Source organism: Microbacterium sp. BE35 (genome assembly GCF_031457705.1).
Taxonomy (GTDB): Bacteria; Actinomycetota; Actinomycetes; order Actinomycetales; family Microbacteriaceae; genus Microbacterium; species Microbacterium trichothecenolyticum.
In genome coordinates this window covers 335,255-388,646 of record NZ_JAVDXD010000005.1, presented here as the reverse complement: position 1 = coordinate 388,646, position 53,392 = coordinate 335,255, and the positions used below count along the sequence as shown (strand labels likewise).

Genomic DNA, 53,392 nt, shown 5'->3' with positions numbered 1-53,392 from the left:
GGGGGGGGGGGGGGCGGGGGTTACTTGGGGGGGGTGTGTGGGGAGTTTTTTTCTGCCCCGCCCCCTTTTGATTTCCCCCCCCTATATTTCCCCTTCAACGGGGGGGGGGCGCCGCGCCCCCCCCGACCCCTCAACAACCCATTCGCAGGAAGGGATGCTTCGCCATGCCTGAAAACTCCATCACCGGTGATCGCGCGATCGTCGCCACCGATCTCGTCAAGGTCTATCCGGGTCGCGGCCGCAGGCCCGCGGTCCGCGCCCTCGACGGCCTCGGGTTCTCGGTTCCGGCCGGCCGCGTGTTCGGCCTCCTCGGCCCGAACGGCGCCGGCAAGTCCACGACCACCAAGATCCTCACGACGCTGTCCCGCCCGACGAGCGGAACCGCCGTCGTCGCAGGGCACGACGTCGCGACCGACCCGGCGTCGGTGCGCGCCACCATCGGCTACGTGTCCCAGGGGGCGAGCACGGATCCGCTCCTCACCGCGCGCGAGAACCTCGAGATCGCCGCGCGGCTGCGCGGCGTGGGATCGGGGGAGGCCCGTGGCCGCGCGGCGCGCCTGCTCGACGAGTTCGGGCTGGCCGAGGCATCCCGTCGTCCTGTCGGCACATTCTCCGGGGGCATGCGCCGGCGTCTCGATGTCGCAGCGGCGCTCGTGCACCGGCCGCGCGTGCTGTTCCTCGACGAGCCCACCACGGGGCTCGACCCCGAGGCGCGCGCGACGATGTGGGCCGAGATCCGGCGGCTCTCGGGCGAGGAGGCGCTCACGGTCGTGCTCACGACCCACTACATGGAGGAGGCCGACCGCCTCGCCGACGAGCTGCTCATCGTCAATCGCGGTCGCGCGGTCGTGCAGGGCACGCCCGACGAGCTCAAGGCGGCGCTGCACGGCGACTCGCTGAGGGTGTCGCTCGTGGAGCCCGACCCTGCTGCCGTGCGCGCGGCGATCGGGCGCGTGGCGGGCCTGCGGGACGTCGTGATCGAGGCGTCCGGTGTCGACGGCGTCCTCGCTGCGCGTACCGACGACGCCTCTGCGGCCGTCGGGGCCGTGATCGGAGCATTGGATGCCGCGGGCATCCGCTTCGGCCAGGTCGCGGCATCCCACCCCACCCTCGACGACGTGTACCTCCACTTCGTCGGCCACACCTTCGGCGACGCCGCAGTGCCCGCCCTCACGGAAGGAGTCGCAGCATGACGACTCTCGCTCTCACCGGCGCAGCGCCCCGCGCGGGCTGGTTCACGCAGGCCGGCCAGGTGCTGCGCCGCTGGCTGATCGCGACCCTGCGCCAGGTGTGGGGACCGGTCATGTCCCTGATCCAGCCGGTCATCTGGATCGTGCTGTTCGGACAGGTCTTCCAGTCGCTCGGCGCGCTGCCGCAGTTCGGCGGTGCCGGCTACATTGACTACCTCGTGCCCGGCATCCTCATGATGACCGTCCTCTACTCGGGGGCTTGGGCCGGAACCGGGTACATCGACGACATCAACTCCGGTGTCATGGATCAGTACCTGACCTCGCCGGTGTCGCGTTCGGCGATCATCACGGGGCAGCTCGCACAGCAGCTGATCATCAACCTCGCGCAGTCGCTCGTCGTCCTCGGCATCGGCTGGCTCGCCGGTGCACGGTATCCGGGCGGGGCGGGAGGCACGCTCGCCGCCCTCGGCATCGCGACGCTGCTCGCGACGATCTTCTGCTGCGCATCGACGGCGGTAGCGCTCGTCTCGCGGAGTCAGATCGCGCTGATCAGCCTGTCGCAGCTCGTCGTGCTTCCGGCGACGTTCCTGTCGACCACGATGATGCCGGCCGACCTCATGCCCGAGTGGGTCCAGGACGTCTCGCGCTGGAACCCCATGACGTGGGCGGTCGAGCTCGGCCGCGGCGGCCTGTCGGGCGAGTACCCGTCGAACGGCTGGTGGCAGCTGGGCGGACTCGCCGTGCTCGCGGCCCTGGCGTTCATCTGGGCGATGCGGTCGATCCGCGCCTACCAGCGCTCGGTGTGACGGTCGCCGTCCGTGACCTCGGGTTTCGGGGCGCGGAAGGCGCGTTCGGGGCGCGACGGATGCGCCCCGAACGTATGCGGTGCGCCCCGAGCCCGGCTCACGTCGGCCGCCGCCGCGACCTCAGGCGAGCGCGTCGACGATCGGGCGGAACTTGACCCGGGTCTCGAGCAGCTCCTTGTCGGGGTTGCTCTGCGCGACGATCCCCGCGCCCGCGTGCGCGACGACGGGGATCGTCGCGCTGTACTCGGCGACGTTGCGGGGCGGCTCCCCGCCGATCTGCGCGCAGCGCAGGGCGATGGCCCACTCGCCGTTGCCGTCGCCGTCGATCCAGCCCACCGGACCGGCGTAGCGGCCGCGGTCGAACGGCTCGAGCCGGCGGATGAGGTCGAGCGCGGCATCCGTCGGCGTCCCGGCCACAGCCGCTGTGGGGTGGAGCTCCGCGACCAGGTCGAGGGCGGAGGCGTGGTCGGCCAGGTCGCCCGCGACGTCGGTCGCGAGGTGCCAGAGATTGGGCAGCTTGAGGGTGAACGGCTCGGGATCGGCCCGCAGATGACGCACGTGCGGCCCGAGCCTCGCGAGCACGCTCTGCACGGCGTAGCGATGCTCGTCGAGGTCCTTCGCGCTGTGGGCGAGGGAGGTCGATGCCGCGGTGTCGTCGTGCGCGTCGGTTCCTCGCGGGATCGTCCCCGCGAGCACGCGCGCCGTCACGACGCCGCGCGCGGCGGTCACGAGCGTCTCGGGGCTCGCGCCGATGAGGCCGTCGACGGCGAAGGTCCAGGTGTCGGGGTAGTCGTCGGCGAGGGCGCGCACGAGCCGTCGCAGGTCGGCGCCGGCCGGGATCGTGCCGACGAGGTCACGCGCGAGCACGACCTTCTCGAGCTCTCCGCGCACGATCGCGTCGATGGCGCCGCGCACGGCCGCCTGGTAGCCGGCGGGATCGAGTGTGCCGGGTCCGAGCGTCGCCGACCAGTACGACCCATATGGCCTGGGCTCCACGATGACGTCGTCCACCTCCGCCGAGACGCGTCGGATGCGCGTGACCCACGAGCGTCCGCGGTGGCGACCGATGACCGCCTGCGGGATCAGGAGGCGGCTCGTGGCAGACGACCTCTCGTCGAAGACGAGCGTGCCGAACGCGACCAGCCCTGTGCCGGGGAGGCCGACGGGGTCATCGATCTCCGCGGTGGCGGCGATCTGCCGCCACGTCTCGGCCGCCGACGGCAGCGTCGCCGGATCGACGCCAGGAGCGGAGTGGGGTCCGCGCTCGTAGCCGCCCAGCCAGCCGATCCCGACGATGCCGTCGCCGCGTCTCAGCCAGGCGAGAGGCTCGTCGGGAGAGGCATAGGTGAGGAGGTCGTCGATGTGCTCGATCTCGCGGGTCTCGACCACCAGCTCAGGCGGGCGGTGCGAAGGTGTCACGAGTCCAGCCTAGACTCGCGGATCCGGGCCGGATGCCGGTCGCGGCTGCCCTTGTGCGTGCCGCGGCGCGGGGTGAGGATGGCCGCGTGAGCGTGCGTTATCTGATCACCGTCGACCCCGATGCCGACCAGAGCTCGGTCGAGGCAGGCCTTCGCGACGCCGGCGCGGAGTCGGTCGCGCCGCCGGCGCCGGAGCTTCCCGACGTGTTCATCGCCACGGTCGACGAGTCGGTCGCCGACTACGCCGATCGCGCGCAGGCGGTGTCCGGAGTGAGAGTCGCCGAGCCCGACGCGTGGGTCGGCTTCGGGGGAGAAGGCGGCACCGAGACGCGCGACATCGGCCTCATGCCCGTCGAAGAGCCCTTCGGGGAGCCGCCCGCCGGCGATATGCGCTGAGTCACCGCAGCCGCAGGGGCGGGTGCGCGACGCTTGCCGAGGGGCCGGCGCAGCGCAGCAGTGTCAGCACGACGCCCGCCGTGCCGTCGAGGACCGCCGGTGATCGGCCGCCCCGCACACCGTGTCTGAACCTCGTGCTCCCGTCGGCATCGATGCCGGCGGCGACGACGGATGCCTCGTACCGTGCCGCGCGCCGGTGCTCCTCGCGGGATGCGGCATCGGTGGACCACTCCGCCTCGGCGCCGGCCAGGTGCAGCTCGACGATGCCGGAGCGGCCGTGGCACAGGGTGGCGTCGTCCTCCGCCTCGTCGGGGATCTCCCGCCGGGCGCGCTGGACCGAGCGCAGCGCACGGAGGTAGGTCGCTTCGCTCTCGAGGGCACCGTCCCTGTCGATGCGGGAGCGGAGCGCCGCCGCGATCCCGATCCCCGGAGCTCCGTGGCACCACGCCAGACCGATCGCCGGCTCATCCAGGCGCAGGTCGTACCAGCCGCCGTCCTCGGCGCCGTAACCCGCGTCCTCCCACGTCCACGCGGCATCGGCGAGCGCTCGGTCCGCACCGGCGACGCCGGCGGCATGCGCGGCGAGCAGCGCCAGGCCGATGCCCGACGAGCCGTGCGCCAGGCCGGTGACCGCGCGGTCGCCGTCGGCCATCGGCCAGCGTGCGCCGCAGACGTCGACGACGGCGCGAGCGCGCAGGTCGCGCACGAGCCGCTCGGCGGCCGTCGCCCGATGCCGCTCGGCGCTCGCCGGCAGTGCGGCGGCGAGCACCGCGAGCAGATGGCCCGCTGAGCCGTCGAGAAGATCGGCGTACCCGGGAAGCCACGAGTCGTCCGCCGTCGCGAGCGCCGCGACCGCCCGGGCAGCGAGCCGGCGGCTTCCGTCGGCGAGGTCGGGCCGGCCGAGCAGGTCCGCGATCCGCTCCGCGGCGATCGCGATCCCCAGGTCTCCGCTCTGCCAGCCGAGCTGTCCGCGCCGCGCGGCCCGGCGGCGGTCGAGAACGTCCGCGAGGGTCGCCTGGGCGAGCAGCGCAAGGGATTCATCGCGCGCGTGCCGTGCCGCCGCGGCGAGAGCGAGGGCGATGCCCGCCCGCCCGGTGAGGAGGCCATCGTCGACGGGCCCCGTCTTCAGGACGGATCCGTCGGCACTCGCGGCGAGGTCGATCTCGTCGCCGATCCACTCCGGCGCCCCGCGGTCGTCGACGACCACGTCGGCAGCGAGGCGGTGGGCCAGCGCGATCGCCGCGGCTCCGAGTTCGCCGGGCGACCGCACCGCCGGCGCCGACGCAGCGAGGGCCGGGGCGACGGCGGTCATGGCCGCGCCCTCCAGGGTCGTGTCACGTCGAGACCGACCGTGCCGGCGGCCTCGCGCAGACGGTGCGGCGCAGCATCCGTATGCGCGGTCATCGCCGCGATCGCGGCGACCTGGGCCGTCCGCAGCTGACCGAAGCTGGTGCCGTCGGCGGGATCCTCCGACATCCCGATGCCCCGGGCGATGCGTCGCGTCGTCGGCGGGATCGACGCATCGACGTGGGGCGCGATGTCCATGGCCCGGCGACGAAGCGCCGCGGCCACCCGCGCCCGGACGACCCGAGGCGTGTAGACGACGAGCGCGTCGGGCCGGCCGTAGCCGGCGGGCGCAGGCAGGCACTTGAGCGAGAAGGCGCTCCCGGCGTCTGCGAACGCGCCCATCAGCGGAGGCAGCAGGGCCGCGGAGTCCTCCGGCGAGCGGGAGTGCGTGTACCAGCGGTCGAGGGGGCCGTCGGGGACGCCCTCGCCGGAGTGCGCCCACCACCATCCCGACCCGCGGTCCCATCCCGACGACCCCCGGGTGATCGTCACCAGATCGCCCGGCGCCGGGTGGCAGCCGGGCCGCGAGGACGAGACGACGCGGTCTATCGCGATGCGGACGTGGCCCGGTGGGGCGGAGGAAGGAGGACGGGATGCCACGACCGTGGCGGTGCCGTCACCCACGGCCAGGACGATCCATGCCTCGGACGTGCCTGCCGCGCGGCGTCGCATCGCCTCGAACAGGCCGACGCGGGGGAACGCGGCAGGAGCGCCGAGGGTGCGCTCCGACGGTGTGGGGGCATCGCCGGACGGGCCGGTCCACCAGTTCGCGTAGAGCCATTCCGCGAGCGGGCTCTCGATCTCGACCCCGGTCGGAGCGCCCGCGCGCAATCCTCGTGCTTCGTCCGCGCCCTCGACGAGCGCGAGCGCCCGGCTCAGCGCACGCAGTGTCGCCTCGGCGGCGCGCTCGCCGCGGGCGACCGCCGCCCCGGCCGCGGCGACGGAGGTCATCGCGCGAGGCATGAGCGCAGCTCCTCCGTGAGTGCGGACAGGTGATCCTGGTGTCCGATCGCGAGGCCCGCGAGCTCGTGGGACTGCTCCTCGTCGCCGTGCTCGCTCCGCTCGGCGACCTCGAGCGCGAACTGCGCGAGGCGCAGCACCGCGGTCAGCGCGACGCGCTCCGCGAAAAGTCCTGTGGCGCGCGACGAGATCCGCGCGGCCTCGCCGTAACCGCGCACGAGCTCACGGCCCGTCGACGGCAGCCCGGCCGCCGCCGACCTGCCGCGCAGCAGATGCTCGGCGACGAGGCATCCGAGGTCCCATGCCGGATCGCCCGCCCCCGCGAGCTCCCAGTCGACGATGACGGGGGAGGGACCGGGTGCGACGGCCACGTTGTCCCACTTGAGGTCGTGGTGCACGAGCGCGCGCCCGGCAGGCGTGCGCAGGCGCGCGGCTGCGGCCATCAGGGCGGGCTGCGCGCGAAGGAAGGCGATGAGGTCGCGCGTCGTCAGGGCGAGGCCGAGCGAGTCGGCGCGTTCGACCGTGCGCAGCACGTGGAGCACGAGCGGCGGGCGCGCCGACGGCAGCGGCAGCCCGGCGGTGGCGCGATGCACGGCGCCCACGCGGGCGCCGAGGAGACGGAAGAAGGCGTCCTCGTCGCCGATCGTGTCAGAGACGAGGGCGAGGGACGCCGGATGCCCCGCTCCGAGGTCCTCCACGACGAGGATGCCGTGCTCCTCGTCGACGGCCGCGGGCGACGGGATCGCGTCCTGCAGGGGAAGGCACCAGCGCGCCATGCGCTGCACGAACAGCTCCGCGCCGAGTCCTTCCTGGGCAGAGCCGGTCGATCCGTCGGCGGGTGGCGTGAAGGCGCCGGATTTGACGACCACGCGTCGGTCGTCCGGGAGGTGCACGGCCCACACGCCGTGGGCGCGGGACAGGTCGGTGGGCTCGGCGCGCAGCAGCTCGGTGGGACCGAGCAGCCCCACCGCGCGCAGGGCGGTGACGGACGGATGCGGGGTGGTGCCCGCATCCGTCCGCACCATGGTCGCGTCGGCGATCACTCGTCGAACAGCCCCTCGCCGTAGGCGTCGCCGCCGCCGGACTGGAGCTCCTCGATCGCCGCGGCATAGCCGGCGGCGAAGCCGGCCTCGTAGTCGCCCTGCTCGACGCCGAACGGGTCGGCACCGCCAGGCTGGGGTCCGGGTCCCGGGCCCGTCACGGTCGTCGGGACCTTGGTCACCGTCGTCGTCACGGGGCATGCGATGTGGATCGACTTGATCTTCTTGCACTGCAGCGGAAGGACCGTCTTGATCGTGCCGCACTCCGGGAGGGTGATCGTCCTCGGTACGCAGGCCACCACAGGAGTGCGCAGCTTGACGGTGATCGTCGGCTTGATGACGATCGGCCCTCGCGCCTTGAGCACCGCCGCAGCGGCGTCGACGAGTCCCCAGCCGTACCGGTCGTTCGGCACGGGATCGCCCGCGACGTCGCGGAGCGGCTTCGCCGTCGAACGGAGGATGTCGCCGATCTCGGTCGCCGTCAGGCTCGGCTTGACCGCCTTCACGAGTGCCGCGACACCCGCCACGTGCGGCGAGGCCATCGACGTGCCGGCCATCGTGGCGAGGCCCCCTGCGAGGTACGTCGACAGGATGCCGACACCCGGCGCCGAGATGTCGATGTGCGGTCCGGTCTGCGAGAACGCCGCGCGCGACTCGTTCGACTGGATCGCGGCGACCGCGATCACGTCCGGATAGGCGGCAGGGAAGCTCGGCGAAGAGCTGCCGTCGTTGCCCATCGCGGCCACGACGACCACGCCCTTGCTCACCGCGTACGCCACCGCGCTCGCCTCGACCGAGGTCGAGGACGGGCTGCCGAGGCTCATGTTGATGACATGGGCGCCGTTGTCGGCCGCGTACCGGATGGCCGCGGCGACGTCGGCCGACGAGCCCGTGCCGCTCACGCGACCGTCGCTGATGCGCACGACCCGGGTGAGCGCCTTGATCGGCATGATCCGTGTCTGCCACCCGACGCCCGCGACGCCGACGGCGTTGTCGGACACGGCGGCGATGGTGCCCGCGACGTGCGTGCCGTGGCCGACCTCGTCCTCGGGGATCGCGTCGCGCCCCGCGAAGTCGCCCTCGAAGCGCCACCCCGGGTTCGGCGTCGGGTTCGGACCCAGATCGACCATGTCGAACCCCGGGACCAGCAGCGGCGCCAGCTCGGGGTGGTCGAGGTCGACGCCCGAGTCGATGACCGCCACGACGACGCTCGCGGATCCCTTCGTGACGTCCCACGCGTCCGGGGCGTTGATCTTGGTCAGCCCCCACTGCGCCCCGAACTGCGGGTCGTCAGGGATGACGCTGGCCTCCCGCCACCGGTTCGGCTCGGCGACCTCGACCTCATCGAGGGCGTCGAGCTCAGCCGCCGCCTTGTCGGGGGCGACCTTCGCGTCGATGCGGACACGGAACGAGCGACCGAGGATCGATTCCTCGGGCTCGGGCACGCCGTCCAGGGCCATCGCGGAACGCGCGATGCCCTGCGAGGGCGGGGCGAGCCGGGTGATGTCGTAGGCACCGAGGCTCGCGAGCACGGCGTCGACGCCCGACACCCCCAGCGAATCGGCCATCGAGACGCCGCGGCCGCCGGGGTGGATGGGCACGGACGCCGTCATCGCATCGGCGGCGTCGGCTTTGAGCGTGACGATGACCTCGCCGGGAATGACGTCGTCGCCGTCGATGTAGAGCGGAGCGGAGGCACCCAGTTCCGCCCGAGGAGCGGACGTGCGCTTTCGCGACGAGCCGCCGGATGTTGCAGCCATTTTCGGACTTCTCTCCTCAAGGGCCGCGAGGTTGCGGCCACCGTGGAGGAGGGATGGCGGGAAGAGACTGATACAGCCCTACACTGAGGCGGGTGCCGACCCCGATGCACCTCCCAGGTCACCCGGATTCCGACCGCCCCGAGCCCGGAGCCCCGCTCCAGTTCCGCTGGCGCAAGTGGGACGGCGGCCCGCACTGGGTCAACGACTGCATCTACCTCGGCAGGGACCGGTGGGGCGACTGGGTCGGTCAGCCCTCCGGCTGGCGCAACGTCCGTCCGGGGCTCGAGTTCGTCGCCGACGGACCCAACGTCACCCTCATCCCGCCGAGCGGCGACTACGCGATGACGGTCCACGGCGCGCCGCGGCGCGTGCGCATCTACATCGACGTCGCGTGGGACATCCGCTGGGAGGGCCACGAGCCCCGCGGCATCGACATGGACCTCGACGTCGTGAAGGCGATCGACGGGCGCGGCCTGTTCATCGACGACCGTGACGAGTGGGATGAGCACCGCGTCGCGTACGGCTATCCGCTCGACCTCGTCGACAAGCTCGAGGCGCTCGCCGTGGCCCTCGAGCGCCGCGTCGCGGCGGCGGAGGCGCCGTTCGATGACGCGACGCCCGATGCGTGGCTCGCCCGGCTCGCGTCCTACGACGCCGTCGCGCCGCCCCCACCCGTCTCCTTCGCGGCCGTGGGTGACGGCGGCCACGGCACAGACGGCACCGCCGCCTAGACTCGAAGCCGTGGCATCCCACCCCTCCGATCCCGAGCCGAACCGCGCCGACCTCCACAAGGACCCGTCGCGCGTGAGCGGCATGTTCGACCAGGTCGCGGCCGGCTACGACCGCACCAACACCGTGCTGAGCATGGGCAACGACCGGTTCTGGCGCGCCGCGACGACGCGCGCGGTGAACCCGCGCGCCGGGCAGCGCATCCTCGACCTCGCCGCGGGCACGGGCGCCTCGAGCGTCGCCCTCGCGGGCCGGGGCGCCACGGTGGTCGCGGCGGACTTCTCGCCCGGCATGATCGCCGAGGGGCGACGCCGGCACAGCGGCATCCGGAATCTCTCCTTCGTGCAGGCCGACGCGACCGACCTGCCCTTCGGCGACGACGAGTTCGACGCGGTCACGATGTCGTTCGGGCTGCGCAACGTGAACGAGCCGAAGAAAGCGCTGAGCGAGCTGCTGCGCGTCACGAAGCCCGGCGGGCGCCTCGTCGTCTGCGAGTTCTCGCACCCGCCGTCGAAGACGTTCAACGGCCTGTATCGCTTCTACAACGACCGTGTGCTGCCCGTCGTCGCGAAGACCGTCAGCTCCAACGCGGAGGCCTACGACTACCTGAATGAGTCGATCCGCGACTGGCCCGACCAGCGCACGCTCTCGGCGTGGATCCGCCAGGCCGGCTGGACCGACGTCGCGCACCGCAACCTGTCGATGGGCATCGTCGCGCTGCACCGCGCCACGAAGCCCCGGGCCTAGCGTCGTCGGTCGACGTGCGGCGGACCGCGACGAAACGCGCCCCCGGTAGGCTGGGCGTGTGACACCGACAGCGCCGGGCTCGCACATCGCGGGCAAGCTGGGCCTCAGCGACCGCATCTTCGCGGGCGCGCGATCGCGCGGCCTGCTCAAGACCGTCGAGGCGGGGCTCAAGCGCGTCGACAGCGCCCTCGAGCGCGAGCTGCGCGTGGCCGACACGCTCGCCGACGCGACGAGCCGCTATCTGTACGACGCCGGCGGCAAGCGCATCCGCCCGATGCTGGCGCTGTTGACCGCCCAACTCGGCGACGGCGCCACCGACGCGGTGATCGACGCCGCGACCGCGCTCGAGATGACGCATCTCGGATCCTTGTACCACGACGACGTGATGGATGCTGCCGACAAGCGTCGCGGTGTTCCCAGTGCGCACGCGGTGTGGGGCAACAACGTCGCGATCCTCACCGGCGACCTGCTGTTCTCCCGCGCGAGCCAGATCATGGCACGCCACGGTGAGGACGCCATCCGGCTGCAGGCCGACACGTTCGAGCGGCTCGTGCTCGGGCAGATGCACGAGACGGTCGGCCCGTCCGACGACGACGACCGCGTCGCGTTCTACCTCCAGGTGCTCTCCGACAAGACGGGTTCGCTCATCGCGGCGGCCGCGCAGTCGGGCATCGTCTTCTCCAACGGGCCCAAGCAGTTCGAGCAGGCGATGGTGACGTTCGGCGAGAAGGCCGGTGTCGCGTTCCAGCTGCTCGACGACGTCATCGACCTGTCGGCCGACCCCGACGAGACCGGCAAGGTGCCCGGCACCGACCTGCGGGCCGGCGTGCCGACCATGCCGTACCTCGTTCTCGGGCAGCGGACCGATGCCGCCTCCGTCGACCTGCGCACGCGCATCGACGAGGGCGTGGCGCGCATCGCCGACGGGGCCGATCCCGCGATCCTCGACGACCCGCTCGCGCAGCTGCGCGACCACGAGGCCACCCAGGCGACCCTCGACCTCGCCAACGCGTGGTCGACCGAGGCGATCGAGGCGCTCGCGCCGCTGCCCGACGGCGCGGTGCGGGAGGCCCTCACCCGCTTCGCCCAGGCCGTCGCCGACCGCTCAAGTTGATCCCCGTCCGAGTTCTTCTCCGCCTCCGGCATCCCGGCCGTTGAGCGAGCGATGAACGAGCGAGACGGAACGCCCGAAAGGACCACCATGACCAAGCTCCGATTGGCGATCGTCGGCGCAGGACCGGCGGGCATCTACGCCGCCGACATCCTGCTGAAGGCCGAGCGCAAGTTCGACGTGTCGATCGACCTGTTCGAGCAGCTGCCCGCGCCGTACGGGCTGGTCCGCTACGGCGTCGCCCCCGACCACCCCCGCATCAAGGGCATCATCACGGCCCTGCGGGAGGTGCTCGATCGCGGCGACATCCGCATCTTCGGCAACGTGCGCTTCGGCGAGGACATCACCCTCGACGACCTCAAGCGCCACTACAACGCGGTCATCTTCGCCACCGGCGCGATCCGCGACACCGATCTCGACATCCCCGGTATCGACGCGGTCGGCTCGTACGGTGCCGCCGACTTCGTGAGCTGGTTCGACGGGCACCCGGATGTGCCGCGCGAGTGGCCGCTGGAGGCAGCATCCGTCGCCGTCATCGGCAACGGCAACGTCGCGCTCGATGTGTCGCGCATGCTGGCCAAGCACGCCGAGGACCTGTTGCCGACCGAGATCCCCGACAACGTCCACCGGGGCCTGGTCGCCTCGAAAGTGACCGACGTGCACGTGTTCGGCCGTCGCGGACCCGCGAACGTGAAGTTCACCCCGCTCGAGCTCCGTGAGCTGGGCGAGCTGCGCGACGTCGACATGGTCGTGTACGACGAGGACTTCGACTACGACGACGCGGCCCGCGCCGCCATCGCGAGCAACAAGCAGGTCATGGTCATCGACCGCGTGCTGCAGTCCTGGCGCAAGCGCGACTCGGTCAACAACGCCGGCGGCTCCGCGTCGCGCCGGCTGCACCTGCACTTCTACGCCAAGCCGATCGAGGTGAAGACGGATGCCTCCGGCCGCGTGTCAGCTCTCGTCTACGAGCGCACGCGTCCCGACGGGGAGGGCGGTGTCGTCGGCACCGGCGAGCTGCGCGAGGTGCCGATCCAGGCGCTGTACCGCGCCGTCGGATACTTCGGATCGCCGCTGCCGGGGGTGCCCTTCGACAAGCGCCACGGCGTCATCCCGAACCGCGAGGGCCAGGTGCTGAGCAAGGACTCGAACCAGCGCGTCAACGGCGTGTACGCCACCGGCTGGATCAAGCGCGGCCCGGTGGGCCTCATCGGCCACACGAAGTCCGACGCGATGGAGACGATCCGTCACCTCATCAACGACCAGGGCACGTGGTGGCAGCCTGCCGACCCGTCGGAGGCCGCCATCCCCGCACTTCTCGCCGAGCGCGGCGTGGCCTGGACCGACCTCGACGGCTGGCACCGCCTCGACGAGCACGAGATGGCCCTGGGCGCACCGCACGAGCGGGCGCGCATCAAGGTCGTGCCCCGCGACGAGATGGTCACGATCTCCCGCAGCACCCCCGATCGTTGAGCTCGTCGGGACGCCGCCCCTAGGCTGAGGGCATGGCCGGGCCATCCCTCACCTGGGTCCCCGACATCCTGGGGGAGCCGTTCGAGCAGCTGACGCTGCCGCTCGGCCTGGACGGCGAGCACGGGCCGCTGGTCGCGACGCTGGTGCGCAGCATCCCGAATCCGCTCCTGACGCTGTTCGCGCCGCTGCGCGAGGTCGACGTGCTCTACGTGCACGGCTGGTCGGACTACTTCTTCCAGCGGGACCTCGCGCGGTTCTGGACGGGGCGCGGTGCGCGCTTCTACGCGCTCGATCTGCGTCGCTACGGGCGAAGCCTCAGGGACGGGCAGGCGCCCGGGTACGTCGACTCCCTCGAGGACTACGACGTCGACATCGCGGCCGCGCTGCACGCGATGGGACACGCCGCGGATCCAGCCGGACAAGCATCGCCCTCCGAACCGGACACGCGCGGCGGCCACCGCAAGCTCGTCCTGATGGGCCACTCGACCGGAGGCCTCACACTCACGCTCTGGGCGGCTCGGCACCCCGGCCGCGCGCACGCGATCGTGCTCAACAGCCCGTGGCTCGAGCTCCAGCTGGGCACATTGGGTCGCCAGGCACTGGCACCGCTGGTGGACATGCGGGCGAGGCTCGACCCGCGCGGAACGCAGCCCGCCGTCGACTTCGGGTTCTACACGCGCGCGCAGCACGAGATCGGCACGCTGCCGCATGACGATCACCGCGCCGTCTGGCGGCCCGACCGGGGATTCCCGACGGCGCCGGGGTGGTTGTCGGCCGTCATGGAGGGGCACCGCCGCATCGCGGCCGGCGTCGACGTGGCATGCCCGGCGCTGGTGCTGCTGTCGGTGGCCTCGACGACGCCGCTGTCGTGGAAGGAGTCCATGACGTCGACGGACTCCGTGCTCGTGGTCGACGACATCGCCCGCGCCGCGACCCGCATCGGCGGGCTCGTCACGATCGCCCGCGTCGAGGGTGCGATCCACGACGTCTTCCTCTCGCGCCCCGCCCCTCGCGCGATCGCGTACGATGCTCTCGACCGCTGGGCTCGCGCGTACGTCGTACCGGACGAAAATGTCCCCCGAAGAGGGGACAGCGCTCTTGTGGACAGTCGGGTTAAGCTGTAGGGGAGATGTCCCCAGCATCTCAGGGAAGGCCCTCCCCAAGAATCCTTCCCATCCGTCGTCACGCGCCGCTAACCGGGGGGTTGGTTGTGCGAGAGCAGACGACGACAGGCCCCGGGTGTCCCCAGCACCCGGGGCCTTTATCGTTCCCGGCCGCGTCGGTCACTCCGCGCGGCGGGCGAGCACGCGCACGAGAAGGACGTAGGTCGTGAGCGAGAGGACGTACCCGAGCAGGTACACGACGAGCTCCTGCGCGACGAAGCGGCTGTAGTCGAGTGCTCCTTCGGCGACCGCCGGCGAGCTCTGGCTCAGCAGGTACGCGGCCGTCTGGCCGGCGGCCAGGATCGCCAGCAGCGCCAGCACGGCGAGGAGCGCGAGCCAGATGCGGCTGCGCCACACCCGGCCGGCCGCGGCCATCGCGGTCGTCGACGTCCAGTCCGGCACCTCGGGGTCGAGCCACCCGTTCACCCGGGGGATCAGGATGACCGCTGCGATGAACGCGGCGTTGAGGATCGCGGTGCCGACACCGGCTGCTGAGCCCCCGTCGACGTCGCTGCGCACGAGCGAGGGGATGAGGAGGACGACCAGCACCGGCAGCGTCGCGACGACGGCCGACAACACGGCCCGGAGGAAGCGCATGGCCCGAGTGTAGGGTCAGTCTCCACCGCGATTGAGGAGCGACGACGATGCCCATCACCCCCACGTCGGCCGACGCCATGGAGACTCTCCGCCGACGCACGAGCGAGAAGTGGGGCGTCTACGCCGACGACGTGCTGCCGATGTTCGTCGCCGAGATGGACTTCCCGCTGGCGCCGGCGATCAGGAGGGCGTTGCACGAGGCGATCGACCTGGGGGACACCGGGTACGTCAATCCACTGGATCCCGGGGCTCGGAAGGCGTTCCGAGACTACGCCGCGGCCGCGTGGGGATGGGAGCCGGATATCGAGCGGATGGGCATCACGACCGATGTCAGCGTCGTGATCGTGGAGTCGCTGCGCCGGATGATCGAGCCCGGCGAGGGGGTCGTGATCACGCCGCCGATCTATCCGCCGTTCTACGACCTCGTCCCCGAGGCAGGCGGAGTCGTCGCCGAAGTGCCGCTGCACGACGACGGATCTTCGTACGCGCTCGACCTCGAGGGCATCGACCGGGAGCTGGCCACGGGCGCGAAGGGCGTACTGCTGTGCAGCCCGCACAACCCCGTCGGGCTGGTCCACGACCGGGCGACCCTCGAAGAGCTCTCCCGCATCGTCGCGCGCCACAAGGGGTTCGTCATCTCGGACGAGATCCACGCACCGCTGACCCATCACGGCGTGGAGTTCACGCCGTACCTCACCGTCTCGGAGGAGGCGCGGGCCCACGGGATCGCCGCCGAGTCGGCAAGCAAGGCGTTCAACCTCGCCGGGCTCAAGACCGCGCTGTTCGTGTCGGAGTCGGACCGCATGACCGACCTCATCCGCTCGCTGCCGGAGGAGGTCACTTTCCGGGCGGGGCAGTTCGGGCTGATCGCGACGCGGGAAGGGTTCGCCCACAGCCGCGACTGGCTCGACGGCACGATCGCCGCGGTGCAGCGCAATGCCGACCTTCTCCAGGCCGAACTCGCCGCTCGTCTGCCCGCGGTGCGACTTCGGCGTCCCTCGGCGAGTTACCTCGCGTGGCTGGACATGTCCGCTCTGGGCTGGGGAGACGACCCCGCCGTCCTCGCCGAACAGCACGCACGTGTGGCGCTGTCGAGCGGACCGAGGTTCGGTCGGCAGGGCGCGGGGCATGCGCGGATGAACCTCGCCTGCGCGCCCGAAACGATCACCGAGGCGGTGCGGCGGCTCGCGAGCGTGACAGGCTGAAGCGGAGCCCCAGCCCCATCAGGGACCAGCGCTACCGGTAGTTGACGAACTGGAGATCGACGTCGAGGTCCGCCGCCTTCAGCAGGCGCTGCACCTCCTGCAGGTCGTCGCGGGACTTCGACTGCACGCGCAGCTCGTCACCCTGGATCTGCGACTTCACCGACTTCGGACCCTCGTCCCGGATGATCTTGGAGATCTTCTTCGCGTTCTCGGACGAGATGCCGTCCTTGATCGTCGAGACGATGCGGTACTCCTTGCCGCTGGCGAAGGGCTCGCCCGACTCGAGGCTCTTCAGCGAGATGCCGCGCTTGATGAGCTTCGACTGGAAGACGTCGAGAACCGCCTTCGCGCGATCCTCGGTGCTGGCCTTGATGAGCACGGACTCGCCGCTCCACTCGACGGACGCCCCGGTGCCCTTGAAGTCGTAGCGCTGCTCGATCTCTTTGCGGGCCTGGTTGAGGGCGTTCTCCGCCTCCTGGTGGTCGACCTTGCTGACGATGTCGAACGAAGAATCTGCCATGGCCGGAAGTCTATCGGCGGCTGTCGCGCGGCGCGGGAGAACGGACGCCGCTGCAAGCGGTTCCCGTCGCCGTCAGGTGTGCAAGCGATTCCACGCAGACGCTGAAAGTCACGGCGAGGTATCGATCCGATCCCGGTGTTGCCATATGGCGTCTGCTGAGTTACAAATGTAAGCGCTTGCATTTCGCAGGTATGAGTCGAACCCGCACCGTCGCGACCGACAGTGCGGCCGGACTCACTCAGCACTCCAGAGAGGCACTGCACCGATGAAGGTGAACAAGAAGAGCTGGCTCGCGCTCGGCGGTCTCGCCGTCGCGTCGATCGTCCTCGCGGGCTGCGCGGGCAGCGGTGACAACACCGGTTCGAGCGACGAGGGCGACGCCACGTCGACCCTGACCGTCTGGGTCGACTCCGAGCGCGTCGACGCGCTGAAGGGCGCCGCCGACGCGTACAGCGAGAAGACCGGCGTCAAGGTCGACCTGGTGGGCAAGGACACCGGCAAGATCAAGGACGACTTCATCCAGCAGGCCCCGACGGGCAAGGGCCCGGACGTGGTGATGGGCGCCCACGACTGGCTCGGCGAGCTGTCGACCAACGGCGTCGTGGCGCCGATCGAGCTCGGCGACACCGCCGGTGACTACCTCCCGGTCGCGCTGCAGGCCTCGACCTACGAGGGCACCACCTACATGCTTCCGTACGCGGTCGAGAACATCGCCATCCTGCGCAACGCCGACATCATCCCCGAGCCGGCCACGAGCTTCGACGACATGATCGCGAAGGGCCAGGCCGCCGGCCTCACCACCCCGTTCGTCGTGCAGCAGGGTGTCGAGGGCGACCCGTACCACCTCTACCCGTTCCAGACCGCGTTCGGCGCTCCCGTGTTCGGCACCGACGCCGAGGGGAACTACGATCCGGCCGACCTGCAGATCGGCAACGAGGGCGGCTTCCAGTTCGCCAGCTGGCTCGGCGCGCAGGGTGCCGCGGGCAATTTCAACACCGACGTCGACGGCGACATCGCCAAGACCAAGTTCCTCGAGGGTGAGGCGGCCTTCTGGCTCACCGGCCCGTGGAACGTCGGCGCCGCGACCGATGCCGGTATCAACGTGGCGATCGACCCGATCGCGAGCCCGACCGGTGCCCCCGCCCAGCCGTTCGCGGGCGTGAAGGGCTTCTTCGTGAGCGCCGAGTCCGACAACAAGGTCGCCGCGAACGACTTCCTCGTCAACTACATCGGCACCGAGGATGTTCAGCTCGAGCTCTTCAAGGCCGGCAGCGTGCTGCCCGCCCTGACTGCTGCTGCCGACACCGCTGCCGCCGACCCCATCATCGCCGGTTTCCAGACCGTCGGTGCCGACGCCGTTCCGATGCCCGCCATCCCGGCGATGGGTGCCGTGTGGCAGTACTGGGGCATCGCCGAGGCCGCGATCATCAATGGCGCCGACCCGACGGCGACGTGGCAGAAGCTCACCGACGACGTGAGCGCAGCCATCAAGTAACACCCTGCGGTCTCAGGACCGTGACAGGCGACCGGGACGGATGTCGAGGCATCCGTCCCGGTCCCGATGATGAGGATGATCGATGACCGATACTCTCTCGACCGCGACTGACGAGAAGGTCCCGCCGCAGACGCCCCGGCAGCGCAGCGCTGCCCGCACGGCGGATGCCGCCGGCGGCCGGCTGCGCTGGATCGTGCTCAAGATCGTGATGCTGGCGATCGTGGACGCCGTCGCGCTGTACGCCGTCTTCGTCCTCTTCCTTCACAACGAGTGGCTCGTCCTCACCCTGGTGACGGCCGTGACGATCCTCGTCAATTGGATCTACTTCTCTCGCAAGCAGATCCCCGGGAAGTACCTGACCCCCGGCATCATCCTGCTGGTCGTCTTTCAGATCTTCACCCTCAGCTACACCGCCTACATCGGGCTGACCAACTACGGAACCGGCCACAACGGCTCCAAGGATCAGGCGATCGCGTCCCTCATGCGATCCTCGCTCGTCCGCGTCGAGGACTCGCCGACGTTCGACGTGACCGTCGTCGAGCGCGTCGGCGAGCTCGGCCTGCTGGTGACCGACCCCACCGACGGCGAAGCGTCGCTCGGCACCAACCAGAAGCCGCTCGAGTCCGTCGACGCCACGATGGACGGCGGCAAGGCCGTCGCGGTGGATGGCTGGACCACGCTCACCTTCGCGGACGTGCTCGCCCGCAGCAACGAGGTCGAAGAGCTCGCGGTGCCGTACAGCGACGACCCCAATGACGGGGCCATCCGCACGCAGGACGGTCAGAAGGGCTACCTGTACACCTCCACTCTCGTGTACGACGCCGCCGCCGACACGATGACCGACACCGCCACCGGCACCGTCTACACCGACTCCGGCGAGGGCGCCTTCACCTCCGAGTCCGGTGAGCAGCTGCTGCCCGGCTGGCAGGTCTTCGTCGGCTTCGACAACTTCGTGCGCGCCCTGACCGACACGACGATCCGCGGCCCGCTCCTGGCGGTGACGGCATGGACGTTCGTGTTCGCCATCGTCTCGGTGGCCACGACCTTCTTCCTCGGCCTGCTGCTCGCAATGCTGTTCCAGAACAAGCGCATGCGGTTCAAGAACGGGTATCGGATCATGCTGATCCTGCCCTACGCGTTCCCGGCGTTCCTGTCGGCCCTCATCTGGGCGGGCATGATGAACAAGAGCTTCGGCTTCATCAACCAGGTGCTCCTGGGCGGTGCCGAGATCGGCTGGCTGACCGACCCGTGGATCGCGAAGTTCTCGGTCCTGCTCGTCAACCTCTGGCTCGGTTTCCCCTACATGTTCCTCGTGTGCATGGGGGCCCTTCAGGGCATCCCCGAGGAGGTCAACGAAGCCGGTGTCATGGACGGCGCGAGCCCCTGGCAGATCTTCCGTCGCATCAAGCTGCCGCTGCTGCTCGTGACGGTGGCGCCCCTGTTGATCGCGTCGTTCGCCTTCAACTTCAACAACTTCAACCTGATCTACATGCTCACCGGCGGCGGGCCGCGATTCGAGGACACGGCGATACCGGCCGGGCACACCGACCTGTTGATCTCGATGGTCTACAAGGTCGCGTTCACCGGGCAGAACCGCGACTACGGCCTCGCCTCGGCGTTCACGATCCTGATCTTCATCGTGGTCGCGGTGATCGCTGTGATCAGTTTCCGCAAGACCAAGGCCCTCGAGGAGCTGAACTGACATGTCGGAATCCCAGGACCGTCTCGCCCACCCCGACAAGACCGTCACGCAGAATGCGACCCTGGCCGTCGCGGGCGGCAGTGCCGCCGAGCAGTTCGAGACCGCGGCCCCCGGCATGGCGCCTTCGCCGCGTGCCGAGCGACCGGCTCGCCGTCGCCCGTTCGGCAGGTGGTTCGCCGACACCGGCTGGCGCCACGTCGTCGCGATCGTGGTGTCGGCGTTCGCGATCTTCCCGCTGCTGTACGTGCTGTCGGCGTCGCTGAACCCGAGCGGCACCCTCACGGGCACGAACCAGCTGTTCTCGGCGGTCGGCATCGACAGTTACGTGCGCATCCTCACCGACCCGCAGATCCCCTACCCGCAGTGGTTCCTCAACACCATGATCGTGGCGCTGATCACCGGTTTCACGATGGTGTTCATCGGGGCCCTCGCCGCCTACGCCTTCTCGCGCATGCGCTTCACCGGGCGCCGCGTGGGCCTCATCACGATCGTGGTCGTGCAGATGTTCCCGCAGATGCTGGCCGTCGTGGCGATCTTCCTCATGTTCAGCGCCATCAGCGACTGGTTCCCGGCGATCGGACTCAACACGCTCAGCGGGCTGGTCCTGATCTACCTCGGCGGCGCGCTCGGCGTGAACACCTACCTGATGTACGGCTTCTTCAACACGATCCCCAAGGAACTCGACGAGGCGGCGAAGATCGACGGCGCCGGCCACGCCCGCATCTTCTTCACGATCATCCTCCGCCTGGTCGCGCCCATCCTCGCCGTCGTCGGACTGCTCTCGTTCATCGGGATCGTGAACGAATACATGATCGCGAGTGTCCTGCTCATCGATCCCGACAAGCAGACGCTCGTGGTCGGTCTCACCAAGCTGGTGTCGAACCCGCGATACGCCGACTGGTCGGGCTTCGCCGCAGGCGCGGTCATGGCCGCGATCCCGGTCGTCATCGTCTTCCTGCTCCTCCAGAAGTACATCGTGGGGGGCCTGACCGCCGGCGCCACGAAGGGCTGATCAAGCACAGCTGATCGCAGAGCGGATGCGAGAAGGCGCCACTCCTTGGAGCCCGTCGGAACTTCCGCTCTGCGATGATCGAGGCGAGCACCGCCACCGCCCGCCTGACGAAAGGCCGAGCCATGACGACCGTCCTCCCTCACCACGACGGCTCGCCGCTGCACGTGTCCGACCTGGCGCCGCAGCTCGGCGACGTGGTCACCGTGCGGCTGCGCGTGCCGGCGGGCTACGGCCCGCTCGCGGCGGTGCGCACGCGCTCCAATCCCGATCACGAGCCGGAATGGACGGATGCTGCGCCCCTCGGCTCGTCCGACGGCTGGGAGTGGTGGGAGGCACCCGTCACCGTGCGCAACCCGCGGCACGGCTACCGCTGGGTGCTCGTGCACAGTGCCGATTGTGGTGGTGACGGGCGGGTGGAGTGGCTGAACCAGACCGGCCTGCACACGATCGAGACCCTCGACGCCGAGGACTTCGCCCTCGTCGCGTCCCCTGCCCCGCCCGCATGGCTCACCGACTCCGTGATGTACCAGGTGTTCCCCGACCGCTTCGCGCGGTCGGCGCAGGCCGATGCGCATCCGACCCCGGACTGGGCGATCCCGGCGGATTGGGACGACCCCGTCGACCCCGTCGTGCCGGCGCGGTCGCAGCAGTTCTACGGCGGCGACCTCGGCGGCGTCATCGAGAAGCTCGACCACCTCGTCTCGCTCGGCGTCAACCTGCTGTATCTCACGCCGATCTTCCCCGCGGCCTCGAATCACCGCTACGACGCCTCGAGCTTCGACCGCGTCGACCCACTGCTCGGCGGAGATGAGGCGTACGTCCGGCTGATCGAGGCCGCCCATGCCCGCGGCATCCGTGTCATCGGCGATCTCACGAGCAACCACTCTGGTGATCGGCACGAGTGGTTCCAGGCCGCGCTCGGCCATCCCGGCGCCCCGGAGGAGGAGTTCTACTACTTCACGGATGACGCGAACACCGAGTACGCGTCGTGGCTCGGCGTGCCGAGCCTGCCCAAGTTCAACTGGGCGTCGCAGGAGCTCCGCGACCGGTTCATCGAGGGACCCGACTCCGTCGTCGCGAAGTGGCTCAAGCCGCCGTACTCGGCCGATGGCTGGCGCATCGACGTCGCCAACATGACCGGGCGCCTCGGGTCCGTCGACCTCAACGCCGAGGTGCGCCAGCTGCTGCGGCGCACGATGATCGAGATCAACCCCGACACGATCCTGCTGGGGGAGTCGACCAACGACGCCGCGAGCGACCTGCAGGGCGACGGCTGGCACGGCGCCATGACGTACCCGTCGTTCACGCGGCCCGTGTGGGGGTGGCTGTCCGAGCCGACCCACGCGGCCTACCTCACGTACGACGGCCGTGAGGCGACCGAGCCCTGGTTCTTCACCCAGCCGATCGGCGGCATCCCGCGGTACTCCGCGCGGCAGTTCGTCGACGCCGTGGTGCGCTTCACCGCCGGCATCCCGTGGCGGGTGCGGCTCGGCAACATGCAGCCGCTCGACACGCACGACACCGGGCGCTTCGCGACGAACGCGGCGCCGGGGACGGTGCCGGTCGCGGCAGGCCTCATGATGACGCTGCCGGGCCTGCCCGTGATCTTCGCGGGCGACGAGTTCGGACTCGTCGGGGTCGACGGCGAGGCGAGCCGCACACCGATCCCGTGGGGCACCGAGAGCGAGCCCGAGGTGGCCGAGCGGCTTGCGCTCTACCGCGAGCTCGTCGCGCTGCGCCACGCGCACCCGGTCCTGTCGACCGGAGGGCTTCGGTGGGTGCACGTCGACGACGAGTCCGTCGTGTTCGTGCGGGAGGCCGCCGACGAGACGCTGCTCGTGCTGGCGGCGAAGGGCGACGCGGATGCCGAGATCCCCGCGGGTGCGCTCCCGGGCGCCGCTTCGGCTGAGGCGCTCGTCGGCGACGCGACCCTCGCGGTGGCCGACGACGGAGCGGTGCTGCTGTCGGCAGACGGGCCCGCGTTCGCCGTGTGGCGGCTCTCGGGCGTCAAGGTGCCCGCACCGGAGCCTCGGTCCGCGACTGCGGACGAAGTGTCGCGCGGCGTGGTGTCGGCCGACGAGACCACTCCCGCGGAGCAGGTCGAGTCCGCCTGACGACGCCGCTGCGGGCTGTGGACAACCGTGACACGCAGTCGCATCGTTTGACACACTGAGTCCCATGTCAGCGTTGACCACCATCGGCCTGCCCGTGGCCCTCGGAATCATCATGTTCGGGCTCGGCCTGAGCCTCACCATCGGCGACTTCGCCCGCGTCCTCAAGCAGCCCAAGGCGGTGATCATCGCCCTGGTGTGCCAGCTGCTGCTGCTGCCCCTGATCTGCTTCGGGCTGGTGCTCGCGTTCCAGCTGCCGCCGATCCTCGCGGTCGGCATGATGATGCTCGCGGCGTCGCCGGGCGGCACCACAGCCAACCTCTACAGCCACCTGTTCCGGGGCGACGTGGCCCTGAACATCTCGCTCACGGCCGTGAACTCGGTGATCGCCGTGTTCACGCTCCCGCTCATCACCAACCTCGCCATCCTCTACTTCAACCCGTTCGACGACCAGCTGGGACTGCAGTGGGCGAAGACGGTGGAGGTCTTCGCGATCGTGCTGCTGCCCGTGGCGCTCGGCATGATCGTGCGCCGCTTCTGGCCGCGTTTCGCGGAAGCGATGGACAGACCGGTGCGCATCGCGTCGGTCATCATCCTCGTCGTCGTGATCGCGGGCGCCGTCGCGCAGAACTGGGCGCTGCTGCTCGAGAACTTCGGCCGCCTCTCGCTCATCACGATCGTGTTCTGCCTGATCAGCCTCACGGTCGGCTACTTCGCGCCGCGCCTGGTGAGGGTCGGCAAGCGGCAGTCGATCGCGTCGTCGTTCGAGATCGGAATCCACAACGCGACGCTCGCGATCGTCATCGCGCAGACCGTGCTCGGCTCCGTGGAGCTGTCGCTGCCGGCAGCCGTGTACGGCGTGCTGATGTTCTTCATCGCGTTCGGGTTCGGCTTCCTCATCCGCGGCCGATCCGGCGCTGCCGAGGAGCCGTCGCCCGACGCCGTGGACGACGTGGCCGAGCCCGCGGCACGCTGACCCCGGGCGCTCCGACCGCGCCCGACCCCGCCCTCCCCGGGCCGTGAGACGACAGCTGCAGGACGAGACCCCGGGTGAACCCCACTGTCTCGTCGCGTGACTGTCGTCTCACGGTGGAGGCTGAGTGCGGAGGGTCTGCCGACGACACGCGGGGTGGCGGCATCCGTCGTCCTTCGTAGACTGGGCGGGCGAGGAGGTGCCATGCGCCCACTGACCGAAGATGAGCTGCGTTCCGCATTCGTGAACGCCTCCGCCGACGAGCTGCGTCTCGTCACCCTGCCTCACGACTTCGTGCTCACCGACTGGGATCACCTCGACTTCCTGGCGTGGCGCGACCCGCGCACCCGCGGTCGGGGCTACCTGGTCGCCGAGATCGACGGCGAACCCGCCGCCATCGTGCTGCGCGGCGCGGAGGGCTCGTCCCACGCGCGCGCGGCGCTGTGCAACCTGTGCCACACGATGCAGCCCGCCGATCAGGTCACCATGTACACGGCACGCAAGGCCGGCGAGGCGGGCATGCACGGCAACAGCGTGGGCACGTACATCTGCGCCGACCTGTCATGCCACGAAAATGTTCGCCTCGCGCCGCCGCTCGCGCCGAACGAGGTGAGGGCGAGCGTCGACATGAAGATCGACGGCACGCGCCGGCGCACCGAGGCGTTCGTCGGCCGTGTGCTCGAAGCCGCGAGAGTGCCGCGATGACGGTGGTCGTGGTGGGCGACGCGCTCATCGACGAACTGCGCGACGACCATGGCGTCCGCGAGTTCGTCGGAGGAGCCGCGCTCAACGTCGCGGTCGGCCTCGCGCGGCTCGGCGTACCGGCGACCCTCGTCGCGATGCTGGGCGACGACGAGCCCGCCTCGCGCGTGCGGCGCTATCTCGCCGACTTCGGCGTCGGGCTCCTCGCGACGCCGTCGCTCCTGGGCACCGCACGCGCCGTGAGCACGCGCTCCGGCGCGGCGGAGCCCGTGTACGAGTTCAATGAGGCGTCAGAGCGCCGGCGGATCCGCTTCGGCGACGCCGAGCGCCAGGCCTTCGCGGACGCCGACCTCGTGGTCGTGAGCTGCTTCGCCTTCGACGACGCCGAGCAGGCCACGGAGCTTGCCGACGCGATCGCCGGGGCCGAGGCACTCGCACTGAGCGGGGGACGAGCCCAAGTGTCCGTCGCGATCGATCCCAACCCCCGCACCGGCATGATGCACGACGAGGACGAGTTCGTGCGCGGCTTCGAGGCCCTCGCGGCCGGAGCTGCGCTCGTGAAAGTCGGCGAGGACGACGCCGCGCTGCTGTACGACGACCGGCTCGACGCCGTGCGCGCCCGCCTGATCGACCTCGGTGCCCGCGCCGTGCTGGCGACCGAAGGTGCTGCCGGCGCCACGATCGAGGCCGGCGACGTCGTGGTGACACGGCCGATCTCGAACCTGCCCGGCCGCATCGTCGACACGATGGGCGCGGGCGACGCCGCCTTCGCCGCCGCTGTCGCCGCGCTCGTCGCGAGGACGCCGGACGGAGCCGAGGACTGGGACACGGTGCTGGTCTCGGCGATGGACGCGGCGGCCGCGACGTGCCGTTTCGAGGGGGCGCTGCTGCGCACGCCGAGCGCGCTCGAAGGCCTCGACCTCGACCACATCGGCACGTAGAGCGGGCCGATTTCAGACCTCGGGCATCTACGCGTAATATGGTGGATCGCGCCTCCGGTCGTCTGGAAAAGTCGGACGGGTGCGCACCTGGCGAGTTACCCAAGCGGCCAAAGGGATCTGATTGTAACTCAGCTGTCATCGACTTCGGGGGTTCGAATCCCTCACTCGCCACCGTGAATCGAAAGCCCCCGGGTCCACCGGGGGCTTTCGCTGTTGTTGCGACGGCGACGCAGGAGGCGCGCGGGGGCCGGCTCAGTGAGTGACGTCGGCCGCTTCCTTCCTTCGTCCCGAAAGTCGCGTCGTCGACCGCTCATGGCCCCACGCCGAGGATCGATCCCGCGTCCGTGGTCAGCAGCACGACCGTGCCGAGTCCGAGAGCTGTGTCGATCAGCCGACGAGGCAGCGCGCGAGCGGTCTCGGCTCCCGCGCAGTGGCCGATGCGCTCACTGAAGGTGACGATGAGGCGCCCGTCATATTCCGAGTGCGCGATCGACGCGATTTTCGAGCACTGCTAGCATTCGAAAACCGAGCGAGCGCTCGGAATTCGAGAACGAAGGAGTTCTGATGATCGCGACGACGCGAACACGAGCACGTGCGATGCTCGCCACGGGAGTGGCCCTCGCCCTCGCGGCGGGAGGCATCATCCTCGGCGCGGCCCCCGCCACAGCAGCCGGTGGCCCGGCGCAGTCCTGCGCGCGGACCCTACCCGTCGGCGCATCCACGCTGGAGGTGTCCTTCGCGGGAGAGACCTATGGCGTCCTCGTCCAGGTGCCCGACGCGCCGCTGCGTCGCGAGCTGCCGCTCGTCGTCGACCTCCACGGGTCGAACGCGAACGGCGGCGTGCAGGCCGATATCTCGGATCTCGGAGAGATCGGCGCCGCCCAGGGCTTCATCGTCGTCAGCCCGACCGGCGACATCGAGTTCCCACGGACGCTGCCCGACGGCAACTGGGCCTGGAACGTCCCCGGCGTGCCGCTGACCTCCGGCACCTACCCTCCCGCCGGGTCTCGCGACGACGTCGCCTTCCTCCGCGCCGTCGTCGACGCGGTGGACGCGGCCGGGTGCGTCGATGAACGCCGCGTCTTCGCCACCGGCTTCTCCGGCGGCGGCCGCATGGCGTCGGCGCTCGCGTGCGAGGCATCCGACGTCTTCGCCGCGATCGCACCGGTCGCCGGTCTTCGAGCCGGGCGTCCGGACCCCGCAGCGCTTTCCGGGCCCGTGGCCGACTCCTGTTCCCCTGACAGGCCGGTCGCCGTCGTGACCTTCCACGGAACCGCCGACTTCGTCAACCCGTACCCGGGCAACGCCGACCCCCGCTGGGGATACACCGTCCAGCTGGCCGCCCAGCGCTGGGCCGCGCTGAACGATTGCCGTCGTGGCCCGGTCGTCACGCCGGCAGGCGCCGGGATCACCGCCTACTCGTGGTCGAACTGTGCCAAGCAGGCCGACGTCGTGCTCTACGAGGTGGCGGACGGGGGCCACACCTGGCCCGGAACCGACGTCGACCTCTCGCCGCTGGGCGCCGTCTCGCAGGAGATCAGCGCCTCGCAGATCATGTGGGACTTCTTCAAGGCCCACCCGCGCCGCGGCTGAGGCGGCTCGTTCGAGGCGCCGGGGCACCCGCTCCGGCGCCTGGAACCATGCGCGGGATCATCGAGGGTCGAGCCCACGCGGATCCGCCCGAGCGCGCCGCCGGGCGGCATGTCAGGATGGGCGGTGCAGGCACTCCGCCCGCGTCACGAGAGGAACGCCATGACCGCGCCCGACCCGTATGCGACGCCCGCTCCGAGAGGGGAAGCAGGGCAGACGGATGCCTCGCCCTCGCCGCTGCTGCGGATCGCCATCTGGGTCGCGATCGGCGCCCTCATCGCCGCGGCGCTCGTCTGCGTCGTCTGGGTGCTGATCGGTGGGCAGAACGGCCTCATCGGACGGGCGTTCCTGACGATCCTGCTGCTCGTCGCGTTCGCCGGGGTCGCCATCCTCGACGCCCACCTCGCGCCGCGGCGTCCGGCCTGGTTCGCGCTCGCGAGCATGGCCTCGTGGATCATCGCGCTCCTGCTCGGCGCCATCATGATCTGGATGCCGGAGCGCTACTACTGGATCGGATTCTCGAAGTTCGTCCAGTTCCTGCTGATCGTGCTGATCCTGCAGCTCGTCCTGCTGCATGTCCGCCTGTATATGAAGGCGCTCCACCGTCACGACACGCCGTTCACCCGCACCGTGGCGGTCATCACGATCGCCCTCGTGGTCGGCCTCGCGGCCCTGCTGATCATTCCGCTGGCGTTCGGCGAGTGGCTCATCCTCGCCGACCTCTACTGGCGCATCGTGGTCGCCGTCGCGATCCTGGCGGCGGTCGGAACGGCGCTGCTGCCGCTCGTGAACGTGCTGCTCGCGCCGAAGAAGCCCCGATCCCACGTCGCCTACCCGGCCCTCGCCGCACCGGTCGCCCCCGCAGCCATCACCGCGCCGGGCGGCGCTCCGGCCCCGCAGGAGCTCCTCCCGTGGCCGACGTACGTCGACGGCGTCACGCCGTTGCCGATGCTGCCTGACGGCTCGCCCGACTGGAACGCGTATTACACGGGGTACCCGTCGCCGGGCGCGCACGTCTTCACGCGGATCGAGCCGGCTCCGTCCGCGCAGCTGCCTGGCCCGCAGGCTCCCGCGCTCGCCGAGCCCGCCACCCCCCAGCCGCCGGCGACGGCGCCGGGGTACGAGGGCTACCCGCCACCCCCGCCGCTGCCGCCGCGCCCCTGAGCGCCGGACCCGCTGCGGGTCGCAGCATCCGACTCCTTCTCGCTCAACAGGTCAACCGGGGTTCTGCAGGAGAGTTCGAGCCGATTCCTGCTGTGGAGCCGCGGTTGACCTGTCGAAGCGCGTTCACACGCTGCGTACCCGACCACGGCATGGCAGGTCATCGCCCGAGCATCTCCAGCGCGGCCATGGCGGCGTTGTGCCCGCCGAGGCCGCTGACCGCGCCGCCGCGGCGCGCCCCCGAGCCGCACATCAGCACGTTCGAGTGCTGCGTCGCCACGCCCCAGCGCTCGGCGGGCGTGTCGAGCGGCTCGTCGTCGCCCGCCCACGGCCACGAGAGCGGGCCATGGAAGATGTCGCCGCCCACCATGCCGAGTGATCGCTCCAGGTCGGCGGTGGTGCGCGCCTCGACGCACATCGTGCCGTCGGGAGCCTCGTAGAGGCAGTCGGCGATGGGCTCGGCCAGCACCGTGTCGAGCGAGCGCTGGGCCGCGTCGAGGAGCGCAGCGCGCGCAGCATCCGTGTCCCGTCCGTCGACGAGGCGGTGCGGCACCTGGAGGCCGAAGAGCGTCAGGGTGTGCGCGCCCGATGCGCGCAGCTCGGGACCGAGGATGGTCGGATCGGTGAGGGAGTGGCAGTAGATCTCGGCCGGGAGGGGATCAGGGATGCTGCCGCCCACCGCCGCGCGGTGTGCGTCGTCGAGCTGGGTCATGGTCTCGTTGACGTGGAAGGTGCCGGCGAACGCCGCCTCGGGAGCGACGCTGTCGTCCCGAAGACGGGGCAGCCGCTTCAGCAGCATGTTGACCTTCAGCTGCGCGCCCTCGGGTGCCGGCGCGTCGGCGAGAGGGGCGCCTGCCCCGCCGGCCGCGAGCAGTCGCGAGAGAACCGCCGGGCCGACGCCGCTCAGCACCAGCTGCGCCTGCACGACGCCACCGCCGGCGAGCGTGACCTCCCCGTCCGGCGTCACGGCGGTCACGTCGGTCCGCGTGCGCAGCTCGACCCCAGCCTCGGCCGCGGCGCGCGACAGTTCGCCCGTCACACGGCCCATGCCGCCCACGGGCACGTCCCAGTGCCCTGTCCCGCCGCCGATCACGTGGTAGAGGAAGCAGCGGTTCTGGCGGAGGCTCTCGTCGTCGGCGGAGGCGAAGGTGCCGATGAGACCGTCGGTGAGCGCGATGCCGCGGGCGATGTCGGTGTCGAACGACGACCGGATCACGTCGCCCAGGGGGCGCTCGAACAGGTCGGACCAGAGCCGGCCGTCGCCGAGGTCCGCCCGCACGTCTCGCTCTCGATGCAGCGGCTGCGTCATGGAGGGGAAGAGGAGACGCGCGATCGGCTCGATCCGGTCGGCGAAGTCGCCGAAGCGCGTCGCCTCACCGGTGGTCCCGGTGACGCGCGCGACCGACGCGCCGGTGGCCGCGGCATCCGCGGTATCGATCAGAATGCCCCGCGACGGAGCCGCCGGGTCGGGCGTGTACGAGGAGTAGCGGCGTCGGAGGAGACGGATGCCGAGCCCGAGGTCGTCGATGATGCTCGGCGGGAGCAGGCTGACGAGATAGGAGTAGCGCGAGAGCCGGGCGTCGACGCCCGCCCACGGCTGCTCCGACACCGCGGCCCCGCCGACGTGGTCGAGCCGTTCGAGGACGACGACGGACCGTCCCGCCCGGGCCAGGTAGGCGGCGGCGACGAGGGCGTTGTGACCGCCGCCGACGATGGCGACGTCGAAGCGGCGGGACTGGGCGGCAGCGACCATGGGCTCCACGCTACCCACGCGGTTGCTCGGGCCGCGCGCCGCTTCGTTACCGTGGAGGTATGAGCCTCGAGCACGACCTCGAATCCCTTGCCATCGACATCGCCCGCGAAGCCGGGGAGCTCGCGCGGACCCGCCGCGAGGCGGGCGTCGCGATCGCCGCGACCAAGACCGCGCTCGCCGACATCGTCACGGAGGCCGACCGCGAGGTCGAGGCCCTGATCCGCGCCCGGCTGACGGCCGCGCGCCCCGACGACGGCTTCCTCGGGGAGGAGACCGGCGGCGACTCTGGCGAGAGCGGCGTCACGTGGGTCGTCGACCCGATCGACGGCACCGTCAACTACGCCTACGGCATCCCCTCGTACGCCGTCAGCATCGCCGCAGTGCGGGGCGAGCCCACGCCCGGCGAGTGGGAGGCGCTGGCCGGCGTCGTCTACACCCCGGCGCTCGGCGAGATGTTCCACGCCGCCCGCGGCGAGGGCGCGTGGCTGGGCGTGAACCGGCTCTCCGTCAACCCGGAGGTCGGGGGAGCCGGTGCTCTCCTCGCGACCGGGTTCGGCTACGACCCGGCGACCCGGCCCGGCGACATCGAGCTCATCGGCCGCGTCATGCCCGCGGTGCCCGCACGAGACCTGCGCCGCGGCGGATCGGCCGCGAGCGACCTCGCATTCGTCGCCGCCGGCCGCTTGGACGGCTACTTCGAACGTGGGCTCGCCCCATGGGACCTCGCGGCGGGGTCGCTGCTCGTCACCGAGGCTGGGGGGCGTTTCGGCCGGGCGGAGCCCGACGGCGGTCCACGTGCACCCCTCGTCGTGGCTGCGACTCCGGCGATCTTCGATCGCCTCGCCGAGGCCGCGGGACTCGCGTGATGACGCGCCTCTCATCGAATCCTCACGAAACGCGCGTCATGAAATCCGAGCCGCACATGGCATTCCCAGGACGCCCGGGGTAGGGTTTACCCGATCGTTACCTTCGCCACCCGAACGGCGGAGGGGTCCTTTGCCCGAAGACCGCCTTGTCGCGAACACCCCCCTCGCGGCACGACCTGAGAGCCCGCTTCCGCTTTGCCTTTCGACGCCCCCCAGGCCGGATCTGTGCCCACGCGCCGCTCCAGCCGACCCTCCGCAGCGCCTGCTCAGGCGACGCCGGAGGCTCCCGGGGCAGGCCGTGCGACCGCACGGCGGCAGGCGGCGAGCACCGCTCCCGAGCGTCCCGCGGTCGTGTGGGGTCGTCCGATCGAATCGCAGCGGCCGGCCGCTGCGGCCACCCCCGCGGTGAAGCCCGAGGCGACGTCGTACGTCGCCTCGACACCAGCGGCCGCAGCTCCGGCGACTCCCGTCGCTCCGGCTCCGGTGGCTCCGGCTCCGGTCGCGACGCCTGTCGAGCCGGTGGCCCCGGCGCCGTCGTCGGTCGAGCTTCCGGCCGCTTCCGGCGCCGTCATCGACGCCGTCGCGCCTCGCGCACGAGCCCGCTCCTCTGTCGCCGCCTCCGCCGCGCCCGCTGCCGAGCAGGTGAGCCGGCGCTCGCGCCGCTCCCAGACCGCCGAGCAGCCCGTGGCCGTCGTGCCGCCGATCGCCCCTGTCGCTCCCGCCGAGCCCGAACGTCCGGCCGCGGCGTTCGAGGCCGGACTGCCGACCCGCGAAGAGCCGGCACCGCTGCTTGACGCCGTCCTCGCTCCCGCCGAGCCGTTCGAGCTTCTCGAGCCCGTCGCGATCGCCGAGTCGCCGGCCTCCTCCACTGCCGTTGCGGCGCCCGCCTCGAGTGCCACGCCGGCTGAAGGCGCCTCCACGTGGATGGCCGACTCCTTCGCGAGCCTCCTCACCGCCGACGCCGCTGAGACGGTGGCCACGACGGCGGCCGAGGTCGAGGCCGCCGCGCCGCAGCCGACCCCGGCACCGGCGCCCGCCTCGAAGCTGGCCGAGCCGCAGATGACGGCCGCGCCCCGGGTCGCAGCGCCGTCGCAGACGGCGACCACGGCCCAGTCGGACGTCGACGCCGGTGCCTCGCAGCCCGCCGAGCCGCACGCATCGCGCGCGCGCACCGAGCGCCCTCGCACCGAGCGCATCGAGCCCCTGACCGGCCCGATCCCCGCGCCGGCAGCATCCGGAGTCGACGAGTTCGAAGCCGCATCCCGCCTGTTCGCCTTCACCGGCGAGACCCCCGTCCAGCAGCCCGCGCCGGAGGCACAGGCGGAGGCCGAGGCAGGGTCGACGCCGCACGCAGCACCCCGCCGTGCGCAGGCCCGTCGCGGCTCGGCCTTCAAGCGCGTGGCCACCGCCTCGTTCTCGATCGGCGTCTTCGGCATCGTCGGTCTCATGGCCGTCGGCATGACGACTCCGGCCGAAGCGGTCGCCGCCGTCAACGGCACGGAAGCCTCGCTCTCGGTTCTCGCCGTGGGCGACGACTCCGTGCCGCTCGTGGACGAGGCCGAGATCCAGGCATACGTCGCTCCCGGCGACGCGCAGAGCGACACGCTCCAGCGCACCGAGAACTACGCGACGACGACCACGGCGCAGCTCGCGTCGGAGGCGGGGATCAAGAACTTCTCGAACCTCTTCCACAACAACCCGAACTCGAACATCCAGTGGCCTTTCGCGGTCGGTGTCACGATGTCGTACGGGTTCGGCATGCGCTCCGGCCGCATGCACGAGGGCATCGACTTCACGCCCGGCAACGGTGCGCCCGTGCAGGCGATCGCCGACGGCACCGTGCGCGTCGCCTCGGAGGCGGGCGGCGCCTACGGCGTGCACGTCATCATCGACCACATCGTCGACGGGCAGCTGGTCTCGAGCCACTACGCGCACATGCAGTACGGCTCGCTCCAGGTCAGCCCCGGCCAGCACGTCACTGTCGGCACGGTCATCGGCCGCACCGGCAACACGGGCCGCTCGTACGGCGCCCACACGCACTTCGAGATCCTCGACAACGGCACCACCGCCATCGACCCGTGGCCGTGGCTTCAGAAGTACACCGACGGGACCCACACGGTGGGTTGAGTGGTTCGGAAGGGTGCCACGCCTCTGGTATCCTCTTCTAGTTGCCTGCTTGCAGGCAGCACGCCCCGATAGCTCAGTGGCAGAGCACTTCCATGGTAAGGAAGGGGTCGTCAGTTCAATCCTGACTCGGGGCTCGCGGCATCCATTTCGTGACCGTTGGATGCGTATGGCAGGGTAGCTCAGTTGGTGAGAGCGCACGACTCATAATCGTGAGGTCGCGGGTTCAAGCCCCGCTCCTGCTACAGATCGAAACCCCCGGAACTCCGGGGGTTTCGTCGTGTCAGACCTCCGGCGCAGGAGCTTGAGCACTTCGTCTTGCGTTCCCGAGCCTTCGGCGACGACGCATGTGAGGCTCGTCCTCGCCCACATTCCGGTCACGGACTCGAAGACCTGGTGTTGAAAGCCGCCGGCCGGCCAGCTGTACTGCCCAGGGGGAGTAACTGCCGAGACCCAGCCCACTTACGCCGGTCGTCAACGCGCTCGAAGCGCCCTTGACGCACGCATTGCCCAGGGGCCACCGGGCGTCGGCGCTACGCGCCCGACTTCTTCTGCGCCGCCAAAGCCGCCCCGATCAACCCACCCGCAGATGCCAGCAGCGCGAGAGCTCCAGTGATCACGGCGATCTCAACGGCCATCGGCAACGCCAACGCCACCGACAGGACGCACAGAACAACGGCGAGACCCGCGACACACGCCGCAAGAGCGCCGACCGACTTCGTCTCCATGCTCGAACTCTACCGAGCGAACGCGACACCCATCGCACGTCAGACGCCGGAGCCAGGCGGGCTGCACCGAACCCGCCCATCGCCGCCCGGCGATGGGTCGTTCACTGCGACAGCCTGCCTGGAAGGCGGACCGATCGCCGCAACGTCGAGAGCGGTGACAGCGGCAAGCGGAGGGCAATGATCCAACGCCAGCTCGGAGCGGCGGCCCGTTCAGCGTGCTGGCCCGAGGTCGACGACTGCACGGTCAGCCGTAAGAGCGTGTCCTACTCTCTGCCGTCCTCTAGGGGAATGAGCATGGTGCGGAACGGACCCGCGACGGCGTGGAGGTCCCAGATGCGATCGGCGACGTCGTCGATGCCATTGACAAGCTGAAGCTTGGGAATCGATCCCGGGATCACGAGTTGCGCGACTCGGACGCCCTCACCCTCGAGTGCGTCGTGGAGCATCTCACCGTAGGCGCTCTCGGCCGGGAACGCGACCGATGTGCCTGCGAAGTCGGCGCGTGCCTTCACCGATGTTCCGCCGTTGATCAGGATGATGCTGCCCTCTCCGGCCTCGCGCATTGCCGGCAGCACCGCACGCACTGCGTGGATGAGCCCGAGGGCCGAGAACTGCAATGCTTCCAGTGCCAGCTCCGGGGTCATCTCGAGGACCGGCTTCAGGTATTCGCGCGCCGGAAGGGGGCTGTACTGCAACGCGGTGATGGGTCCCAACTCCGCCGCGGCCCGTGCAAGGGCTTCCCCAAGCGCGGTCGGCACTCGAACGTCCGCGGCGTACCCACGGGCGATCACGCCTCCGGCGTTGAGCTCCGCAGCCATCGCGTCAAGCTTCGACTGGTTCCTCGAGATCAGGGCTATCGAGAAGCCTTCGCGCCCAAACCTTCGAGCAACGGCCGCTCCGAGTCCCGGTCCAGCTCCGATGATCGCGATAACAGGCACGGTAGATTCCTTCGATTCATGGGTCTTGTCTCGACCATAGCGCTGGCCAGAGTGGGCGACAGGCTATCGTCCTCACCGACAAAACCCCCCAATGGCCGACTGAGGATCCGCGGGTCAGAAGCCGTCCCGCAGCGCGCGGGACGATGCTTCCGCGCCGCGTAACGGGGACGTCGTGGGATGGACCGTCGCCCGTGTTCGCCGGCCCTCCCCACGACCGTTGAACGTACGATCAGCAGATGGATGACGAAGACGTCTCGGAGCTGGTTGACGGCGCAGCTCCAGCGCCGGTGAAGATCGCTCGCCTGTGGTGGGTGGTGTCGGCGGCCGGCGCGTTGCTGCTTGTCGTTCTGCTCGGTGCGGTGATCTTCTATCGCCAGGCGGACAAGCCGTTCGGTTTCGAGGTGGAGTGGATGGGAGAACTGGTCGAGGCTCGCGCGCCGGTGTTCACGGTCCCCGCGCTGGCCTTGAATTGGATCGGCGGGGGCATCAGCGGGGTCGCGATCGTTCCGCTGGTCATCATCGCCGGGCTGCTCATCTGGCGACGGCCGTGGGCGGCGCTCTATTTCGTCTGTGCCTCGATCGCGAGCGCGCTGGTGGTCCTCGTCATAAAGAACCTCGTGGGTCGTCCGCGTCCGACGGATATCCTCGTCGCGGCCGACGTCGGCTCGTTCCCGTCCGGCCACAGCGCGAATGCAGCGCTCATCGCCACAACGCTGGGAATCATCTTCTGGCGGACCTGGGTATGGATCGTGGGAGCCGCCTACACACTTCTGATGATGCTGAGCCGCACCTACCTCGGAGCGCATTGGATATCCGACACGGTTGGAGGGATGCTGGTCGGAGTCGGTCTTGCGGTGATCATCTGGGCCCCGTTTGCGTTTGTGCTCTATCGCGAGCGCCGCAAACCACATCCGCCGATTTGGGTGAAGGTTGCACCCTCCGCGGCGGCGATCGCTCAGCCTGGAGAGGGCTCACACTGACCAGCGGCCGCGAGGCGCCGGTTGTGCAGGGGAACGACAGCAAGGCCGGGCATCAGCGCAAAAGCGATGACGGCAACTGACCAGTACCCATTCGAGCTCGACCGAACCGGGACGTGCAATCGTCGATGAAGACAACTGATCAGCGGCAAGAAATCCCTGACCGTCGCCGGCGAACGGATAGCTGTGAGTGCGCGGTGCAAGTGAGCGTCCATGCCGGCGTGCTCTGCGAGCGGGGCCGGCCGGGATTCCGACCGGCCCCGGCAAGTCAGAGGCTCGCGAGGATCTCCTCCATGGTGGCGATCTCGGCGGTCTGCGAGGTGATGATGTTCTGCGCGAGCGCGAGCACATCGGCGTTCTGTCCGTTGTCGACTTCGTTCTGCGCCATCTCGATCGCGCCCTGATGGTGCTCGATCATCTGCTCGAGGAACAGACGGGATGCCTCATCGCCGGTGGCGCCCTCGAGGGCTTGCATGTCGGCAGGGGACATCATGCCGTCGCCCATCCCGCCCATGTCACCCATTCCGGTGCCCCAGTCATCGAGCCACGACTCCATCTGCTCGATCTCGGGCCCCTGAGCGGCCTTGATCTGCTCGGCGAGGGCGGTCACCTGCTCGTCTATGTCGTCCTTGGCGAGGATCACGTCGGACATCTCGATGGCCTGCCGGTGGTGGGGGATCATCATCATCGTGAACTGGATGTCGGTCTGGTTGACGTCGGCAGCCGATGCGGATGCGCCCATTCCGGGCATGTCGTCGTGCATGCCGCCATTGCTGGTGGTGTTGGCGCAGCCGGCCAGGGCGATCAGGGCGGTCAGCGTGATTGCGGCAACTGCCGCGGCACGGATCTTCATTTGAGTTCTCCTCAGTCGTTGGGTGGCGTGCACGATCCGAGTGATCGCGCGCGAAAGCTCTGCTGACCTGCGAAGGGTCAGCGAGGGCGTATCACGTGCGACTGATGCAGAGAACGAGAAGAGACGGTGGTTTCGAGAGCGGTGTCACCCAGGACAGCGGGGAGGGGCCGGCGCGGCGTAGCGCCGCTGTCCGGGTGATGCCAAGTCGTGGCAACAGGAGCAACAGCGAGACCACCAGAAAGGCGAGGACGCAAGTCAATGCCAGCATGCTCGTGTGACCGCCGCAGTCGCTGCAATGCTCCTCCGTCGCCGGTTGGGTGGTGCCGTGATCGGTGGCATTCGCGTCATGGACGGACACCACCGCCGTCGGTTCCGCGGGCGCAGTGTGGCTGTTCAAGGAGTGCATCGCGAGCAGCCCAACGATGATCGCAGCGGTGACACCGATGAGCAGCAAGACGGAACGGCGCAGCCCGCCTGGGCTGCGGCGCAGGTGATGCGCGAGGGCGATCATCGACATGTCACCTCCTCCGGTCCAGGCTAAATCGTCGACGCAGATGACGTGAAGCTGGTCTGTATCGCTGATGCCTGCTGCGGTGCCATCTGGGCTTCACACGACGGCGACGGCCGGTGCGGGCGGCCGGAAGCCGAGCACGAGATCGACGGGCACGACCACGCCAGGCGCCACGCGCAGCCTGGATTCGTGCGAGTGACCTCGCTGCGCAACCCCGGCATCCGGGCCGCCCTGGTGGCGGCGCTGCTGTTCGGTGCGGGCACGCCGATCGCGAAGCCAGCACTCGACATCGGGCACGGTCGTGCGTGAGGAGACGCGCGAGCAGAGATGAATCGCGATCGCGGCAGACGAAGGTAGAGGGTGAGTGAGTTCGGGCTCGTCTGCCGCGGTCGGCACGCTGTGCAGGTCCGTCGACGGCCTCTCGCCCGCGCCGACGTCGCGGGTGCCGCTGTGCCGCCTGACCCGAGTCCGGAATGCACATTCCGCGGCGGGAGAGAACCCCCTGTCCCCGGGCAGGGTGGACTCGCTACGCTTCGGCCGTGACCAAGAAGAGCGCCAAGAAGTCGTCCGTGAAACGTCTGAACAAGCGGCTGTACAAGGCGGAGCTGGAGCGGCTGCAGACCGAGCTGGTGGAGATGCAGCAGTGGGTCGCTTCGTCAGGGAACCGCGTGCTCGTCCTCTTCGAGGGTCGCGACGCAGCGGGCAAGGGCGGGGCCATCAAACGTGTGATGGAGTACCTGAACCCGCGGCACGCGCGCGTGGTCGCGTTGCCGAAGCCCTCCAAGAAGGAGCGCGGGCAGTGGTACTTCCAGCGCTACATCGAGCGCCTGCCCACCGCGGGGGAGATCGTGCTGATGGATCGCTCCTGGTACAACAGGGCCGGGGTCGAGCGTGTCCTGGGGTACTGCACCGAGGAGAAGTACCAGGAGTTCCTGCGCCAGGCTCCGGTCGTGGAGCATCTGCTCATCGAAGACGGGATCATCCTGATCAAGTACTGGTTCTCCGTCTCTGACGACGAACAGCAGGCGCGCTTTGCTTCCAGAGTCGGTGATCCGATGCGTCGATGGAAGCTGTCGCCGACAGACCTCGAGTCGATTCTTCGCTGGGAGGACTATTCGCGTGCGAAGGACGCGATGTTCGCTGCGACGGATACCAAGGAATCGCCGTGGTGGACCGTCGAGAGCGACGACAAGAGGAGTGCTCGGCTGAACGTGATCAGCCACCTGCTCAGCGCCATTCCCCACGGGCGGCTCGAGCTCGACGAAGTATCGATCCCCGATCGGCCGGATGGCGACGGCTACGAGCGACCGCCCGCAGACCAGTTCAACTATGTCCCTGACATCGCCGCCGACCTCAGTGCCGCCAAGTCGAAGAAGGCCGCCTGAGATGCGGGCTGCGATCGTCTGGAACCCGTCCAAGATCGAACGCGACACCCTCGAAGCGGAACTCGCGCAAGCCAGGGGGGAGGCCCCGATCGAGGACGTGCGGTGGTGGGAGACAACGGAGGAGGATCCCGGCCAGGGTGCTGCCGAGGCGGCCCTCGCGGCGGGTGCGGAGGTGCTGATCGTCGCCGGTGGCGATGGCACGGTCCGGGCAGTCGCCGAGCATCTCGCGAGCACATCAGCCGACGCCGAGATGGCGATCATCCCGCTCGGCACCGGCAACCTCTTCGCGCGCAACCTCGATATCCCCATCAACGACCTCGCGGCGGCGTTGGAGCTCGCTCTGGCGGGTGAAGCTCGACCGATCGACGTCGGCTGGGTCGAGATCGAGCGCGAGGGGGGCCCTGAACGGCACGCGTTCGTCGTCATGGTGGGTTTCGGGTTGGACGCCCACATGCTCGCCGAGACCGACGACGATCTCAAAGACAAAGCGGGATGGCTCGCGTACGTCGAGTCGCTCGGACGAGCATGGTCGGCCAGCGACGTCATCCCGTTCACCATCACCACGGATGACGGGGCGGCGCAGGACCGGGAAGGTCATACTGTCCTGGTCGCCAATTGCGGCACGCTCCAGGGCGGCATGCGGCTTGTCCCGGACGCAGACCCGTCAGATGGCGAGCTGGACTATCTCGTGCTGAGCGCGGAAGGGCTGGCGCAGTGGCTGGGGACGCTGAAGACGATGGTGTGGGACAACGGGCTGAAGAGACTCATCCACACGTCCGACGAACCGACCAGCACCGACTCGACCGAGCACGGTCGCGCTCGCAAGGTTGCCATCGCACTTCCTGATGCGCACGCGTTCGAGATCGACGGCGAGGAGGCCGGCGACGCTCGCGCGTTCACGGTGACGATCCAGCCATCCGCCCTCCGCGTGCGATCGCTGATCACCGATACCCGCTAGTGTCGATGGGCGCTGCGGGGTCCGCGGCGGATCGCGAGAGAGGGCACCATGTCATCGACGTTCCGGATCGAAGGACTGCCCGAACTCGAGTGGACGCATTCCGCGTCCACGGCGCGGTACGACGAACAGGCCCGTGCCCTCGAGCTGACCTCTGCCGCCGGCGTCGACTGGACGAACGATGCGACGGGAGCACCGCCGCAGCACGAGGCATCCAGTCTCTCCTTCGTCGCCCCGGCTTCGCCCTTCACCCTGCAGGCGCGTGTCGAGGTGGTCGGCGAACGCACGACGTTCGACGCCGGCGCCCTGACGATCTGGCGCGACAGCGATCACTGGGCGAAGCTCTGCTTCGAGTTCTCACCGCAGGGCGAGGCGATGGTCGTCAGCGTGGTCACGCGCGGCCTGTCGGATGATGTGAACTCCGCCGTCGTCACGGACCGGGCGGTGTGGCTGCGGATCGCTTTCCTGGGCGGGGATGCGTGGGCGTTCCACGCCTCTCAGGACGGCGTCCGGTGGGACTTCGTCCGGCTGTTCTCGCTGGTCGACGGCGCCGCGCCGGTTCGGGTGGGTTTCATGGTCCAGGCACCGCTCGGGGATGCCTGCACCGCGGTGTTCGGCCAGATCGGTCTGCGTGCGACCCTCTTGTCAGATCTGCGCGACGGATCGTAGACGGATGCTGCGCCTATGAGTGGGCGCGAGTGCCGCCGCGTCGCGCGGCCAGGTACTCCGCGGGCATGCCGGGCCCGATGCGGATCGCCACCTCGTCCGCCGGCACGGAGCCGCACGCGTCGCAGGTCGCGGTGGCGTGGATCGCGCTGTCGCACACCGAGTGGCGGTAGAGGATCGGCGGATCGATCGGCGACGCCCACTCGTCGCCCCACTCCGTGAGGGCGATGAGGGAGACGGCCAGCGCCCGGCCCTTCGGCGTGAGCACGTAGTCGGCGGCGCCGTCCCGCTGCATGATGCCGGCGGCCACGAACGCCTCCAGTCGCGAGGTGAGGACGTTCGTCGCGATGCCCAGGTTGTGCTGGAAGTCGCCGAATCGCGTCACACGCGCGAACAGGGCGTCGCGGATGATGAGCAGGCTCCAGCGTTCTCCGACCATCTCGAGGGAGCGTGCGATCGAGCACACCTGGGTGTCGTACGTCCTGCCGAGCATGGCTCGAATCTATCACTTGCGTGATGCAAGTTGCGGCACTATGGTCGCTTGCATCACGCAAGTCATCGATCCGATCGGATCGCGAGCAAAGGAGCAGGAAGCATGACCGCGAGCTTCACCACGACGATCACCGTGAACGCCTCGGCGCAGGACGCGTTCGACGCGATCAACGACGTCTCGGGCTGGTGGGGCCGGACCACCGGTTCGACCACAGCGGTGGGGGGCGAGTTCGTCTACGTGGTCCCAGGCCTGCACTACAGCGGATTCCGGGTCACCGAGCTGGTGCCGGGCCGCCGCGTGGCGTGGCTGGTCACCGGCAGCCACCTCGACTTCGTCGCCGACAAGCAGGAGTGGAACGGCACGACCGTCCGGTTCGACATCCTCGAGGGGGAGGGCGGCACCCGCGTCGTCTTCACCCACGACGGGCTCACCGCCGACGACGACTGCTACGACATCTGCACCAACGCGTGGGGGATGTTCGTGAACGGCAGCCTCAAGGCGCGCATCGAGACGGGCGAAGGCGCGCCGTACGTCTTCGGTGGCGACGAGGAGCTGACCGCTGAAGACCACGATGAACTGCACAGTCAGGTCGCCGCCGCCAGCGAGCGTGTCGGGGGTGCCGCTTAGAGTGCGCCCATGCCGGAGCGGGTGGAACTGTGGTGGGCGAGACGCCAGTTCTCGAAGGGCGTCGACGTACCGTACCCGGTGGGCACCTACCGGACGCAGTGGGCGGCGTATCCCGCGCTCATCCGGCAGTACCATCCCGATCTGAACGCGGGCATCACCCTCACCCAGGTGCCGCCTGCCGCTGATGTGCTGCTGCTGTGGCAGTGCGAGGCAGGGCACACGTTCGCCGCGACTCCGTCGGAGCAGCGCGAGCGGCCCGGTCGCGAGCGGCGCCGCTCGGCGTGGTGCCCGGAGTGCTCCGCAGTGGCCAAGCCGCCTCGCATCGTCGCCCGATCTCCCACCGCGGAGCGCGCGCCGCGCCGCAAGCCTCTGCGGACACTGTGCGCCAAGACGCCGGATCTGCCGGTGGGGGAGCCGTTCGTGAGCGTGTGCGCGCCGAAGCCGGCGTCGGCGGTCGAGGCGCGGATGCGTGCCGATGTCTTCGCGATGCTGGCGGTCACGCCGGGGTTCACCGCGATCCGGACGCCGCGGCCCTTCTTCGATCACCTCGAGGTGTGGCCCGACATCCTCCTCCCTGAGCTCCGGGTCGCGCTCGAATACGACACCGTAGGCAAGCACGGGCTGGAGCATGTCGGCAAGCGCGAGGAGGCCGACCGGCGCAAGGACCGGGCTGTGCGCGCCGCGGGGTGGGAGGTGGTCCGCGCGCGCACGGGCAAGCTGGAGCGGCTCGGTCCGCACGACGTCGTGATGTCGGCGTGGACCACGCGCAGCCGGGAGGCGCTCCTCGACGCTCTGCGCGGTATCCGGGGCGCGCTCTTCGTCGATGCGTACCTGAGGTGAGTCCGCGCGTGCGGCGCGCGCGTGTCGGAGGTCGTCGCTACGGTGGTGGGCGGAGGGGACATGAAGACGAAGAGACTCGCCCGCACCGCGTCGCGTCTGCCGCGCCGAGGCCACGTTCTGGTGACCGTGTCGGTGGTCGACGAGAACGGATTCACCTCCCAGTACGAGACCGTCGAGGTGCCGGTCGGGGCGCTGCGCGACGGCGTCGCGGCGATCCATCTCGCAGCGGTGGATGCTGCCGCTGAGGCCGACAGCCGAAGCGCGTAGGCCGAACGAATCCACTGTTGCGCCGGGGCTTCTTGCGTCCTAGAATCGAACATAGATTCGACGAAGGAGGAGCATCATGCGGATGGTGGCACGTGAAGATGTTCAGGTCTGGTGCGAGCACGGGCGGCCGGTGCGACTCGTCGTCGATCATGAGCGGTGGCGCATCATCGACACCCCGACGCGCAGTGACGGCGGCCGGCTCTTCCAGAGCTGGCGGTTCACGGCGCGCAGTGATGTCGACCACCGCACGCGCGTGATGGACGTCGAAGAGGTCGACGGCCACTGGATGCTCGTCGCCGCGTGGGAGTGAGCGGGGGTCCGCGACAAGCCGGCCGGCTGTCGAAAGCGAGAAGATCCGGCGAACTTCACTCGTCTGCCTGAGTCAACCCCCTTGAAACCTGAATCGCTCGTCAGGTAACGTCCCGCAGGGCGGTTCCCCCCGAGCCGCTTCCGCGCTCTACAAGGAGGTACCAGCGCATGGCATCACCCCAGACACCCCCGGCCTCGATGAAGCAGTCGAGCCTGCGCCGGGTCGTCACGGCTTCGATGGCGGGCACCGTCGTCGAGTGGTACGAGTTCTTCCTCTACGCCACCGCCGCGACGCTCGTCTTCAACAAGATCATGTTCCCGCCGTCGGACGACCCGTACGCCCCCATCATCGCGGCGTTCGTCACGTACGCGGTCGGCTTCGTCGCGCGGCCGCTCGGCGGCATCGTGTTCGGCCACTTCGGCGACAAGTACGGGCGCAAGAAGCTGCTGCAGTTCGCGATCATCCTCGTCGGCGTGGCGACCTTCCTGATGGGGTGCCTCCCCACCTTCGACATGGTCGGCTACTGGGCGCCCGCGCTCCTGGTTGCGCTGCGCTTCGCGCAGGGCTTCGCCGTCGGCGGCGAATGGGGCGGGGCGGTGCTGCTCGTCGCGGAGCACTCGCCCAACAAGACGCGCGGCTTCTGGGCATCGTGGCCGCAGGCCGCCGTGCCGATCGGAAACCTGGTCGCGACCGTCGTCCTGCTCGTGCTCAGCCGCACGCTCACCGAGGAGCAGTTCCTGTCGTGGGGCTGGCGCATCGGCTTCTGGCTGTCCGTCGTGATCGTCGCGATCGGCTACTACGTCCGCACGCGGGTGACCGACGCGCCGATCTTCCTCGAGGTTCAGAAGGAGGTCGAGCAGTCCAAGGCACTGCGCTTCGGTGTGCTCGAGGTGATCAAGCGGTACCCGCGCGGGGTGCTGACGGCGATGGGCCTCCGCTTCGCGGAGAACATCATGTACTACCTGGTCGTGACGTTCTCGATCACGTACCTGGCGGTGGCGCTCAAGGTCGACACGGCCGAGATCCTCGGCCTCCTGGTCATCGCGCACATCGTGCACATGATCGTCATCCCGCTCATCGGCGGGCTGACCGACAGGATCGGCCGCAAGCCGGTGTACCTCATCGGCACGCTCGGTGCAGCGGCCTGGGGCTTCGTCGCCTTCCCGATGTTCGACACGCGCAACCCGGTGATCATCGTCGCCGCGATCTGCCTCGGCCTGTTCATCCACGCGTTCATGTACGCGCCGCAGCCCGCGATCATGTCGGAGATGTTCCCGACGCGCATGCGGTACTCCGGCGTCTCGCTGGGTTACCAGGTGACGTCGATCGTCGCCGGTTCGCTGGCGCCGATCATCGCGACCGCGCTCCTGGCCAGCACCGGCTCGTACGTCCCGGTCGCCGTCTACCTCGCGATCGCGGCAGCTGTCACGCTCGTCGCGGTCATCTCCATGCGCGAGACGAGGGCGTCGTCGCTGCACGAGCTCGACCGTCTCGACGAGGAGAAGCTGGCGGCCGAGAAGGAGTCGGTCGGCGCCTGAGGCCCACCCGGACCGCCTCGCCGCGCTGCGGCGGGGCGGTCCGCCGTTCCGCCACACGGCGGCGAGGCGTGGGTCGCCTACGCGCCTTGCGGAGTGCGGCGCATGCCCGGCACAGTCTGCGGGCGCAGCACCATCGCGGTCGTGATCCCGAGGAGCACGATGCCGATCGACTCGACGATCACGGTCTGGGGCACGAGGGTGAAGTCCCAGGTCTCGTGGATTCCGAACAACCCCACCGTGAGGGCGAGGACGAGCGCCCCGAGCGTGGCGATGAGGAACAGCAGGCTCAGCACGGTCACGAGCTGCAGGAGCCGATCGCGCAGGAGCAGCATCCCCGCCGCCAGGACGAGCCCGGCCACGGCGTTCAGGATGAACATCACCCCCAGCAGGCCCCCGACGCCGTTCAGAGCAAGATAGAAATGGATGCCGCCCGTGGCGAGGAGGGCGATCGCGCTGAGGATGCGCATGGTCCAGAGCGCCCGCCCGCTGGATTCGGTCATGGTCCTACCTGCTCTCTTCCGGAGGCGAGGTCGACGCCTTCTCGAGGGAAACGAGCGGGGCGCCGGCGAGGTTCAAACGCGCGAGCCAGAGCACATCGCGTCCGAAGGACTCGAGCACCAGCAGCAGCGCTCCGACCGCGACGAGGACATTCACCGGGGGCGGCAGCAGCTGGGACGCGACGACGGCGAGCGCGACGCCGCAGGCGGCCGTGACGACCTTGCGCCAGTATCGCGGCGGCAGCGTCTGCCTCATCCACGGAAGCAGGAACCCCGCGACCACGAACGCGTACCTGAGCAGGCCGATCGTGAGCACCCACCAGCCCACGTATCGCACGTCGTACACGCACAGCACCAGCAGCAGGAACGCGTCGACCTCCATGTCGAAGCGCGCACCCAGCTCGCTCTCGCTCCGGGTGCGTCGGGCCACGTAGCCGTCGACGCCGTCGAGGGCGAGCGCCACGGCGACGAGCCCGACGAGCAGGGCCGTCGTCACCTCGCCCGCGAAGGAAGCCACCACGAGGGCGGTCACGAGTCCCACGAGCACGGACCGCGTCGCGGTGACCGCGTTCGCGGGCCCGAAGCGCTCGACTCCGCCGCGACGGATGCCCCGCATCAGGAGTGCCGTCGACACGACGAGGTATCCGACGCCCACGGCCCACGCCGCCGCGGGCAGCCGCACCGTCGTCCCGGTCGCCGCCAACCCGGCGATTCCGGCCGCGACCCACCACCAGGGCACCCACTGAACTTTTCCCATGCGCGCTCCGTGTACTCCTCATGGCGGTCACGGGGAACACGAGACAGGGACCCGCTGAGGTTCACCGCGAGATTCCGGATGCTGCGACCGCCTGGTGGACGGTCGGCGCCGGGCGGGGCGAGTTCCGCCGCGAGCGGATGCCCGACATCTCAGACGGCGAAGCGTCGGTGCGCACGCTCTTCACCGGCGTCAGCCGCGGCACGGAGGCTCTCGTCGCCCGCGGCGAGGTGCCGACGTCGGAGCGCGAGCGCATGCGCGCCCCCTTCCAGGCCGGAGAGTTCCCCTTCCCGGTGAAGTACGGGTACCTCAACGTCGGGACGGTCCAACATGGACCGGACGCGCTTCAGGGCCGCACCGTGTTCTCGCTGTTCCCGCACCAGTCGCACTTCGTCGTTCCCGAGGAGGCGCTCCATCCCGTGCCGGATGCCGTCCCGCCGCGCCGAGCGGTGCTCGCCGGCGCAGTGGAGACCGCGGTCAACGTGCTGTGGGATGCCGCCCCGGTCGTCGGCGACCGCGTGGTCGTCGTCGGCGCGGGCATGATCGGGTGCGCGATCGCGCGCGTGGCGCGCAGCATCCCGGGTTCCGAGGTCACCCTCGTCGATGTCGACCCGGCGCGCGCGGCGACCGCCGAGGCGCTCGGCGTCGGCTTCGCCCTCGCGACGGAGGAGATCGCGCCGGCTGACGTCGTGATCGAAGCCAGCGGCGCGGGCGCCGGACTGCAGCTCGCGCTCGGCATCGCGCCCACGGACGGAGAGGTGATCGTCGCCAGCTGGTATGGCAGCCGCCCGGTGTCGCTGGAGCTCGGCGCGGACTTCCACTCCCGCCGCATCGCCCTCCGGCCGAGTCAGGTCGGTGCGATCGCCGCGCGCCGGAGAGGTTCCCGCACGACGCGCAACCGTCTTGCGCTGGCGTTGCGACTGCTGGAGGATCCTGCGTTCGACGAGCTTCTGTCGGGGGCCTCGACGTGGCGGCAGCTGCCGGAGGTCACCGCTGCACTCGCCGACGGCACCGCCGGCGAACTCTGCCACACGATCGATTGGACTGCCGAATGAGCTTCAGCGTCACCGTCCGCGACCACATCATGATCGCGCACAGCCTGCGCGGCGACGTCTTCGGCCCCGCGCAGCAGCTGCACGGCGCGACGTTCCTCGTCGACGCGACCTTCCGTGCCGACGAGCTCGACGGGCATGGTGTCGTCGTCGACATCGGTCGCGCGAGCGAGGTGCTCCGCTCCATCGCAAGTGCGCTGACCTACCGCAACCTCGACGAAGAGCCCGACCTGCAGGGGATGAACACCACGACCGAGCGGTTGTGCCAGATCATCGGCGATCGTCTCGCCGCGCGGGTGAAGGAGGGCGGCGTCGGCGAGGCGAACCTGAGCGGGATCGTCGTGACGCTGCACGAATCGCACGTCGCGTGGGCCTCCTACGAGGTGATGCTGTGACGGATGCTCCGTCCCTCCGCTTCGTCGTCCCTGCCGGGATCGACGACCCCCGACGTGTGAGCGGCGGCAACGTCTACGACCGGCACATCCGCGATGGACTCCGCCACCGCGGCTGGGACGTGGACGTGTGCGAGGCGGCTGACGCGGGGGTCGCAGCATCCGTCCTCCGTGGCGCGCCCGACGGGTCGCGGGTGCTCGTCGACGGACTCGTGGCGGGATGGGCGCCGGCCGCGATGGAGGAGGCGGCGGGGCGGGTGCGACTGACGGTGCTCGCCCACATGGTGACGGCGGCCTTCGCGGATGCCACGGATGCCGCGATCGACGCCGAACGCCGGGCCCTCGCGTCGGCGCACGACGTGCTCGTCACGAGCGAGTGGACAGCGGACGAGCTCGCCCGACGAGGACTCGCGGATTCGGCTCGCACGCTCGTGGCCGTTCCGGGAGCCCGCCAGGCGGAGCCGCCGACGCCGTCCGGGGAGGGCGAGCTGCTGTGCATCGGGGTGATCGCCCCGCACAAGGGGCAGGACACGCTGCTCGCCGCGCTCGCCCGGCTGAGCGCCGACGACTGGACCTGCACGATCGTGGGGTCCGGCGAGGTGTTCCCGGAGTTCGCGGCGGGGATCGCCCGACAGGCCCACGCTCTCGGGGGCAGGGTGCGGCTCTCCGGCGTGCTCGACGAACGATCTCTCGCGGACGAGTACCGGCACTGCGCGCTGCTGATCGCCCCTTCCCGCGTCGAAAGCTCCGGGATGGCGATCGCCGATGCGCGGGCCCGGGGGATCCCGGTGCTGGGCGCCGACGCCGGAGGCATTCCCGACGCGCTCGCCGGCGGGGGAGGCCTGCTCGTGCGACCCGGCGACCCGGCCGCGCTCGCCGCGGCGCTGGAGACCTGGCTCTCCGACCCGTCACTGCGGGCGCGCCTGCGCCGCGAGGCGCTCGCCGCGCGCGCGACCCTGCCGACGTGGCGTGACACCGTGAGCCGCGTGGCCGCGGCATTGGAGGCGGCATGACCGCGATCTCGACGGCGACGGCCGGGTGGCTCGCGCTGCGGGCGCCGGCTGACGACGACGCGCGCTCCTCCGATCTCGCCCACGACCTGGCGCGGCTGATCGCGCCCGGCTCTGAGTCGGCGCCGGTCGTGCTGCACGACCTCGGCGCGGGCACCGGTTCGATGACGCGGTGGCTCGCTCCGCGACTGCCAGGACCTCAGAAGTGGGTGCTCCGCGACGGCGACGCCGACATCGTCGAGCACCTCGACCTGCGCACGGTCCTCGACGCGGCCGACTGTCCCATCACCTCGGACGTGGTCGTGGAGCACCTGGCCTCGCTGCCGCTGGACGCCTTCCGCGGTGCGGCGGCGGTGACGGCATCCGCTCTCCTCGATGTACTCACCGAAGCGGAGGCCGCCCACGTCGTCGCCGCCTGCGTCGCCGCAGGTACGCCGGCGCTGTTCAGCCTCTCGGTGACCGGCTCGGCGCGGCTTCGCCCCGCCGAGCGGCCCGACGCGCTCGAGCGCGCCATCGAGTCCGCCTTCAACGACCACCAGCGTCGGGACGCGTCGGGGCGACGGATGCTGGGACCCGACGCGGTGCCCGTGGTCGCCGGCCTCTTCGCCGACGCCGGCTGGATCGTGCGCACGGCGGCGACGCCATGGCGCCTCGCGCATCGCGAGACGGCGCTCATCGGCGAATGGCTGGACGGCTGGATCGCCGCCGCGCTCGAGCAGCGTCCCGAACTCGCGTCCGCCGCAGGCGAGTACCGCGAGCGCCGTCTGGCGCAGGCCGCGGGCGCGCGCCTGCGCGTGACCGTCTCGCACGAGGACCTGCTGGCATGGCCGCGCTGAGCGGCATCCCCCCGCGCGTGCGGTCGTTGCTGCGGATCGCCGCGGCGCTGGCCGTCGTGGCCGGGACGATCGGCGTTGTGGGCGTCGGGCCCTTCCTGCAGGGGCTGGCGTCGATCTCGCCGGCGACGATCCTGGTCGCCGTGGCGCTCGCCGCCGTCGCCACGGCGGCCGCGGCCTGGCGCTGGCGGATCGTCTCGGCAGGCTTCGGGCTCCCGCTCCCGTGGACCGAGGCGTTCACGTCGTACTACCGCTCGCAGTTCCTGAACACGGTGCTGCCAGGAGGGGTGGTCGGCGACGTGCATCGCGCCTACGTCCACGGTCAGCACCACGAGCGTGTCGACCTCGCCGCTCGCACCGTCGCGGCCGAACGGGTCGCGGGCCAGCTCGTCCAGGTCGTGCTCACGCTCGCGATCCTGCTGCCGCTGGGGCTGGCGTCGCCGCTGGCGCCGCTCGCATGGATCAGCGGTGCGATCGTCGTGCTCGCGATCGCATTCGTGGGAGTGGTCGCGGCGACCCGCCGCGGACGCGCCGCTCTGCTGCGGGAGTACCGGATGCTGCGCCCCGTCCTGACGCGGCCGGCCGCGCTGTGCGCGATCGCGGCCGCATCGATCGTGGTGGTCGCGGCGCACGCCGCCACCTTCGTGGTCGCGGGGCTTGCGGCGGGGGTGCACGCCGGCGCGGACGAGCTCGCCGTCGTGGCGCTGATCGTGCTCGGCGCCGCCGCGATCCCCGTCAGCATCGGCGGCTGGGGGCCGCGCGAGGCGGTCGCCGCCTCGGCGTTCGCTCTCGCGGGACTCGGCGCGGGAGCGGGTGTCGCGGTGTCGACCGCGTTCGGCGTGCTCACCGTGGTCGCCGTCCTGCCGGGCGCGCTCGCGCTGGTCGCCGACCGCTTCCGATCGGTGCCTGCGAGGAGCATCATCGTGAAGAGGAGATCCGCATGAGCGAGCGCCCGTACGTCACCCTCAGCTGCGCGATGTCGATCGACGGTTATCTCGACAGTGCCGAGCCGCACCGACTCGCGATGTCGAACGCCGCCGACCTCGACCGCGTCGACGACGTGCGCGCTCTTCACGACGCGATCATGGTCGGCGCATCGACCGTGCGACGCGACAACCCCCGACTGCTGGTGAGGGATGCCGCGCGCCGCGCGCGACGGCGGGCTGCGGGGCGTCAGGAGTCCCCGGCGAAGGTGACGGTCACCGCGAGCGGCGACCTGTCGGCCGACGCCGCGTTCTTCACGACGGGCGAGGGGCCCCGCATCGTCTACTGCCCGCGCGAGCGCGCGGCGGAGCTCTCCGCCCGGCTCGGCCATCGCGCGGTCGTTGTCGGGATCGGCGACGAATGCGTCACGATGGACGCTCTGCTCGACGACCTCGGAGCCCACCACGGGGTACGCAGCCTCATGGTCGAGGGCGGCGGCACGGTGCTGACCCAGTTCCTCGGCGCCGACCTCGTGGACGAGCTGCACCTGGTGGTCGCACCGTTCTTCGTGGGCGAGACCGCAGCCCCGCGGGTGGTCGGCCCCGCCGCCTATCCGTGGACGGCCTCGCGCCGCGCGCACCTCGCCGACACCCGCCAGATCGGCGACGTCGTCCTGCTGCGCTACGCGCTGTCCGACCGCTTCGGCATGCTCGACCCTGATCCAGAGCCGACAGGAGCCGGACGCATCGCCGTCGAACGCCCGTGAGCACGATGTCCGGCCAGCGGGTCGCCCCGGTCTGGCGCAGACGGCTCGCCCTCGCGGGTGCGATCGCCGCCCTCGTCGTCCTTCCCCTCATCCCGGGGGCTCTCGCGACCGGGTCGGTCGTCGACCTCGTCCGCATCCCGGTCGAATCGATCGTGGTGCTGCTGGTCCTGACGCTGATTCCGTGGCGGATGCTGCGCCTCGCCGTAGCGACCGCCTTCGCCGTGTTCGTGGCCGTCGCCGTCCTCCTGGCGAGCATCGATCGCGGCTACGAGGCGGCGCTCGGCATCCATTTCGTTCCCCTCGACTGGCTGCAGCTGGGAGACGCGTACGGGGTCGTCGCCTCGGCGATCGGGCCAGGTCCGGCCAGCGCCGTGTTCACCGCGGCCGTCGCCGTGATCGTGGCCGTGGGGATCGCCGCGGGCTGGGGTGCGCTCCGCGTGGACGCTGCGCTGAGACGTCGAGGCGATGGCGGACGCAGCGCTCTCGCCACCGTCACCGTGGCCTGGATCGTGATGGCGGCGGTGGCGCCGCCCCTGAGGATCCAGGACCCGGTCGCGGCTGCGGCATCCGCCGCATCCGTCGGCTCCGCGGTGTCGCGTACCGTGTCGGCGCTCGAGACCAGGGCACGGGTCGCCCGCGACGTCGTCGAGGATCCGTTCGCCACGCTGCCTGCGGCGGACCTGCTGACCTCACTGCAGGGCAAGGACGTGCTGTTCGTGTTCGTCGAGAGCTATGGGCGCGTCGCACTCGAGGGCGACCGCATCTCGGAGGGGGTGAACGACGTCCTGCGCCGTGGCGACGAGACGCTCGGGGCCCACGGGTACGCGACGCGGAGCGCCTGGCTGACCTCGCCCACGTACGGCGGCGTGAGCTGGCTGGCGCACTCGACCCTTCAGACGGGGGTGTGGGTCGACTCCCAGGCGGTGTACGACCTGGTGGTGCGGACCGACCGGCTGACCCTCAGCGCGGCGTTCGGCCGCGCGGGCTGGCGCACCGTCAGCGACGTGCCGTCGAACCGGCACCCGTGGGACGTCGGTACGTCGTTCTACCACTACGACACGCTGCTCGACGCGACGAACGTCGACTACCGCGGCCCTTCGTTCGGATACGCGCGCGTCCCCGACCAGTACACGCTCAAGCACTTCGCCGACCGGGTGCTCGCTGCTTCGGACCGACCCGTCATGGCGGAGCTCGACCTGGTGTCGTCCCACACGCCGTGGGCGCCGCTTCCCGAGCTCGTGCCGTGGGGCGAGGTGGGGGACGGCTCGATCTACGACGACCAGCCTGCACGCAGTCAGCAGGCGAGCGAGGTCTGGAAGGACCCGCGTACGGTCCAGCGCTACTACGGGAGGTCCGTCGAGTACACGCTCGGGTCGATGCTGTCGTTCCTCGAGAACGTCGACGATCCGAACCTGGTCGTGGTCATGCTCGGCGACCACCAGCCGGCCGCGATCGTCAGCGGCGATGGCGCCACTCGCGACGTGCCCATCAGTGTCATCGCGAAGGACCCTGCGGTCCTCGACGCGATCACGGACTGGAACTGGACTCCCGGACTGCGCCCGTCGGACGCGTCGCCGGTGTGGCGCATGGATGCGTTCCGCGACCGCTTCTTCGCGGCATACGGCTCGGCCGGGTAACACCCTGTGCGCGCGCGTCGCGCCCGCTGGCAGGATGACGGCATGACGTTCACCCTGCGCGTGCCCGAGCCACGCGACGCGGCCGAGATCGCAGCGCTCCACGTGGCCACGTGGCGAGAGACGTACACGCACCTCCTGCCCGCCGGCTTCTTCGACGACGACTTCGTGCAGGGGCGCCAGAGCATGTGGACCCGCATCCTCGGTGACCCCCGCGACGAATGGCGCGTCTGGATCGCCGAGAGCGAGGGCCGCATCATCGGCTTCGCGACCTCGGGACCGGGCCAGGAGTTCGAGGGCGCGCCGCCGCCCTGCGAGCGCCAGCTCTACATGCTCTACGTCGCGGCCGCCGATCACGGCGGGGGAGCTGGGCAGGCGCTGCTCGATGCGGTGCTCGACGAGGGGCCCGCTGTGCTGTGGGTGGCGAAGCAGAACCCCCGCGCCATCGCGTTCTACCGGCGCAACGGGTTCGACTTCGACGGCGCCGAGCAGACAGACCCGATGGTGCCGTCGATCATCGACTTGCGCATGCTGAGGTGATCTGCGTCACAGGGTCTCAGCCCGAGAAGTCCGAGTCGTCGGTCCAGGCGGCGATGTCGACGCCGTGGTTGTCGGGTGAGATGAGGGTCCACCACTCCGGCGCGTGGGAGTCGTCGGCCATCCGCCCGCCCGCGGCCAGCGCCGCCGCGACGCGCGCCTCGACCTGATCGCGCGGCACGGAGATGTCGATGTGCGTGCGCCCGCGGCCCGGCTTGGGCGGGTCGAGAGGATGGAACCACACGTGCGGGTTGCGGCGCAGAGGGTCGATCGCGTCCTCGGCGCCGAAGGGGTCGTAACCGAGCGCGGCGCTCCAGAACGGCCGGACGTGCGCGTCGGGTCCCTGGGCGACGGCGATGCCGACGACGGTCAGCACGGACGGGTCGGCCTCGAGGCCGAGTTCGCCGGCGGCACGTGACACGGATGCGGCGAGTTCGGCATCCTTCCGGCTCAGCGCCCCGTCGCGACGGCTGAAGGTCTTGACGAAGACGCCCTCGGGCCGGAGGTCGATGTCGGGATAGTGATCGAGACCCTCGGCGATCGCGGCGACCTCCGCCACCAGACGTGCGCCGTGGGAGAGCGATTCGGCGCGGAAGAAGGCGTGCGCGCCCCAGTAGAGGACCCGCCAGTCCGCCACGCCCTCGGACGCGTGGAAGGCCACGGGGCTGATCGTCTCGACGTCCGGGGCGATGGTGCCGTCGCCGAGCGGTGGCTGGGCGAGGATGATGCGGGCCAGCTGCTGCGGACGCGTCAGCTGCGGCCAGTGCCCCGTCGGCAGGTCGATGTAGGTGACGTCGCGCAGGCGCGCGAACTCCTGCACCGGCGGCGCACCCGCGTCGATCCAGCTCTGCAGGTCGGCGACCGTGTACTCGGTCGCGATGGCTGTGACCGGGATGTCGAGGCGGCGGTCGTCGCCGAGGCGCTGGATGCCCGTGACGACGCCGGCGGGCGAGGGGATCGCATACGCGCGGAACGCCGTCATGCCGCCGTCGCCGAGATCGCGCAGATCGGCG

Annotated in this window: 53 protein-coding genes and 3 tRNA genes (1 of these 56 only partly in view); 40 read left to right on the top strand and 16 right to left on the bottom strand. The window is 70.4% G+C overall.

The genetic code is table 11. The features are described from left to right. Window positions 1-164: 164 nt before the first annotated feature. Together J2Y46_RS17800 and J2Y46_RS17795 are read left to right on the top strand one after the other, a co-directional pair. A complete protein-coding gene (locus J2Y46_RS17800) occupies window positions 165-1,193 on the top strand; it encodes an ATP-binding cassette domain-containing protein (RefSeq protein WP_310244097.1) in 1,029 nt (342 codons plus the stop codon). Next, on the top strand, window positions 1,190-1,996 hold the full coding sequence (locus J2Y46_RS17795) for an ABC transporter permease (RefSeq protein WP_045296656.1): 807 nt from the start codon (window positions 1,190-1,192) through the stop codon (window positions 1,994-1,996). The genes J2Y46_RS17800 and J2Y46_RS17795 overlap by 4 nt, the downstream gene beginning before the upstream one ends. Before the next feature lie 120 nt (window positions 1,997-2,116). Here the strand turns inward: J2Y46_RS17795 and J2Y46_RS17790 are convergent, their stop codons facing one another. Next, window positions 2,117-3,415, bottom strand: a complete 1,299-nt coding sequence (locus J2Y46_RS17790; RefSeq protein WP_045296657.1) for an isochorismate synthase MenF — start codon at window positions 3,413-3,415, stop codon at window positions 2,117-2,119. A gap of 86 nt (window positions 3,416-3,501) precedes the next feature. Here J2Y46_RS17790 and J2Y46_RS17785 point away from each other — a divergent pair, with 86 nt between their 5' ends. After that, window positions 3,502-3,810: a hypothetical protein gene (locus J2Y46_RS17785; protein WP_045296659.1), complete on the top strand. Its 309-nt coding sequence runs from the start codon at window positions 3,502-3,504 to the stop codon at window positions 3,808-3,810. A gap of 1 nt (window position 3,811) precedes the next feature. On the opposite strand, the gene J2Y46_RS17780 is transcribed toward J2Y46_RS17785, so the two are convergent. The 4 genes from J2Y46_RS17780 to J2Y46_RS17765 are packed head-to-tail and all read right to left on the bottom strand — an operon-like array spanning window position 3,812 to window position 8,917. Then, the gene (locus J2Y46_RS17780; RefSeq protein WP_045296660.1) at window positions 3,812-5,122 is read right to left on the bottom strand and encodes a lanthionine synthetase LanC family protein; all 1,311 of its coding nucleotides are present in this window, start codon (window positions 5,120-5,122) and stop codon (window positions 3,812-3,814) included. Then, window positions 5,119-6,120: a T3SS effector HopA1 family protein gene (locus J2Y46_RS17775; RefSeq protein ID WP_310244091.1), complete on the bottom strand. Its 1,002-nt coding sequence runs from the start codon at window positions 6,118-6,120 to the stop codon at window positions 5,119-5,121. The genes J2Y46_RS17780 and J2Y46_RS17775 overlap by 4 nt, the downstream gene beginning before the upstream one ends. Continuing rightward, on the bottom strand, window positions 6,105-7,160 hold the full coding sequence (locus J2Y46_RS17770) for a phosphotransferase (RefSeq protein WP_310244088.1): 1,056 nt from the start codon (window positions 7,158-7,160) through the stop codon (window positions 6,105-6,107). The genes J2Y46_RS17775 and J2Y46_RS17770 overlap by 16 nt, the downstream gene beginning before the upstream one ends. Further along, the gene (locus J2Y46_RS17765; protein WP_052676660.1) at window positions 7,157-8,917 is read right to left on the bottom strand and encodes a peptidase S8; all 1,761 of its coding nucleotides are present in this window, start codon (window positions 8,915-8,917) and stop codon (window positions 7,157-7,159) included. The genes J2Y46_RS17770 and J2Y46_RS17765 overlap by 4 nt, the downstream gene beginning before the upstream one ends. 92 nt (window positions 8,918-9,009) lie before the next feature. Between J2Y46_RS17765 and J2Y46_RS17760 the strand changes: the two genes are divergently transcribed. The 5 genes from J2Y46_RS17760 to J2Y46_RS17740 all read left to right on the top strand — a co-directional run bounded on the left by J2Y46_RS17760 (window position 9,010) and on the right by J2Y46_RS17740 (window position 14,101). Further along, window positions 9,010-9,648, top strand: coding sequence for a DUF402 domain-containing protein (locus tag J2Y46_RS17760; RefSeq protein WP_310244083.1), 639 nt, complete (start codon window positions 9,010-9,012; stop codon window positions 9,646-9,648). 10 nt (window positions 9,649-9,658) lie between these two features. Next, a complete protein-coding gene (locus J2Y46_RS17755; RefSeq protein ID WP_045296664.1) occupies window positions 9,659-10,393 on the top strand; it encodes a demethylmenaquinone methyltransferase in 735 nt (244 codons plus the stop codon). Between the two features lie 58 nt (window positions 10,394-10,451). Next, entirely contained in the window at window positions 10,452-11,507 is a 1,056-nt protein-coding gene (locus J2Y46_RS17750; RefSeq protein ID WP_045296665.1) for a polyprenyl synthetase family protein, read from the top strand. Between the two features lie 87 nt (window positions 11,508-11,594). Beyond that, window positions 11,595-12,977 (top strand): FAD-dependent oxidoreductase, encoded by a 1,383-nt coding sequence (locus J2Y46_RS17745; RefSeq protein ID WP_045296666.1) that lies wholly within the window; start codon window positions 11,595-11,597, stop codon window positions 12,975-12,977. A 32-nt stretch (window positions 12,978-13,009) separates the two neighbouring features. Further along, on the top strand, window positions 13,010-14,101 hold the full coding sequence (locus J2Y46_RS17740; RefSeq protein ID WP_084695421.1) for an alpha/beta hydrolase: 1,092 nt from the start codon (window positions 13,010-13,012) through the stop codon (window positions 14,099-14,101). A 159-nt stretch (window positions 14,102-14,260) separates the two neighbouring features. Here the strand turns inward: J2Y46_RS17740 and J2Y46_RS17735 are convergent, their stop codons facing one another. Continuing rightward, window positions 14,261-14,737: a hypothetical protein gene (locus J2Y46_RS17735; RefSeq protein ID WP_045296667.1), complete on the bottom strand. Its 477-nt coding sequence runs from the start codon at window positions 14,735-14,737 to the stop codon at window positions 14,261-14,263. 47 nt (window positions 14,738-14,784) lie between these two features. Between J2Y46_RS17735 and J2Y46_RS17730 the strand changes: the two genes are divergently transcribed. Further along, on the top strand, window positions 14,785-15,942 hold the full coding sequence (locus tag J2Y46_RS17730; RefSeq protein ID WP_310244074.1) for an aminotransferase class I/II-fold pyridoxal phosphate-dependent enzyme: 1,158 nt from the start codon (window positions 14,785-14,787) through the stop codon (window positions 15,940-15,942). Window positions 15,943-15,973: 31 nt separating this feature from the next. On the opposite strand, the gene J2Y46_RS17725 is transcribed toward J2Y46_RS17730, so the two are convergent. Beyond that, window positions 15,974-16,462, bottom strand: coding sequence for a YajQ family cyclic di-GMP-binding protein (locus J2Y46_RS17725; protein ID WP_045296670.1), 489 nt, complete (start codon window positions 16,460-16,462; stop codon window positions 15,974-15,976). Between the two features lie 265 nt (window positions 16,463-16,727). On the opposite strand from J2Y46_RS17725, the gene J2Y46_RS17720 reads away from it, so the two are divergent. From J2Y46_RS17720 to J2Y46_RS17675, 10 genes are all read left to right on the top strand, one after another. Then, on the top strand, window positions 16,728-17,957 hold the full coding sequence (locus J2Y46_RS17720) for an extracellular solute-binding protein (protein ID WP_310244070.1): 1,230 nt from the start codon (window positions 16,728-16,730) through the stop codon (window positions 17,955-17,957). Between the two features lie 82 nt (window positions 17,958-18,039). Continuing rightward, on the top strand, window positions 18,040-19,659 hold the full coding sequence (locus tag J2Y46_RS17715; RefSeq protein WP_045296673.1) for an ABC transporter permease subunit: 1,620 nt from the start codon (window positions 18,040-18,042) through the stop codon (window positions 19,657-19,659). Between the two features lie 115 nt (window positions 19,660-19,774). Continuing rightward, window positions 19,775-20,671, top strand: a complete 897-nt coding sequence (locus tag J2Y46_RS17710) for a sugar ABC transporter permease (protein ID WP_310244125.1) — start codon at window positions 19,775-19,777, stop codon at window positions 20,669-20,671. 122 nt (window positions 20,672-20,793) lie between these two features. Next, window positions 20,794-22,785 carry a glycoside hydrolase family 13 protein gene (locus J2Y46_RS17705; RefSeq protein ID WP_084695425.1) on the top strand — a complete coding sequence of 664 codons (1,992 nt, stop codon included), beginning with the start codon at window positions 20,794-20,796 and terminating at the stop codon, window positions 22,783-22,785. A 64-nt stretch (window positions 22,786-22,849) separates the two neighbouring features. After that, window positions 22,850-23,758: a bile acid:sodium symporter family protein gene (locus J2Y46_RS17700; RefSeq protein WP_310244065.1), complete on the top strand. Its 909-nt coding sequence runs from the start codon at window positions 22,850-22,852 to the stop codon at window positions 23,756-23,758. 201 nt (window positions 23,759-23,959) lie between these two features. After that, window positions 23,960-24,460: an FBP domain-containing protein gene (locus J2Y46_RS17695; RefSeq protein ID WP_310244059.1), complete on the top strand. Its 501-nt coding sequence runs from the start codon at window positions 23,960-23,962 to the stop codon at window positions 24,458-24,460. Beyond that, window positions 24,457-25,398 carry a PfkB family carbohydrate kinase gene (locus tag J2Y46_RS17690; RefSeq protein ID WP_310244056.1) on the top strand — a complete coding sequence of 314 codons (942 nt, stop codon included), beginning with the start codon at window positions 24,457-24,459 and terminating at the stop codon, window positions 25,396-25,398. Before J2Y46_RS17695 ends, J2Y46_RS17690 begins: the two co-directional genes overlap by 4 nt. An 89-nt stretch (window positions 25,399-25,487) precedes the next feature. Further along, window positions 25,488-25,569, top strand: a tRNA-Tyr gene (locus J2Y46_RS17685). Window positions 25,570-25,962: 393 nt separating this feature from the next. Then, window positions 25,963-26,991: a PHB depolymerase family esterase gene (locus tag J2Y46_RS17680; protein ID WP_310244054.1), complete on the top strand. Its 1,029-nt coding sequence runs from the start codon at window positions 25,963-25,965 to the stop codon at window positions 26,989-26,991. A 159-nt stretch (window positions 26,992-27,150) separates the two neighbouring features. After that, window positions 27,151-28,152, top strand: a complete 1,002-nt coding sequence (locus tag J2Y46_RS17675) for a hypothetical protein (RefSeq protein ID WP_310244051.1) — start codon at window positions 27,151-27,153, stop codon at window positions 28,150-28,152. Between the two features lie 157 nt (window positions 28,153-28,309). Here J2Y46_RS17675 and J2Y46_RS17670 read toward each other — a convergent pair whose 3' ends face one another. Then, window positions 28,310-29,902, bottom strand: a complete 1,593-nt coding sequence (locus tag J2Y46_RS17670) for an NAD(P)/FAD-dependent oxidoreductase (protein WP_310244048.1) — start codon at window positions 29,900-29,902, stop codon at window positions 28,310-28,312. Between the two features lie 59 nt (window positions 29,903-29,961). Between J2Y46_RS17670 and J2Y46_RS17665 the strand changes: the two genes are divergently transcribed. The 4 genes from J2Y46_RS17665 to J2Y46_RS17650 all read left to right on the top strand — a co-directional run bounded on the left by J2Y46_RS17665 (window position 29,962) and on the right by J2Y46_RS17650 (window position 33,137). Then, the gene (locus J2Y46_RS17665) at window positions 29,962-30,768 is read left to right on the top strand and encodes an inositol monophosphatase family protein (protein WP_045296681.1); all 807 of its coding nucleotides are present in this window, start codon (window positions 29,962-29,964) and stop codon (window positions 30,766-30,768) included. Window positions 30,769-30,993: 225 nt separating this feature from the next. Beyond that, entirely contained in the window at window positions 30,994-32,895 is a 1,902-nt protein-coding gene (locus J2Y46_RS17660) for a peptidoglycan DD-metalloendopeptidase family protein (protein ID WP_310244045.1), read from the top strand. Window positions 32,896-32,957: 62 nt separating this feature from the next. Further along, window positions 32,958-33,029: transfer RNA gene (locus J2Y46_RS17655), tRNA-Thr, on the top strand. A gap of 34 nt (window positions 33,030-33,063) precedes the next feature. Next, window positions 33,064-33,137 (top strand) — tRNA-Met (locus J2Y46_RS17650). A gap of 288 nt (window positions 33,138-33,425) precedes the next feature. Here J2Y46_RS17650 and J2Y46_RS17645 read toward each other — a convergent pair. Both J2Y46_RS17645 and J2Y46_RS17640 read right to left on the bottom strand, forming a co-directional pair. Beyond that, entirely contained in the window at window positions 33,426-33,620 is a 195-nt protein-coding gene (locus tag J2Y46_RS17645; RefSeq protein WP_310244041.1) for a hypothetical protein, read from the bottom strand. A 263-nt stretch (window positions 33,621-33,883) separates the two neighbouring features. After that, a complete protein-coding gene (locus J2Y46_RS17640; protein ID WP_310244038.1) occupies window positions 33,884-34,558 on the bottom strand; it encodes an SDR family NAD(P)-dependent oxidoreductase in 675 nt (224 codons plus the stop codon). Between the two features lie 236 nt (window positions 34,559-34,794). Between J2Y46_RS17640 and J2Y46_RS17635 the strand changes: the two genes are divergently transcribed. Next, complete coding sequence (locus tag J2Y46_RS17635; protein ID WP_310244035.1) at window positions 34,795-35,538, top strand: phosphatase PAP2 family protein; 744 nt, start codon at window positions 34,795-34,797, stop codon at window positions 35,536-35,538. Between the two features lie 265 nt (window positions 35,539-35,803). Here J2Y46_RS17635 and J2Y46_RS17630 read toward each other — a convergent pair whose 3' ends face one another. Beyond that, on the bottom strand, window positions 35,804-36,388 hold the full coding sequence (locus J2Y46_RS17630; RefSeq protein ID WP_310244032.1) for a DUF305 domain-containing protein: 585 nt from the start codon (window positions 36,386-36,388) through the stop codon (window positions 35,804-35,806). A gap of 91 nt (window positions 36,389-36,479) precedes the next feature. Beyond that, window positions 36,480-36,905 carry a DUF6153 family protein gene (locus J2Y46_RS17625; RefSeq protein WP_052676843.1) on the bottom strand — a complete coding sequence of 142 codons (426 nt, stop codon included), beginning with the start codon at window positions 36,903-36,905 and terminating at the stop codon, window positions 36,480-36,482. Window positions 36,906-37,438: 533 nt separating this feature from the next. Between J2Y46_RS17625 and ppk2 the strand changes: the two genes are divergently transcribed. The 3 genes from ppk2 to J2Y46_RS17610 are packed head-to-tail and all read left to right on the top strand — an operon-like array spanning window position 37,439 to window position 39,908. Continuing rightward, a complete protein-coding gene (ppk2, locus tag J2Y46_RS17620; protein WP_045300459.1) occupies window positions 37,439-38,284 on the top strand; it encodes a polyphosphate kinase 2 in 846 nt (281 codons plus the stop codon). 1 nt (window position 38,285) lies between these two features. Then, the gene (locus J2Y46_RS17615) at window positions 38,286-39,242 is read left to right on the top strand and encodes a diacylglycerol kinase family protein (protein ID WP_045300457.1); all 957 of its coding nucleotides are present in this window, start codon (window positions 38,286-38,288) and stop codon (window positions 39,240-39,242) included. A gap of 48 nt (window positions 39,243-39,290) precedes the next feature. Next, entirely contained in the window at window positions 39,291-39,908 is a 618-nt protein-coding gene (locus J2Y46_RS17610; protein WP_310244027.1) for a DUF1349 domain-containing protein, read from the top strand. Window positions 39,909-39,921: 13 nt separating this feature from the next. On the opposite strand, the gene J2Y46_RS17605 is transcribed toward J2Y46_RS17610, so the two are convergent. Continuing rightward, entirely contained in the window at window positions 39,922-40,398 is a 477-nt protein-coding gene (locus J2Y46_RS17605) for a helix-turn-helix domain-containing protein (protein WP_310244022.1), read from the bottom strand. 102 nt (window positions 40,399-40,500) lie between these two features. On the opposite strand from J2Y46_RS17605, the gene J2Y46_RS17600 reads away from it, so the two are divergent. The 5 genes from J2Y46_RS17600 (at window position 40,501) to J2Y46_RS17580 (ending at window position 43,980) form a co-directional block, all read left to right on the top strand. Then, the gene (locus J2Y46_RS17600) at window positions 40,501-41,025 is read left to right on the top strand and encodes an SRPBCC domain-containing protein (RefSeq protein ID WP_310244019.1); all 525 of its coding nucleotides are present in this window, start codon (window positions 40,501-40,503) and stop codon (window positions 41,023-41,025) included. Between the two features lie 9 nt (window positions 41,026-41,034). Further along, on the top strand, window positions 41,035-41,865 hold the full coding sequence (locus tag J2Y46_RS17595; RefSeq protein ID WP_310244017.1) for a zinc-ribbon domain-containing protein: 831 nt from the start codon (window positions 41,035-41,037) through the stop codon (window positions 41,863-41,865). 60 nt (window positions 41,866-41,925) lie between these two features. Further along, complete coding sequence (locus J2Y46_RS17590) at window positions 41,926-42,132, top strand: hypothetical protein (RefSeq protein ID WP_310244012.1); 207 nt, start codon at window positions 41,926-41,928, stop codon at window positions 42,130-42,132. Between the two features lie 82 nt (window positions 42,133-42,214). Then, window positions 42,215-42,442, top strand: a complete 228-nt coding sequence (locus J2Y46_RS17585) for a hypothetical protein (protein WP_157005585.1) — start codon at window positions 42,215-42,217, stop codon at window positions 42,440-42,442. 167 nt (window positions 42,443-42,609) lie between these two features. Then, complete coding sequence (locus tag J2Y46_RS17580; protein WP_045300445.1) at window positions 42,610-43,980, top strand: MFS transporter; 1,371 nt, start codon at window positions 42,610-42,612, stop codon at window positions 43,978-43,980. A gap of 77 nt (window positions 43,981-44,057) precedes the next feature. Here the strand turns inward: J2Y46_RS17580 and J2Y46_RS17575 are convergent, their stop codons facing one another. Both J2Y46_RS17575 and J2Y46_RS17570 read right to left on the bottom strand, forming a co-directional pair. Then, window positions 44,058-44,480: a hypothetical protein gene (locus J2Y46_RS17575; protein WP_045300443.1), complete on the bottom strand. Its 423-nt coding sequence runs from the start codon at window positions 44,478-44,480 to the stop codon at window positions 44,058-44,060. Window positions 44,481-44,484: 4 nt separating this feature from the next. Continuing rightward, window positions 44,485-45,234 (bottom strand): CDP-alcohol phosphatidyltransferase family protein, encoded by a 750-nt coding sequence (locus tag J2Y46_RS17570; protein WP_045300441.1) that lies wholly within the window; start codon window positions 45,232-45,234, stop codon window positions 44,485-44,487. A gap of 20 nt (window positions 45,235-45,254) precedes the next feature. Here J2Y46_RS17570 and J2Y46_RS17565 point away from each other — a divergent pair, with 20 nt between their 5' ends. The 8 genes from J2Y46_RS17565 to J2Y46_RS17530 are packed head-to-tail and all read left to right on the top strand — an operon-like array spanning window position 45,255 to window position 52,382. After that, window positions 45,255-46,286: a zinc-binding alcohol dehydrogenase gene (locus J2Y46_RS17565; RefSeq protein WP_310244005.1), complete on the top strand. Its 1,032-nt coding sequence runs from the start codon at window positions 45,255-45,257 to the stop codon at window positions 46,284-46,286. After that, a complete protein-coding gene (locus tag J2Y46_RS17560) occupies window positions 46,283-46,678 on the top strand; it encodes a 6-carboxytetrahydropterin synthase (protein WP_310244002.1) in 396 nt (131 codons plus the stop codon). The genes J2Y46_RS17565 and J2Y46_RS17560 overlap by 4 nt, the downstream gene beginning before the upstream one ends. After that, window positions 46,675-47,688, top strand: coding sequence for a glycosyltransferase family 4 protein (locus tag J2Y46_RS17555; RefSeq protein WP_310244000.1), 1,014 nt, complete (start codon window positions 46,675-46,677; stop codon window positions 47,686-47,688). The genes J2Y46_RS17560 and J2Y46_RS17555 overlap by 4 nt, the downstream gene beginning before the upstream one ends. Further along, a complete protein-coding gene (locus J2Y46_RS17550) occupies window positions 47,685-48,521 on the top strand; it encodes an SAM-dependent methyltransferase (protein ID WP_310243996.1) in 837 nt (278 codons plus the stop codon). The genes J2Y46_RS17555 and J2Y46_RS17550 overlap by 4 nt, the downstream gene beginning before the upstream one ends. After that, the gene (locus J2Y46_RS17545) at window positions 48,509-49,462 is read left to right on the top strand and encodes a lysylphosphatidylglycerol synthase transmembrane domain-containing protein (RefSeq protein WP_045300433.1); all 954 of its coding nucleotides are present in this window, start codon (window positions 48,509-48,511) and stop codon (window positions 49,460-49,462) included. The genes J2Y46_RS17550 and J2Y46_RS17545 overlap by 13 nt, the downstream gene beginning before the upstream one ends. After that, window positions 49,459-50,208, top strand: a complete 750-nt coding sequence (locus J2Y46_RS17540; protein WP_310243993.1) for a dihydrofolate reductase family protein — start codon at window positions 49,459-49,461, stop codon at window positions 50,206-50,208. The genes J2Y46_RS17545 and J2Y46_RS17540 overlap by 4 nt, the downstream gene beginning before the upstream one ends. Beyond that, window positions 50,205-51,845 (top strand): CDP-alcohol phosphatidyltransferase, encoded by a 1,641-nt coding sequence (locus J2Y46_RS17535; protein WP_310243991.1) that lies wholly within the window; start codon window positions 50,205-50,207, stop codon window positions 51,843-51,845. The genes J2Y46_RS17540 and J2Y46_RS17535 overlap by 4 nt, the downstream gene beginning before the upstream one ends. 42 nt (window positions 51,846-51,887) lie before the next feature. Beyond that, complete coding sequence (locus J2Y46_RS17530; RefSeq protein WP_310243989.1) at window positions 51,888-52,382, top strand: GNAT family N-acetyltransferase; 495 nt, start codon at window positions 51,888-51,890, stop codon at window positions 52,380-52,382. 16 nt (window positions 52,383-52,398) lie between these two features. On the opposite strand, the gene J2Y46_RS17525 is transcribed toward J2Y46_RS17530, so the two are convergent. Continuing rightward, window positions 52,399-53,392: the 3' portion of an alpha/beta fold hydrolase gene (locus J2Y46_RS17525; RefSeq protein ID WP_310243986.1), read on the bottom strand. The gene runs 389 nt beyond the window's last position; only the last 994 of its 1,383 coding nucleotides appear in the window; its start codon lies off the right edge, out of view; it ends in the stop codon at window positions 52,399-52,401.

Excerpts from the sequence above, each read along its gene's own strand:
- J2Y46_RS17800 (WP_310244097.1), top strand. The coding sequence starts at position 165 with ATGCCTGAAAACTCCATCACCGGTGATCGCGCGATCGTCGCCACCGAT.
- J2Y46_RS17795 (WP_045296656.1), top strand. The coding sequence starts at position 1,190 with ATGACGACTCTCGCTCTCACCGGCGCAGCGCCCCGCGCGGGCTGGTTC.
- J2Y46_RS17780 (WP_045296660.1), bottom strand. The coding sequence starts at position 5,122 with ATGACCGCCGTCGCCCCGGCCCTCGCTGCGTCGGCGCCGGCGGTGCGG.
- J2Y46_RS17775 (WP_310244091.1), bottom strand. The coding sequence starts at position 6,120 with ATGCCTCGCGCGATGACCTCCGTCGCCGCGGCCGGGGCGGCGGTCGCC.
- J2Y46_RS17765 (WP_052676660.1), bottom strand. The coding sequence starts at position 8,917 with ATGGCTGCAACATCCGGCGGCTCGTCGCGAAAGCGCACGTCCGCTCCT.
- J2Y46_RS17745 (WP_045296666.1), top strand. The coding sequence starts at position 11,595 with ATGACCAAGCTCCGATTGGCGATCGTCGGCGCAGGACCGGCGGGCATC.
- J2Y46_RS17740 (WP_084695421.1), top strand. The coding sequence starts at position 13,010 with ATGGCCGGGCCATCCCTCACCTGGGTCCCCGACATCCTGGGGGAGCCG.
- J2Y46_RS17735 (WP_045296667.1), bottom strand. The coding sequence starts at position 14,737 with ATGCGCTTCCTCCGGGCCGTGTTGTCGGCCGTCGTCGCGACGCTGCCG.
- J2Y46_RS17730 (WP_310244074.1), top strand. The coding sequence starts at position 14,785 with ATGCCCATCACCCCCACGTCGGCCGACGCCATGGAGACTCTCCGCCGA.
- J2Y46_RS17725 (WP_045296670.1), bottom strand. The coding sequence starts at position 16,462 with ATGGCAGATTCTTCGTTCGACATCGTCAGCAAGGTCGACCACCAGGAG.
- J2Y46_RS17720 (WP_310244070.1), top strand. The coding sequence starts at position 16,728 with ATGAAGGTGAACAAGAAGAGCTGGCTCGCGCTCGGCGGTCTCGCCGTC.
- J2Y46_RS17715 (WP_045296673.1), top strand. The coding sequence starts at position 18,040 with ATGACCGATACTCTCTCGACCGCGACTGACGAGAAGGTCCCGCCGCAG.
- J2Y46_RS17710 (WP_310244125.1), top strand. The coding sequence starts at position 19,775 with ATGGCGCCTTCGCCGCGTGCCGAGCGACCGGCTCGCCGTCGCCCGTTC.
- J2Y46_RS17705 (WP_084695425.1), top strand. The coding sequence starts at position 20,794 with ATGACGACCGTCCTCCCTCACCACGACGGCTCGCCGCTGCACGTGTCC.
- J2Y46_RS17700 (WP_310244065.1), top strand. The coding sequence starts at position 22,850 with ATGTCAGCGTTGACCACCATCGGCCTGCCCGTGGCCCTCGGAATCATC.
- J2Y46_RS17695 (WP_310244059.1), top strand. The coding sequence starts at position 23,960 with ATGCGCCCACTGACCGAAGATGAGCTGCGTTCCGCATTCGTGAACGCC.
- J2Y46_RS17690 (WP_310244056.1), top strand. The coding sequence starts at position 24,457 with ATGACGGTGGTCGTGGTGGGCGACGCGCTCATCGACGAACTGCGCGAC.
- J2Y46_RS17680 (WP_310244054.1), top strand. The coding sequence starts at position 25,963 with ATGATCGCGACGACGCGAACACGAGCACGTGCGATGCTCGCCACGGGA.
- J2Y46_RS17675 (WP_310244051.1), top strand. The coding sequence starts at position 27,151 with ATGACCGCGCCCGACCCGTATGCGACGCCCGCTCCGAGAGGGGAAGCA.
- J2Y46_RS17670 (WP_310244048.1), bottom strand. The coding sequence starts at position 29,902 with ATGGTCGCTGCCGCCCAGTCCCGCCGCTTCGACGTCGCCATCGTCGGC.
- J2Y46_RS17665 (WP_045296681.1), top strand. The coding sequence starts at position 29,962 with ATGAGCCTCGAGCACGACCTCGAATCCCTTGCCATCGACATCGCCCGC.
- J2Y46_RS17645 (WP_310244041.1), bottom strand. The coding sequence starts at position 33,620 with ATGGAGACGAAGTCGGTCGGCGCTCTTGCGGCGTGTGTCGCGGGTCTC.
- J2Y46_RS17635 (WP_310244035.1), top strand. The coding sequence starts at position 34,795 with ATGGATGACGAAGACGTCTCGGAGCTGGTTGACGGCGCAGCTCCAGCG.
- J2Y46_RS17630 (WP_310244032.1), bottom strand. The coding sequence starts at position 36,388 with ATGAAGATCCGTGCCGCGGCAGTTGCCGCAATCACGCTGACCGCCCTG.
- J2Y46_RS17625 (WP_052676843.1), bottom strand. The coding sequence starts at position 36,905 with ATGTCGATGATCGCCCTCGCGCATCACCTGCGCCGCAGCCCAGGCGGG.
- J2Y46_RS17615 (WP_045300457.1), top strand. The coding sequence starts at position 38,286 with ATGCGGGCTGCGATCGTCTGGAACCCGTCCAAGATCGAACGCGACACC.
- J2Y46_RS17610 (WP_310244027.1), top strand. The coding sequence starts at position 39,291 with ATGTCATCGACGTTCCGGATCGAAGGACTGCCCGAACTCGAGTGGACG.
- J2Y46_RS17605 (WP_310244022.1), bottom strand. The coding sequence starts at position 40,398 with ATGCTCGGCAGGACGTACGACACCCAGGTGTGCTCGATCGCACGCTCC.
- J2Y46_RS17600 (WP_310244019.1), top strand. The coding sequence starts at position 40,501 with ATGACCGCGAGCTTCACCACGACGATCACCGTGAACGCCTCGGCGCAG.
- J2Y46_RS17595 (WP_310244017.1), top strand. The coding sequence starts at position 41,035 with ATGCCGGAGCGGGTGGAACTGTGGTGGGCGAGACGCCAGTTCTCGAAG.
- J2Y46_RS17590 (WP_310244012.1), top strand. The coding sequence starts at position 41,926 with ATGAAGACGAAGAGACTCGCCCGCACCGCGTCGCGTCTGCCGCGCCGA.
- J2Y46_RS17585 (WP_157005585.1), top strand. The coding sequence starts at position 42,215 with ATGGTGGCACGTGAAGATGTTCAGGTCTGGTGCGAGCACGGGCGGCCG.
- J2Y46_RS17580 (WP_045300445.1), top strand. The coding sequence starts at position 42,610 with ATGGCATCACCCCAGACACCCCCGGCCTCGATGAAGCAGTCGAGCCTG.
- J2Y46_RS17575 (WP_045300443.1), bottom strand. The coding sequence starts at position 44,480 with ATGACCGAATCCAGCGGGCGGGCGCTCTGGACCATGCGCATCCTCAGC.
- J2Y46_RS17570 (WP_045300441.1), bottom strand. The coding sequence starts at position 45,234 with ATGGGAAAAGTTCAGTGGGTGCCCTGGTGGTGGGTCGCGGCCGGAATC.
- J2Y46_RS17565 (WP_310244005.1), top strand. The coding sequence starts at position 45,255 with ATGGCGGTCACGGGGAACACGAGACAGGGACCCGCTGAGGTTCACCGC.
- J2Y46_RS17560 (WP_310244002.1), top strand. The coding sequence starts at position 46,283 with ATGAGCTTCAGCGTCACCGTCCGCGACCACATCATGATCGCGCACAGC.
- J2Y46_RS17550 (WP_310243996.1), top strand. The coding sequence starts at position 47,685 with ATGACCGCGATCTCGACGGCGACGGCCGGGTGGCTCGCGCTGCGGGCG.
- J2Y46_RS17545 (WP_045300433.1), top strand. The coding sequence starts at position 48,509 with ATGGCCGCGCTGAGCGGCATCCCCCCGCGCGTGCGGTCGTTGCTGCGG.
- J2Y46_RS17540 (WP_310243993.1), top strand. The coding sequence starts at position 49,459 with ATGAGCGAGCGCCCGTACGTCACCCTCAGCTGCGCGATGTCGATCGAC.
- J2Y46_RS17530 (WP_310243989.1), top strand. The coding sequence starts at position 51,888 with ATGACGTTCACCCTGCGCGTGCCCGAGCCACGCGACGCGGCCGAGATC.